Annotated in this window: 44 protein-coding genes and 1 pseudogene (1 of these 45 cut by a window edge); 26 read left to right on the top strand and 19 right to left on the bottom strand. The window is 45.5% G+C overall.

Annotated features, from left to right (window positions below; all coding sequences use genetic code 11):
* Positions 1–910: the 5' portion of an FMN-dependent L-lactate dehydrogenase LldD gene (lldD, locus tag MSG33_RS06325; protein WP_005383962.1), read on the bottom strand. Its footprint begins 230 nt before the window's first position; the window shows 910 of its 1,140 coding nt (coding positions 1–910); the start codon lies at positions 908–910; the stop codon falls past the left edge of the window.
* Between the two features lie 315 nt (positions 911–1,225).
* Entirely contained in the window at positions 1,226–2,917 is a 1,692-nt protein-coding gene (locus tag MSG33_RS06320; protein WP_006741952.1) for an L-lactate permease, read from the bottom strand.
* A 162-nt stretch (positions 2,918–3,079) separates the two neighbouring features.
* Here MSG33_RS06320 and MSG33_RS06315 point away from each other — a divergent pair, with 162 nt between their 5' ends.
* Together MSG33_RS06315 and MSG33_RS06310 are read left to right on the top strand one after the other, a co-directional pair.
* Complete coding sequence (locus MSG33_RS06315) at positions 3,080–3,979, top strand: LysR family transcriptional regulator (RefSeq protein WP_005375112.1); 900 nt, start codon at positions 3,080–3,082, stop codon at positions 3,977–3,979.
* A 121-nt stretch (positions 3,980–4,100) separates the two neighbouring features.
* The gene (locus MSG33_RS06310; RefSeq protein WP_248380298.1) at positions 4,101–6,134 is read left to right on the top strand and encodes a prolyl oligopeptidase family serine peptidase; all 2,034 of its coding nucleotides are present in this window, start codon (positions 4,101–4,103) and stop codon (positions 6,132–6,134) included.
* A gap of 241 nt (positions 6,135–6,375) precedes the next feature.
* Here MSG33_RS06310 and MSG33_RS06305 read toward each other — a convergent pair whose 3' ends face one another.
* Together MSG33_RS06305 and MSG33_RS06300 are read right to left on the bottom strand one after the other, a co-directional pair.
* A complete protein-coding gene (locus MSG33_RS06305; protein ID WP_248380297.1) occupies positions 6,376–8,007 on the bottom strand; it encodes an ABC transporter ATP-binding protein in 1,632 nt (543 codons plus the stop codon).
* A gap of 85 nt (positions 8,008–8,092) precedes the next feature.
* Entirely contained in the window at positions 8,093–8,590 is a 498-nt protein-coding gene (locus MSG33_RS06300; RefSeq protein WP_248380296.1) for a hypothetical protein, read from the bottom strand.
* 187 nt (positions 8,591–8,777) lie between these two features.
* Between MSG33_RS06300 and MSG33_RS06295 the strand changes: the two genes are divergently transcribed.
* The 3 genes from MSG33_RS06295 to MSG33_RS06285 all read left to right on the top strand — a co-directional run bounded on the left by MSG33_RS06295 (position 8,778) and on the right by MSG33_RS06285 (position 14,419).
* Positions 8,778–11,138, top strand: coding sequence for an ATP-binding protein (locus tag MSG33_RS06295; protein ID WP_005394880.1), 2,361 nt, complete (start codon positions 8,778–8,780; stop codon positions 11,136–11,138).
* Between the two features lie 294 nt (positions 11,139–11,432).
* Entirely contained in the window at positions 11,433–13,061 is a 1,629-nt protein-coding gene (locus tag MSG33_RS06290; protein ID WP_005394881.1) for a methyl-accepting chemotaxis protein, read from the top strand.
* Positions 13,062–13,459: 398 nt separating this feature from the next.
* The gene (locus MSG33_RS06285; RefSeq protein ID WP_104972902.1) at positions 13,460–14,419 is read left to right on the top strand and encodes a porin; all 960 of its coding nucleotides are present in this window, start codon (positions 13,460–13,462) and stop codon (positions 14,417–14,419) included.
* 122 nt (positions 14,420–14,541) lie between these two features.
* On the opposite strand, the gene MSG33_RS06280 is transcribed toward MSG33_RS06285, so the two are convergent.
* Positions 14,542–15,279, bottom strand: a complete 738-nt coding sequence (locus MSG33_RS06280) for a flagellar brake protein (RefSeq protein ID WP_041853113.1) — start codon at positions 15,277–15,279, stop codon at positions 14,542–14,544.
* A gap of 136 nt (positions 15,280–15,415) precedes the next feature.
* Here MSG33_RS06280 and MSG33_RS06275 point away from each other — a divergent pair, with 136 nt between their 5' ends.
* Positions 15,416–15,691: a GNAT family N-acetyltransferase gene (locus MSG33_RS06275; RefSeq protein WP_006741945.1), complete on the top strand. Its 276-nt coding sequence runs from the start codon at positions 15,416–15,418 to the stop codon at positions 15,689–15,691.
* On the top strand, positions 15,691–16,668 hold the full coding sequence (locus MSG33_RS06270) for an ecdysteroid 22-kinase family protein (RefSeq protein WP_248380553.1): 978 nt from the start codon (positions 15,691–15,693) through the stop codon (positions 16,666–16,668). The genes MSG33_RS06275 and MSG33_RS06270 overlap by 1 nt, the downstream gene beginning before the upstream one ends.
* A gap of 46 nt (positions 16,669–16,714) precedes the next feature.
* Here MSG33_RS06270 and MSG33_RS06265 read toward each other — a convergent pair whose 3' ends face one another.
* A complete protein-coding gene (locus tag MSG33_RS06265; protein ID WP_248380295.1) occupies positions 16,715–17,215 on the bottom strand; it encodes a GNAT family N-acetyltransferase in 501 nt (166 codons plus the stop codon).
* 395 nt (positions 17,216–17,610) lie between these two features.
* Between MSG33_RS06265 and napG the strand changes: the two genes are divergently transcribed.
* The 4 genes from napG (at position 17,611) to MSG33_RS06245 (ending at position 21,103) form a co-directional block, all read left to right on the top strand.
* Positions 17,611–18,381: a ferredoxin-type protein NapG gene (gene napG, locus MSG33_RS06260; RefSeq protein WP_248380294.1), complete on the top strand. Its 771-nt coding sequence runs from the start codon at positions 17,611–17,613 to the stop codon at positions 18,379–18,381.
* Positions 18,381–19,235 (top strand): quinol dehydrogenase ferredoxin subunit NapH, encoded by an 855-nt coding sequence (gene napH, locus MSG33_RS06255; protein ID WP_248380293.1) that lies wholly within the window; start codon positions 18,381–18,383, stop codon positions 19,233–19,235. The genes napG and napH overlap by 1 nt, the downstream gene beginning before the upstream one ends.
* Positions 19,236–19,438: 203 nt before the next feature.
* Positions 19,439–20,620 (top strand): MFS transporter, encoded by a 1,182-nt coding sequence (locus MSG33_RS06250; protein ID WP_005394895.1) that lies wholly within the window; start codon positions 19,439–19,441, stop codon positions 20,618–20,620.
* A gap of 171 nt (positions 20,621–20,791) precedes the next feature.
* The gene (locus tag MSG33_RS06245; RefSeq protein WP_043884592.1) at positions 20,792–21,103 is read left to right on the top strand and encodes a YrhK family protein; all 312 of its coding nucleotides are present in this window, start codon (positions 20,792–20,794) and stop codon (positions 21,101–21,103) included.
* 124 nt (positions 21,104–21,227) lie between these two features.
* On the opposite strand, the gene MSG33_RS06240 is transcribed toward MSG33_RS06245, so the two are convergent.
* The 9 genes from MSG33_RS06240 to deoD all read right to left on the bottom strand — a co-directional run bounded on the left by MSG33_RS06240 (position 21,228) and on the right by deoD (position 31,963).
* Positions 21,228–22,067 (bottom strand): energy-coupling factor transporter transmembrane component T, encoded by an 840-nt coding sequence (locus MSG33_RS06240; protein WP_248380291.1) that lies wholly within the window; start codon positions 22,065–22,067, stop codon positions 21,228–21,230.
* The gene (locus MSG33_RS06235) at positions 22,064–23,803 is read right to left on the bottom strand and encodes a DUF3744 domain-containing protein (RefSeq protein ID WP_248380289.1); all 1,740 of its coding nucleotides are present in this window, start codon (positions 23,801–23,803) and stop codon (positions 22,064–22,066) included. The genes MSG33_RS06240 and MSG33_RS06235 overlap by 4 nt, the downstream gene beginning before the upstream one ends.
* 6 nt (positions 23,804–23,809) lie before the next feature.
* Positions 23,810–24,358 (bottom strand): ECF-type riboflavin transporter substrate-binding protein, encoded by a 549-nt coding sequence (locus tag MSG33_RS06230; protein ID WP_005375133.1) that lies wholly within the window; start codon positions 24,356–24,358, stop codon positions 23,810–23,812.
* A 337-nt stretch (positions 24,359–24,695) separates the two neighbouring features.
* Positions 24,696–25,826 carry an HlyD family secretion protein gene (locus MSG33_RS06225; protein WP_005394904.1) on the bottom strand — a complete coding sequence of 377 codons (1,131 nt, stop codon included), beginning with the start codon at positions 25,824–25,826 and terminating at the stop codon, positions 24,696–24,698.
* Complete coding sequence (locus MSG33_RS06220) at positions 25,826–26,206, bottom strand: DUF3302 domain-containing protein (RefSeq protein WP_006741936.1); 381 nt, start codon at positions 26,204–26,206, stop codon at positions 25,826–25,828. Before MSG33_RS06220 ends, MSG33_RS06225 begins: the two co-directional genes overlap by 1 nt.
* Before the next feature lie 293 nt (positions 26,207–26,499).
* Entirely contained in the window at positions 26,500–28,083 is a 1,584-nt protein-coding gene (locus MSG33_RS06215) for a diguanylate cyclase (protein ID WP_248380287.1), read from the bottom strand.
* A complete protein-coding gene (locus tag MSG33_RS06210; protein WP_164665883.1) occupies positions 28,067–29,551 on the bottom strand; it encodes a hypothetical protein in 1,485 nt (494 codons plus the stop codon). Before MSG33_RS06210 ends, MSG33_RS06215 begins: the two co-directional genes overlap by 17 nt.
* Before the next feature lie 160 nt (positions 29,552–29,711).
* Complete coding sequence (locus MSG33_RS06205) at positions 29,712–31,181, bottom strand: lactate dehydrogenase (RefSeq protein WP_248380277.1); 1,470 nt, start codon at positions 31,179–31,181, stop codon at positions 29,712–29,714.
* 71 nt (positions 31,182–31,252) lie between these two features.
* Complete coding sequence (gene deoD / locus MSG33_RS06200; RefSeq protein ID WP_005394915.1) at positions 31,253–31,963, bottom strand: purine-nucleoside phosphorylase; 711 nt, start codon at positions 31,961–31,963, stop codon at positions 31,253–31,255.
* Between the two features lie 397 nt (positions 31,964–32,360).
* On the opposite strand from deoD, the gene MSG33_RS06195 reads away from it, so the two are divergent.
* From MSG33_RS06195 to MSG33_RS06180, 4 genes are read left to right on the top strand one after another with little or no spacing between them, the layout of a single operon-like run.
* A complete protein-coding gene (locus tag MSG33_RS06195; protein WP_046875782.1) occupies positions 32,361–33,311 on the top strand; it encodes a DUF523 and DUF1722 domain-containing protein in 951 nt (316 codons plus the stop codon).
* Positions 33,301–34,104 carry a MerR family transcriptional regulator gene (locus MSG33_RS06190; protein WP_047009571.1) on the top strand — a complete coding sequence of 268 codons (804 nt, stop codon included), beginning with the start codon at positions 33,301–33,303 and terminating at the stop codon, positions 34,102–34,104. The genes MSG33_RS06195 and MSG33_RS06190 overlap by 11 nt, the downstream gene beginning before the upstream one ends.
* Positions 34,105–34,123: 19 nt before the next feature.
* Positions 34,124–35,539: a deoxyribodipyrimidine photo-lyase gene (phrB, locus tag MSG33_RS06185; RefSeq protein ID WP_248380275.1), complete on the top strand. Its 1,416-nt coding sequence runs from the start codon at positions 34,124–34,126 to the stop codon at positions 35,537–35,539.
* A 6-nt stretch (positions 35,540–35,545) separates the two neighbouring features.
* A complete protein-coding gene (locus MSG33_RS06180; RefSeq protein WP_005394922.1) occupies positions 35,546–36,472 on the top strand; it encodes a L,D-transpeptidase family protein in 927 nt (308 codons plus the stop codon).
* A gap of 26 nt (positions 36,473–36,498) precedes the next feature.
* Here the strand turns inward: MSG33_RS06180 and MSG33_RS06175 are convergent, their stop codons facing one another.
* Positions 36,499–36,753 carry an Lpp/OprI family alanine-zipper lipoprotein gene (locus MSG33_RS06175; RefSeq protein ID WP_005375145.1) on the bottom strand — a complete coding sequence of 85 codons (255 nt, stop codon included), beginning with the start codon at positions 36,751–36,753 and terminating at the stop codon, positions 36,499–36,501.
* Between the two features lie 552 nt (positions 36,754–37,305).
* On the opposite strand from MSG33_RS06175, the gene MSG33_RS06170 reads away from it, so the two are divergent.
* The 6 genes from MSG33_RS06170 to MSG33_RS06145 all read left to right on the top strand — a co-directional run bounded on the left by MSG33_RS06170 (position 37,306) and on the right by MSG33_RS06145 (position 47,428).
* Positions 37,306–38,649, top strand: coding sequence for a DEAD/DEAH box helicase (locus tag MSG33_RS06170; protein ID WP_047009779.1), 1,344 nt, complete (start codon positions 37,306–37,308; stop codon positions 38,647–38,649).
* Between the two features lie 326 nt (positions 38,650–38,975).
* The gene (locus MSG33_RS06165; protein ID WP_248380273.1) at positions 38,976–40,973 is read left to right on the top strand and encodes a prolyl oligopeptidase family serine peptidase; all 1,998 of its coding nucleotides are present in this window, start codon (positions 38,976–38,978) and stop codon (positions 40,971–40,973) included.
* Positions 40,974–43,112: a TonB-dependent hemoglobin/transferrin/lactoferrin family receptor gene (locus MSG33_RS06160; RefSeq protein ID WP_248380271.1), complete on the top strand. Its 2,139-nt coding sequence runs from the start codon at positions 40,974–40,976 to the stop codon at positions 43,110–43,112.
* A 12-nt stretch (positions 43,113–43,124) separates the two neighbouring features.
* Positions 43,125–45,374, top strand: a complete 2,250-nt coding sequence (locus tag MSG33_RS06155) for a proprotein convertase P-domain-containing protein (RefSeq protein WP_248380269.1) — start codon at positions 43,125–43,127, stop codon at positions 45,372–45,374.
* A 25-nt stretch (positions 45,375–45,399) separates the two neighbouring features.
* Positions 45,400–46,851, top strand: coding sequence for a DUF1566 domain-containing protein (locus tag MSG33_RS06150; protein ID WP_248380267.1), 1,452 nt, complete (start codon positions 45,400–45,402; stop codon positions 46,849–46,851).
* A gap of 1 nt (position 46,852) precedes the next feature.
* The gene (locus tag MSG33_RS06145; RefSeq protein ID WP_053808314.1) at positions 46,853–47,428 is read left to right on the top strand and encodes a DUF1566 domain-containing protein; all 576 of its coding nucleotides are present in this window, start codon (positions 46,853–46,855) and stop codon (positions 47,426–47,428) included.
* A 109-nt stretch (positions 47,429–47,537) separates the two neighbouring features.
* Here the strand turns inward: MSG33_RS06145 and MSG33_RS06140 are convergent, their stop codons facing one another.
* Positions 47,538–49,181: a methyl-accepting chemotaxis protein gene (locus MSG33_RS06140; protein WP_182020132.1), complete on the bottom strand. Its 1,644-nt coding sequence runs from the start codon at positions 49,179–49,181 to the stop codon at positions 47,538–47,540.
* Between the two features lie 328 nt (positions 49,182–49,509).
* Between MSG33_RS06140 and MSG33_RS06135 the strand changes: the two genes are divergently transcribed.
* The 5 genes from MSG33_RS06135 to MSG33_RS06115 all read left to right on the top strand — a co-directional run bounded on the left by MSG33_RS06135 (position 49,510) and on the right by MSG33_RS06115 (position 55,514).
* On the top strand, positions 49,510–50,331 hold the full coding sequence (locus MSG33_RS06135) for a phosphate ABC transporter substrate-binding protein (RefSeq protein WP_006741922.1): 822 nt from the start codon (positions 49,510–49,512) through the stop codon (positions 50,329–50,331).
* Positions 50,332–50,434: 103 nt separating this feature from the next.
* A complete protein-coding gene (gene pstC / locus MSG33_RS06130; RefSeq protein WP_005397881.1) occupies positions 50,435–51,367 on the top strand; it encodes a phosphate ABC transporter permease subunit PstC in 933 nt (310 codons plus the stop codon).
* A gap of 22 nt (positions 51,368–51,389) precedes the next feature.
* Complete coding sequence (gene pstA / locus MSG33_RS06125) at positions 51,390–52,253, top strand: phosphate ABC transporter permease PstA (RefSeq protein ID WP_005397882.1); 864 nt, start codon at positions 51,390–51,392, stop codon at positions 52,251–52,253.
* Between the two features lie 60 nt (positions 52,254–52,313).
* A complete protein-coding gene (gene pstB, locus MSG33_RS06120; protein ID WP_005397884.1) occupies positions 52,314–53,063 on the top strand; it encodes a phosphate ABC transporter ATP-binding protein PstB in 750 nt (249 codons plus the stop codon).
* A gap of 327 nt (positions 53,064–53,390) precedes the next feature.
* Entirely contained in the window at positions 53,391–55,514 is a 2,124-nt protein-coding gene (locus MSG33_RS06115; RefSeq protein WP_006741920.1) for a GGDEF domain-containing protein, read from the top strand.
* A gap of 116 nt (positions 55,515–55,630) precedes the next feature.
* On the opposite strand, the gene MSG33_RS06110 is transcribed toward MSG33_RS06115, so the two are convergent.
* Together MSG33_RS06110 and MSG33_RS06105 are read right to left on the bottom strand one after the other, a co-directional pair.
* Positions 55,631–57,277, bottom strand: coding sequence for a BatD family protein (locus tag MSG33_RS06110; protein ID WP_248380265.1), 1,647 nt, complete (start codon positions 57,275–57,277; stop codon positions 55,631–55,633).
* A gap of 4 nt (positions 57,278–57,281) precedes the next feature.
* Positions 57,282–57,671: pseudogene (locus MSG33_RS06105) on the bottom strand (hypothetical protein); the annotation flags it as partial.

Below are 57,671 nucleotides of genomic sequence, written 5' to 3'. Positions count from 1 at the left end.
AGATCTTAAGATCGCCTTTTACCGCATCTGCAATGCTTGGTAGTGCTTTAGCACTTGAAAGCACGCCATCTAACTGACGACCACCATGGTTAGATACTACAATGCCATCCGCGCCGAAACGTACCGCATCTTTTGCATCTTCTTCGTCGAGGATGCCTTTGATGACCATAGGGCCATCCCAAAAGTCACGAATCCACTCAAGATCTTTCCAGGAGATAGACGGGTCGAAGTTTGCGCCTAACCAGCCGATGTAATCTTCTAGTTTTGTTGGTTCGCCGCGATACGTTGAGATGTTACCTAAGTCGTGCGGCTTACCAAGTAGACCCACATCCAGTGCCCAGCTTGGGTGGCGCATCGCCTGGAAGACACGACGCATGGCTGCGTTAGGACCACTCATACCTGAGTGCATGTCACGGTAACGCGCGCCAGGAACTGGCATATCAACGGTAAACACCAGCGTTGTGACGCCCGCAGCTTTTGCACGCTCAAGCACGTTCTTCATAAAGCCACGGTCTTTAAGCACGTAAAGCTGGAACCACATTGGACGTTCAATTGCAGGTGCGACTTCTTCTATCGGACAAACCGAAACAGTCGACATAGTAAAAGGGATGCCTTTTTTCTCGGCTGCTTTTGCTGCTTGCACTTCGCCTCGGCGCGCGTACATACCAGTTAGACCAACAGGAGCTAGCGCGATTGGCATTGCCAGTTTCTCACCGAAGATCTCGGTTTCTAGGCTCAAATCTGTCATATCGCGTAGGACGCGTTGGCGAAGAGCGACATCACCCAAATCGTCAGTATTACGCTTCAGCGTGCGTTCGTCGTAAGAACCGCCATCAATATAATGGAATAGAAACGGGGGAAGCTTGGCTTTTGCGGCAGCGCGGTAGTCAGTAGAAGCTGAGATAATCATAATGGTGTCCTAGCGGTTATTCTAAGCAAAGTTGTGGAGCAATTTGCTCTTTCGTTGAGCCTTCATCGCAAAGCAGTGAAGGCATCAAAGTGAGTATAGTTACCTATGGTTCACTTACTTTTGAACTGCTGATGTTGGTAACTCATTTACATAATTGATTGAAAAATTTTGTTAAATCACTCAATCAGTTATACAAATTGGAAAGGATGACACAGCTGCCGGGGGGATTGATGTAGCAAGCTAAATCAACATGTCGGGGTAGTAGTGCTGACAGCTGTGTCAAATTAGGCAGGGCTACAAACCCTGCGTTTCGCGTTACTTCATCAAGACATCCGTCATTTGGAGGCCGTAAATCAACACCAAACCAATAATGCCCGTCATTACAATGTAGTAGAACGTAGGGATAATCGTCTTACGTAATGTCGCGCCTTCACGGCCAAGTAAGCCTACGGTGGCTGATGCGGCAACAACGTTGTGAATCGCAATCATGTTACCTGCGGCTGCGCCAACGGCTTGAAGCGACACAACAATCACACTCGAAATAGACAGTGTTTGTGCCACTTCGAATTGGAACTGGCTGAACATCATGTTTGAAACCGTATTTGAGCCAGCGATGAACGCACCCAGCGCACCAACGGTGGCACTTAGTGCTGGGAACGCAGAACCGACAAGGTCAGAGGCAAAGTTCGCTGTTGTGACCGGCATGCTTGCTAGGTCAGCGCCGTTAATACCAGAGTTGATGAAGATACGAACCATCGGGATGGTAAATACCAAGACAAACCCCGCGCCAATCAGTGTTTTGCTTGACTCGCCAAACGCTTCACGCAATGGCTTTGCGCTGCCGCTTTGTAACATTGCGGCAAGCAGTGCGACAAACACGAGGATGCCACCTGGCAGGTACAACGGCTGAATAGCGGCACTCACACCAGTCTCACCAAGAATATTGCTGAACGACAAACTTACGCTTTGTACAAAGCCTTTCAGTTCCGGACTTACGCGGCTTGCGACGAGAATCACCGCCAGCATTACATATGGTACCCAAGCTTTTACAATGCTCATTGGCTTGCCTGGATTGTCGTTTAGATCGACTTTTAGCGAGCCCAGCCATTCAGCAGGCCATTTGTCTTCGCTTTCGAAATCCCACTTAGTCTTTGGTACTAAGAAGCCTTTTTTCGCTGCGGTAACAACAATAGAAAGACCAACCAAACCACCGATTAGTGAAGGGAATTCTGCGCCCAAGAACACACCAGTTAACGCGTATGGCACAGTGAAAGAGACGCCTGCGAATAAAGCAAATGGTAGAATATCCAGACCTTCACTCCAGCTTCTGTTCTTGCCGAAGAAACGTGTTAACATCATCGCCATTAATACAGGGATCATCGTACCTACAACAGCGTGAATCACAGCAACGTGCGCGGTGATATCTTGCAGGTACATTTCCCATGTTGCGCCTTGTGCAGCCAAAGACTCACTGATGTTATGCGTGTCTAAACCTTTGTTTACACCCACGATGATTGGCGTACCCACCGCACCGAATGAAACAGGCGTTGACTGGATCATCATACCCATTAGGACAGCGGCTAGCGCAGGGAAGCCGATTGCAACCAGTAGTGGTGCAGCAATTGCTGCCGGGGTACCGAACCCTGATGCGCCTTCAATGAATGAGCCAAAACACCAAGCAATGATGATGGCTTGCACACGGCGGTCAGCTGAAATATCGGTAAATCCATTACGGATAGTGGTGATCGCTCCAGTGTGTTTTAAAGTGTTGAGCAAGAAGATGGCACCAAACACGATCCATAGAACAGAGACAGTAATGCCTAGCCCTTGGAATACAGAAGCCAGTACGCGATTGGCTGACATATCCCAAAACATTAGAGCAATAGCGACGGTTAAACCGAACGCAACAGGCATGGCTTTTTTAGCAGGCCAGTTGAGACCAACCAATAAGATGGCGGCAACAACAATTGGCGAAAATGCCACTAGGGCAAGTAGGGTTTCACTCATTTGTACATCCTTCGTACGCTGACTTCTCGAACGGTGTCAATCCGCTGTAGAGGTGACTTTTTGTTGTAATGGTTTTGTTAATTTGGCGTGAATTTACTCCTTTATTTTTTGTTGATATAGGGAAATAATGAAAATAATTAATTCCAAAAGTGACATAATCGTATGAGAGCAGACGACTTAATCCTATTTTCTCAAGTAATCGAACTGGGCAGTTTTAGTAAGGTTGCAGAAGCAAATAACCTTACAAATTCGGTAGTTAGCAAAAGAATGGCAAGGTTGGAGGAAGAGATAGGGGCGCAGCTATTATATCGAACAACGCGTAAATTGACCTTAACCGAAGCAGGTAAGGTGTTACTCCACAGTGCTAAAAATGTGAAGCAGGCCACTCAGGAGGCTATGGACGCTGTTGCAGGCTTTGGAGAGAATGTGAGCGGTCACATAAAAATGTCCGTGCCTTGTATCTCTGGAGATTTGATACTTGCTGATGCCGTTGCGGAATTTTGTAACCTTCATCCGGGTCTGACCGTGGACATGTCATTGGATAACCGCTTTGTCGATTTGGTGGCTGATGGTTACGATTTAGTCATTCGAACTGGCTACCTAGCCGATTCCAGTTTGATCGCACGACATATTCTCGATTCCCAATGGGTGGTATGCGCGTCCCCTTCATATATCGCTAAAAATGGAAAGCCGATCGAGCCGATTGATCTCACCACGCACAATTGTCTGCAATACGCTTACCAAACCACAGGTGCAACAGACTGGGAGTTTAAAGGCGAAGATGGTAATTACATCGTCAAAGTATCGGGCTGCTTTTCTACTGATAATGCGACCGCATTACGTAAAGCCGCTCTGGGCGGCCATGGTATAGCTTACGTCCCGCGATGCTTGGTGTATCACGATATTCGCAATGGCCAACTGGTGGATATTTTTCCTGAACTAGTGGGTAAAAAGTTGGGTATCTATGCGGTGTACCCGTTTACTCGTCAACCACCGAATAAAGTGAAACTGCTTATTGAGCACATTCGTGATCGTTACTTAACGATATCTCATTATTTCTAGTTCCTTCATAGATTTAAAACAATGTCGTTGAAATCAATATTGGGTGCTCTAAGGTAATCACCGCAATAAAACGATATGAAAATAAACAACTTAATAAAAACAACGGAGTAACACGGACGTTATGCATTACCCAAAAACACGTAAAGACTCTGTCGTGGAGACTTACTTTGGTCACGACATTGCCGACCCTTATCGCTGGTTAGAAAATGATCGCAGCGAAGAAACCGCACAATGGGTTTCGGGTCAAAACTCGGTAACATTCGATTTTCTTGGTCAGATCCCGTATCGCCAACAGATTCGTGACTTGGTCGCAAACAGTCAAAATTACGAGAAATACTCTCAGCCATTTTTGCGCGGTGATTATACTTACTTTTACAAAAACGACGGTTTGCAAAACCAAAGCGTGCTTTATCGCCGTAAAGGGGAGGGAGAAGCCGAAGTCTTCCTTGACCCAAATACGTTCTCTGAAGAGGGCACGACCTCTCTTGGCGAAGTCAGCTTCTCGAAAGATTATCGTTTGGTCGCGTATTCCATCTCGGAAGGGGGCAGTGATTGGCGCAAGATCTTTGTTATTGATGCGGAAACCAAAGAACAGTTAGAGCCTGAGATTGTGGATGCGAAGTTTACGTCGATTTCTTGGCGGGGCAGCAAAGGCTTCTATTACTCAAGCTATGATAAGCCGCAAGGCAGTGAGTTATCTGCGCGAACTGAACATCACAAGCTTTATTATCATGAACTTGGTACACCTCAGTCTGAAGATAAAGTGATTTTCGGAGAGTTGGATACGCAGGTTCATCGTTATGTGTCTGGTACCACGACGGCAGACGACCGCTTCCTCATTATTTCTGGCGCAGAATCCACATCGGGTAATCGTCTGTTTTATATCGATTTACAGTCTGAGTCCCAAGCGATTGTGACGCTTCGTGATACAACGCAAGGCGACACCTACTTGATTGATAGTCAAGACGAAACCTTGCTGCTTTACACCAACCTAGATGCGCCGAATGGCAAAGTTGTCAGCTACAACACCCGAACAGCGCAATGGATGGATGTGATTGCCGAACAAGAACAGCCGTTAGAAATCAGCAAAGGTGGCGGTTATCTGTTTGCGACTTATATGGTGGATGTACTTTCTAAAGTGCAGCAGTTTAACTACCAAGGTGAATGGATTCGAGATGTTGAACTGCCGGGAGAGGGTACGGCTTATGGTCTAGCGGGTAAAAAAGAAGAAACCACGCTGTATTACACCTTTACTAACTACGTGACGCCACCGACGATCTTCTCATTTGATGTTGAGTCTGGTGAATCGACGCTGTTTCAAGAATCAAAAGCGCCATTCGATCGCAGTGAGTATGAATCAAAACAGGTGTTCTACACCTCAAAAGATGGCACGCAAGTTCCGATGATCATCTCATACAAGAAGGGCATCGCGCTTGATGGCAGTGCGCCAACCATGCTGTATGGTTACGGCGGTTTTAACATCAGCCTCACTCCGATGTTTTCTGGCAATGTGGCCAACTGGCTGGAATTGGGTGGTATTTACGCTGTAGCCAACATGCGAGGCGGCGGTGAATACGGTAAAGCTTGGCACAACGCAGGCACTCAGCAGCAAAAGCAAAACGTATTTGATGACTTTATTGCGGCGGCGGAATACCTGATTGAAAACGACTACACTAGCTCCGAGCGTCTAGCGATTCGTGGTGGTTCAAATGGCGGCTTGTTGGTTGGTGCGTGTATGACGCAACGTCCTGAGTTATTTAAAGTGGCGCTGCCAGCCGTAGGTGTGCTTGATATGCTCCGTTACCACACGTTTACGTCTGGAGAAGGCTGGAAGTATGACTATGGCACGTCTGAGCAAAGCGAAGCGATGTTCCAATACTTGCTAGGCTACTCTCCTGTTCACAATGTAAAAGAAGGCGTGCAGTATCCTGCGACATTGGTGACAACCGCCGATCACGACGATCGTGTGGTTCCAGCACATTCGTACAAGTTTATTGCGGAACTGCAAGACAAGCAGCAAGGTGCTAATCCAGTATTGATACGCATTGATGTCAATGCTGGTCATGGTGCAGGGATGCCGCTGAGTAAGCAAATTGACCTCACCACAGACGTGTATGCATTTACGTTACATAATATGGGTATTGAGTCGATTTAATGCCTTAGTTGCTCGAAGCTTCTGAGAATAAAAAATGCCGCGACACTGTCGCGGCATTTTTCATGGTTGGGGGAACTCAATTCATACTGTTTGCTTGTATGTGAGCCAGGTTGACTAAGTCTGACTCTTGAACCAACCAGTCTCGGCGGCCAAACCGAAAGGCAGCTACGCCATTCTTAAGACAAGATGAACTTATCACCTTTTCTTAATCCTAGTTTATGAATATGAAACTGTGATGAACCTAAGCCGCATTGTGCTGATTTTCACTGTTTTCAAGATCAAATGAGGCATCTATCAGTTTTTTCGTGTAGTCATTTTTAGGGTTTTGGAAAATATTTTCGGCCGTACCTTGTTCCATGACCTCGCCCTTTTGCATGACTAGAACACGATCAGAAAGGGCTTTGACGACTGATAGATCGTGGCTAATAAACAAGTAGCCAATATTATGCTTTTTCTGCAAATCTTTCAGAAGGTCAATCACAGTCAGTTGAACTGAGCGGTCCAATGCAGAGGTCGGCTCATCAAGCAAAATAAACGAAGGTTCAAGGATCAGTGCTCGCGCGATAGCAATACGCTGACGCTGGCCTCCTGAAAACTCGTGCGGATAACGGTTGATGGACGCGGGATCTAAGCGAACCTCTCGAAGCACGTCGCGTGCTTTCTGCATACGTTCTTTTTTACTCAACGTTGGCTGGTGGACAGTTAATCCTTCAGTGATGATCTCGCCGATAGTCATACGAGGAGAAAGCGAACCATAAGGGTCTTGGAACACCATCTGAACGTCTTTTTTCAGCTCAAAACGTTCTTTGTTTGTTAGCAAAGCCATATCTTGGCCTTTGTATTCGATTTTACCTGTGGATGGCAAGAGACCTATCAATGCGCGGCCGAGGGTAGACTTGCCTGAACCGGATTCCCCAACAATCCCGAGTGTTTCCCCTTGTTTAAGCTCAAGAGAAATGCCTTTTACCGCTTCGAAGTACTCATTTTTACTGGCAATAAAATGCGACTTTATCAAGAATTTGACTCGTGTATCGTCAGCTTTTAATAGTTGTGTAGCACTCTCGCTAATAGGGTCCTTACTGCCTTTTGGAATAGAATTGATCAGCATACGTGTGTATTCGTGTTTTGGATCTTCGAAGAGTGTTTGCGTTTCGCCTTCTTCGACGATTTCCCCTTTACACATCACAATGACACGGTCGGCAAAGTGTTTTACAACGCCTAAATCATGAGTAATAAAAAGTATCGCCATGCCCATCTGAGCCTGAATTTCTTTAATCAGGTGCAGCACTTCTGCTTGAACCGTGACATCCAACGCCGTTGTTGGTTCGTCGGCGATCAAAATATCGGGCTCGTTAATCAGTGCCATCGCAATCATGATGCGTTGCAACTGACCGCCAGAAAACTCGTGCGGATATTTGCTGTACGCTTTCTCTGGCTCTGGCATGTGAACCAGTTCAAACAGCTCTAACACTCTCGCTTTGGCTTTCCGTCTATCCACTGGACGGTGGCACATGATGGCCTCAGCAACTTGGATCCCCACCCGCATGTATGGGTTCAGTGAGGTCATCGGCTCCTGAAAAATCATACCGATACGATCACCGCGAACGCTTTGCATTTCACGCTCCGTTTTATCCAAGATGGAGCTACCCTCAAACATGATGGATGAGTTCGTATGCAAAATAGCGTTGTCTGGCAATAGTTTCATCAGTGCATTGGTTGATACTGACTTGCCAGACCCAGACTCGCCAACGATGGAAAGCGTCTCGCCTGCTTTTAAATCGAAGCTAACATTCTTTACTGCATCGACGATCCCATCGTTTGTCGTAAAGCTGACCGATAGGTTATTCACCGAAAGAATGGTTTTAGAAGACATCACAGATCCTTGTGGTTGATAAAGCAAATGATACTCAAGCAATGGACAGCACAAACCTAGCTGGCCTCAATGCTTGGGCTTTAGATTAATTATAAAGGTGAGAAGGCGAAGACTTTGCCGAACTCATCGCTTGTAAATGCAAAAACTGCTCATGTGCGCGCGTCACATGGTCTAGCTCAATCATCCATTGAGCATTGCGTTGAGCAGAGCAAAATGCCGCCATATGAGCTAACAAGTCTTCACTTTGTTGACCAAGTAAATGACCCACACGTTCAATAAGTTCATGATTCTCTAGTTGCAAGAATTGGAATAGTGCGTACGTTTGATTGAGTGTTGAAAAAGCATCGTGCTGTAATCCGAGTTTGTTGAGAATCTCCGATTGTGCGACGCATGCATCTCTAAGCCCGGTGATAAGACAGACAAACTGACAAGGTTTGGTTTGAGCATTTTCGAGCGTCGAATGAATGTGGTTCGGTAGATTGCTGAGTACATCGTCGTATAAACGATGTGCCTCGGGCCAGTGGCCTTGTTCCATCAATTGCTCTGCTTTCAAGTAGCGCATCCAGCATTGCTCAATATTCATGTCCATCTCCACAAGAGTTGATTTGTTTTGATATTAAATGAAATTGATTATCAATTGCAAGTGAGTATTGATATCACTTTTATGCTCATAAAATGTCCAATCAAACTAGGGTGGAAGGTAAATCACTTAAAATTAAGCAAATAATCTCTACACTCAAATGACGAAAATAAGAAAAAAGGAAGTGGATATGGCAATACTAAGATTGGAAGCTAAGCAGCTATATTCTGTAGCAGATCTAGAGAATATGCCATGTAAGTCGACCAAGGAGTTACCTCCAATTGATGAGATTGTGGGCCAAGAGCGCGCGCAAAAAGCGGTCGAGTTTGCGATGTCCATCAAAGAGAAAGGGTATAACATCTACGCCATTGGTCAGAATGGGCTAGGTAAACGCACCATGATCCTGCGCTATCTGAATCGTCACCAGCACGATGCAGCAGCCTTGTTTGATTGGTGTTACGTTGCGAACTTTGAAGATACCCGCACACCCAAGGTATTGAAGCTGCCTTGTGGTATCGGGAATAAGTTACGTGTTGATATTGAAGCCTTAATGGGCAAACTACTGAATGCTTTACCCCTAGCGTTCGACAATGAAATGTACTTTAGCCGCGCTGAGCGATTAAAAAACCAATTAGCGGCGAAGCAACAAAACGAACTGGACCGCATTAGCCGAGAGGCAAAAGAGAAAGGCATTAGCTTGACGCTTACCACACAAGGCGATTATCAGTTTGTTGCCATGAATGGTGATGAGCTTCATACGGAAGAGTCTTTTGATGCACTAAGTAAGAAAGAGCAAGAGCAGTTCAGCGATGCCATTGATGAACTCGAAGTACGATTACGTTCGATGGTCCGTGAACTCACAGAGTGGGAAGAAACTTACAGCGACAAAATCAAAAAGCTTAATGATGAAGTGACGCTCGATGTGATTACTCACTTCATTAAAAAGCTCAAAGTGGATTACGCGGAATATTCTGAAATCAAAACGTACTTAACTGAGCTGCAAAAAGATATTGTTGAAAACGCAGATATCTTCCTTGATCAAAGTGGTGAGCAAGGCGAAATTGCGACGGCGTCGTTGGATAAAAAATTACCACGTCGTTATAAAGTGAACGTCTTGGTAAGCCGCAACAGCAGTGACTTTCCTATCGTTGTTGAAGAAAACCCCAATTACCATTCGCTCTTCGGTTCGATTGAGACAGCCACTTTCAAGGGAACCGTGTTTACCGACTTTTCGCTGATTCGTGCGGGGAGTTTGCATAAGGCGAATGGCGGCGTTCTGTTAATGGATGCACAGAAAGTGCTTGAACAGCCTTACGTTTGGGATGGTTTGAAGCGCGCACTGCGTGCTCGTCAATTGAGCTTTACCTCCCTAGAAAAAGAAGTGACATTGACAGGGGCGGTATCACTCGATCCCGAGCCTATCCCGCTCGATATTAAAATCATTCTGTTTGGTGACTACCGAACTTATCAATTGCTGCAGCATTACGATCCAGAGTTCAGTGAGTTGTTCCGAGTGACAGCGGATTTTGAAGATGAGATGAAGCGAACGCCAGAGTCGGAACTGCACTATGCGCGCTTTATTTCTAGCGTCGTGAACGATAACAATATGCTGCACTGTGATAGAAAGTCCATGGGACGGATTATCGAATACAGTTCACGCTTGTCTGGTGATCAAACCAAGCTATCACTCCACTCTGCCAATATTGCGAATTTATTACGTGAGTCAAACTACGTTGCTCGTCAAGCCAACTCCAACATGATCCGTATCGGTCATGTGGAAGAGGCGCTCAAGAACCAAGAAATGCGAGTGAGCCGATTACGCGACAACGTGATGGAAACGTTTGTTAACGGTACAACCTTGATTCGCACTGAAGGGAAGGCTATCGGTCAAGTGAATGCCCTCTCGGTATTAAGTACCAGCGACTACATGTTTGGTGCGCCGAATCGCATCACCGCGACGACGTGTTACGGCGATGGGGATGTTATTGATATCGAACGCAGTGTGGATTTGGGCGGCAGTATTCACTCTAAAGGCGTGATGATTCTATCGGCCTACTTGTCTTCCGTGTTTGGTAAAACGGCGCGAGTACCATTAACCACAACGATTACGTTTGAGCAATCTTATGGTGGTGTCGACGGTGATAGTGCCAGCATGGCAGAGCTATGTGCTGTAGTGTCTGCTTTTTCAAAGCAACCAAACCGACAAGACATTGCGATTACAGGCTCGATGAATCAGTTTGGTGAAGCTCAGCCGATTGGTGGTGTGAACGAAAAAATTGAAGGCTTTTACGATGTGTGTGTGATTAAAGGTCGTCATGAAGGGCAGGGGGTCATTATCCCGCAATCTAATGTTCATAACTTGATGCTCCGTTCCGACATCGTGAAAGCAGTAGAAAAAGGTGAGTTTAATATTTGGGCGATTGATCATGTCACTGAAGCCATCGAGCTGTTCACGGGGAAAGTCGCCGGTGAGCCAACCGATGAAGGTTCTTATCCAATAGATACGATTTTTGGCCTTGCTCAAGCTAAGCTCAATTCGTTGAGAAAATAGCCTAAAACCGTCCTAAATGTGAATGTATCTCATCATAAGTGATCACAATTTATCATAACGACAATATCCCGACACCACTGTCGGGATATTGTCAATAACAGATTGAAAATGGGGACTTTTTGTACTAGACAAAAGTGTGATCGACCTCTAATATTCGCCACTTGTTTATTCGTCTGGGAACTTTCCCGTCGCAAGGAAGCATAGATATTCAAATAACCGAAATGCAGCTTCAGTATTGAGAGTTGCTTGAGTTCGTTTGGATATAGGCATCACGCATACAACTGAGGTCCAGTCATGCAGTTATCACTGAAAAATTTGTCAGTACGAACGCAAATTTTGGTTCCGGTATTATTTACCGCGATTGTTTTGTTTATTGCTTTGTGGATTACTAAAAACAATCTTCAAGCTGAGCAAGATGTTATTGCTTCCAACCAAGAGTCTTTGGTTTTCCATAAAGACACTTTGGCGCGTATTGACGATGAAATTTATCCACTTCGTATTACAGCGGTTTACGCTATCTACGACGCTTCCCGTCGTGAAAATTTTCTTAATGAATTGAAAGAAGGCTTAAAGCAGGTTGAAGCTGATTTAAGTGCGATTGAAGCTCGTAATCTGTTTCGTGAAGATGCGATTAAAGTTCGCCAAGCGATCGAAGCCTATGTTCGATATTCAGAGCGCTCAGTGGCTTTCTTTAACCAGTACGATCAAGGCTTGAAATCGGACAGTGAGTACCGTGCATTCATTAAAGAGTACCGTAATGTTGGCCGAGAAATGGTTCAACAAATCAATACTCTGTCGAAGCATGTGAATGATCAAGCAGAGCAGTCAACCATAAGAAGCCATCAACAGAATGAGCGTGTACAAAACAACGCTATGCTGACAGTTCTTGCGGTATTTGCGTTCTCATTGGTGGGGGCGTGGATCTTATCAGGCATGATTGTTACGCCTATTCAAAAACTTCAAGAAGTGATGCGTCAGTTAGCAATGGGCAACTTGTCAGTTCGCGCAGATGTAGACGGTGATAACGAAATTGCGAAGCTGAGCAAAGATGTTAACCAAACAGCAGAACAGCTTTACAACACGGTCGACCAGCTAACTCGTATCAGTGAAGAGGTTGCATCGGCATCGACTGAGCTTGCCGCAGTAATGACGCAAGCAGAAGCGAATGCTCAGCTAGAGCTCGCTGAGATCGAACAAGTTGCATCGGCTGTTAATGAACTTGCTAGCACGGCAAACAACGTGAGCGATAACGCAACGTCTGCGGATTCGACAGCTCGCGAAGCTGATGGTCTTGCGCAATCAGGTCTGGCTATCTTCCAAGAGAGCGCAGAAGCAAGCGCACAGATGTCTCAGGCATTGAACGATGCAGCGCAAGTGGTACTGCGTTTAAAAGAGCAGTCGGTTCAGATCAACGACGTTATTGAAGTGATTCGCGGTGTCTCTGAGCAGACCAACTTACTCGCATTGAACGCTGCGATTGAAGCAGCGCGTGCTGGTGAGTCTGGTCGTGGTTTTGCGGTTGTTGCGGATGAAGTACGTATGCTCGCGGCACGCACGCAAGACTCGACTCAAGAGATCCAAACGATTATTGAAGAACTTCAAGCGCAGTCTGGGCTTGCGAATGACAGCATGCAAGTCAGCCTTGATATGCTCAGTCGTAACAACGAACTGACGCAACAAGCGAATGAGGCATTGGTTGGTATTACCGAGTCGGTAGCCAACATTAACGATTCAAACACGCAAGTGGCAACCGCAGCCGAAGAGCAGTCTCAAGTCACTCAAGACATCAACCGCAACGTGGTTAACATGTCTGAACTCGTTAACCAGAATGTGGCGGGTATTAGTCAAAGCGCAAGCGCGAGTACTGAGCTTTCATTACTTGCAGAGAAGCAGAAAGAGCAATTGAGCTTCTTTAAGCTTTAATTCGCTATTCGCCTAACAAAATGTATAAATCCCTGAGCTATTGCTTGGGGATTTTTTTGTTTGTGAGAAACTGATTTAAAATCAGGAAGTCTATCTAAAACAGTCATTTAGTGAAAATATTTTGCGAGCAAAATCACATATAATGAGATTGTTTTTACATTTTTTGCGTCAATTTTTTTTTGACGCGAACGATTTTTTTACCTCAACCGATAACTTGATGGTTGAGAGGTATTCATATCGTCATTTTACTTGGTGTTTTCTTCTATAAGTGCTGTTTATTCAACGCGTTGCGTGAAAAATAACAGCTGCTACTATGCCGCCAGTTTTCTCGTTGGTACAGAAAAGTCCTGTTTTTCTGGTGAGAAAATACATATAAAACAATGATATGGAAAATAACAATGAAATTAAAAACTTTAGCTGTAGCAGTGGCGCTAATGGCATCAGGATCTCAAGTTGTCGCTTCAGAACTATACAACCAAGATGGCACTTCTCTTGAGATGGGCGGCCGCGCTGAAGCGCGTCTTTCTATGATGGATGGTAAGGCAAAAGACCGTACTCGCATCCGTCTTAACTTCCTAGGCAAACAGGAAATCAATGAAAACCTATACGGTGTTGGTTTTTGGGAAGGTGAGTTCGAAACAAAAGAAGAAGGTGCCGTAGATAACAACAGTGACCTTGAAACTCGTTATGCTTACGCAGGCCTAGGCGGTAAATACGGTGAAGTAACTTACGGTAAAAATGACGGTGCATTATTCGTTCTTACTGACTTTACCGATATTATGGCTTACCACGGTAACACTGCAGCACTTAAGCTGCCTGTATCTGACCGTACAGACAACATGCTTTCTTACAAAGGCCAATTCGAGCAACTAGCTGTACGTGCTAGCTACCGCTTTGCTGACCGTACAACAGACGTGAATGGTTTTGCAGATAACAACGAAGATGGCTTCTCTCTATCTGGTATCTACGCATTTGCTAATACTGGCCTTGAACTAGGTGCTGGTTATGCAGACCAAAACGACAGCGATGAGTTCATGCTTGCTGCTGCATACTCTGTAGGTGATTTCTACTTCGCTGGTAACTACACAGGCGCAGACGTGGATGTTGCAGGTGAGTCTGCGGATTACAAAGGCTACGAACTAGCTGCATCATACACTATGGGTCAAACTGTATTTACTTCTACGTTCAACAAAGGTGAGCTAGAAGATGCTGATACTGTAGAAAACCTAGCTGTTGATGTTACTTACTACTTCAAGCCTAACTTCCGTGGCTACGCATCATACAACTTCGATCTAATGGATAACGAAGGCGCTGATGAAAAAGATGAGCTAGCGCTAGGTCTACGTTACGACTTCTAAGTCGAAACTGTTATCTAAGATTCTGCCTTATTCTTAGTAAACAAAACCCCTTACTTTACAGTAAGGGGTTTCTTGTTTTCCGGGTATCAAAACTGGCCGATGCTTGGTGCTCGTTATCAAAGCTACCTTTTTAGTGTGAGTTTAGTCCCATCAAATTTTAGGTGACTCAGGAGACTTTTAGCGTTGGTTTTACCAACCTCATCAAACTCCATTCCATAGCGAGCATGGTGTGTCGATTTTTGTAAGTTACAAATACGACCTCGCAATGGCGCGAGCATGTGGCTTTCACCGGGCATGGTTAGGTCCAATGAAACGCGATCACCAACCTGAAGTGGTCGGCTCATTGGTGATGTCACAAAGCGGCACCCACTACGAGATAAATCTCTTATCTCGCATTCAGTTCGATAGGCTTCTAAACAAACGCGCGCTCTCAAATTCACTTCGTAACGTACTTCTTTACGAAGCTGAAAGACCTGCATGGTGTTAGGTAGACTTAGCACTAAAATGGGATACGGGTCGCCGAGTCGGTGCTGCAATTGCGCCCGAAATGGAATGACAGCACCTTCCCCTCGATGAGAGTACGCTTTTACATTGATCCAAAAACCTTCTTGAAAATAGAATTTCAAGTCCTCATCGGAGATGTTCGGAACCTCTATCAATGCGGTATTATTTGAGTGACAGCCGACAAATGTGCTGGTTGTAATAAACTTGGTACCAACAGGTGTCGTGACGTTTAAACTTACTTCACTGCCATGTTCGACCATTGCCATTGCATCGGTGCTATTTAGTGTACTTGCCTGACGTTCGGGTGCCTTCTTGCTTTGCAGAGGTAGTTTGCCGTCTCTGGCAATAGGGCTCATATTTCTCATTATTATTGTCGTACCTGATTTGAGAAGGTAAGGGCGTGAAGTGACAGAGCACTTCCGCATGGTGTTGATTCTATTCAGTGATATAGTTTGATTCAATCAATCCGTAACAAAAATTAGAGAGCAAGATATGCATAAAGTAACTCATGAAGTTGAAAACAACACATTTTGGGTTGATTTAGAACAAGGTTATAAAGCCAAGGTGGTTTATCAGCTTGAGAATAATGTCATGCACATCACATCAACCGTAGTTCCTGAAGCATTACGAGGTAAAGGGTACGGAAAAGTGATGATGGAAGCGGTATTGCCAGAAATTGAGGCACTCGGTTATCAAATCAAACCAGTCTGTCCATATGTCATTCATTATATGGAGAAAAACCAAGCGTGGTCACATCTGCTTGCATGATGATGAACGACAACCACCAACGTTACCAAAGCATTGGCCAGGAGCTAAAGCTCGGGAATTATCAATCGGTAGAAGTCATACAATCGCTATGGGGAGGCTATGGTGAGTTAGTCCGAGTTACTTATTCAACTTGTTCGGTGATCATTAAGCATGTAAAACTCCCTAAGCCTTCAGAGCATCCAAGAGGTTGGAATACTGACCGATCTCACCAAAGAAAGCTGCACTCTTATCAGGTGGAAGTGAATTGGTATACGCATTTTTCCAGAGAGGTGAGCACTCGCTGCCGAGTACCACAAGGTCTAAAAACATTCCAATCGGAGAATGAATGGCTAATTGTGATGGAAGACCTCGCCGAGGCGGGCTTTCCAAAAGTCATCACCGATGCAAAGCTAGAGCATCTACGAGCCTGCCTTGCTTGGTTGGCGAACTTTCATGCGCGTTACATCGGTGTTCGCTCGGATAAGCTGTGGCATATCGGCACGTATTGGCACTTGGCAACCAGACCTGATGAGCTTGAGGTGCTGCAAGACACCGAGCTAAAAAATGCCGCTCAATTAATTGATCAAACGCTTTCGCAAGCCAAGTTCAAGACGCTTGTACACGGTGATGCCAAATTGGCGAACTTCTGTTTTGCGCAAGATGAATTGAGCGTTGCTGCGGTCGACTTTCAATACGTCGGACATGGCTGTGCGATGAAAGATGTGGCACTGTTTATGGGTAGCGCCGTCAAGCCAGAACGTTGTGCAGAGATGGAAGTTTGGGTCTTGGATACGTATTTCGCTCAGTTGCAACAGGCGTTAATGGTTTATCAGCCGAATCTCGACCCCGATGAAGTCGAGCGTGAATGGCGTTCTTTGTTTGCGGTTGCGTGGGCTGACTTTCAGCGCTTTGTGAAAGGTTGGAGTCCTGACCACTGGAAGATTAATCCCTACACAGAAGCATTGACTCGCAGAGCGTTGGCTTACTTACGAAAGTGAGTCGAAGTTTAAAAAGAAAAGCCTCCAACTAGTAGGAGGCTTTTCTTTATTTTTTACTTGGCCTGATACGTGCCATGTAATAGGTATTGATGAACTCGCCATCTCGGAAGGAGCCATCAATCGCCTCTCCTTCAATTTCAAAACCATGCTTTTTGTACAGGCCAATCGCGGCCTCGTTGTCGGCATTCACTTCTAACTGAATGCGTCTTACATTCAACCAGTTATCCGCCAACTCGGTGATGGTTTCAATCAACTTACTTCCCACGCCTAGGCCGTGAAACTGGTCGTGAACGCCAATACCAAACGCGGCCGTGTGCGCCGTTCTTGGGCGCAGCGAGTGATGAAAGCCAATGTTACCCACTACTTTACCATCGATTTCAGCGACGTAGCTGTAAACACCAGCGGGCATATTTGACAATCGTTCTACCCACATTGCGAGCGAAGGTTTTGGGAGTTGCAGGGTTTCACGTTGTGCTTTTGGTTGTGAATAGATTTCTACGAGTGCCGCTGCGTCTTCAACGGTCGTTGGACGTACGATAATTTCCATGCTTCTCTCCTTCGCTTTTTAGTATTAATTTTCAATCTAACCACAGTTCCTTATTTTGGATAGTGTTTTTTGATGTTTTAGAGATAAACACCTTTTAAATTAGTTTGTTATAGCGATGTTTTTCTAAATTTTAGTAGTCATTTATCTTCGAATTTAGCGAATAGATTGCAAAGGTGTTGAATTATTGTACTGAAAATGGCGTGCAAAGCAGAGTATCGTGGTGAATTTCATGTTGGAGGAAATAAATGGAATTATTCAAACTGTGACGACGGCACTGTACATCAGTTGACTTGAATCAATTGAGGGTGGAGTTACCTCTTATGAGGTATGGGGAAGAGGTACGTTTAGCGCTATTTATGCTTAACTTGATAAAGGAGTTTCGTTGAGGAAATAGCATGAAATCCTCTCAGTCTAAAACATCGCAAAGTCGGCGTCGATTTTTGCGTGATACTGTCCGAACTGCGGCAGGCGTTGGCGCAGCGGCGTGTGTGTTGGGCTTACAATCGCTGCAAAGCCAAGCTCGAGAAACGAAAGGTGTGCCTATTCGCCCACCCGGTGCTTTGCCAGAAGGCGATTTCGAATCAGCCTGTATTCGATGTGGCTTGTGTGTTCAAGCATGCCCTTACGACACATTGAAACTCGCGACATTACTTTCTCCTGTAGCCACTGGTTCTCCTTACTTTACTGCGCGCGATATTCCCTGCGAAATGTGCGAAGACATTCCTTGTGTTGTCGCTTGCCCGAGTGGGGCGCTGGATCCGAAACTAACCGATATTGATGATGCTCGCATGGGGACAGCGGCTCTTATTGACCATGAAACTTGCCTTAACTGGCAAGGATTACGATGCGACGTTTGTTATCGCGTTTGTCCGCTGATTGATGAAGCCATCACGTTAGAGATGGTTCACAACGACCGAACCGGTTATCACGCCAAACTTATCCCAACAGTGAATTCCGAAGTGTGTACCGGATGCGGTAAGTGCGAACAAGCGTGCGTGTTGGATGTCGCTGCTATTAAGGTCGTCCCGACGGATTTGGCGAAAGGCAAAGTGGGCAGTCACTACAATTTTGGTTGGAAAGAGATCGACAAACCACTCGAAAATATCCTCCCTAGTGAGACGCCTGTACCGGAAGGTGCGCTTGAATCGCTAAAAGGAGGTAAGTAATGGCAAAGAACTTAGCTCAAAATGCTGGCAAAGAAGCGGTTGAAAAGCTTGGCTGGTGGCGCGCGCATCGGTTTCTGGTTATACGTCGGCTATGTCAGCTCACCATCATTGCGCTGTTTATGGCTGGGCCGACATTAGGGGTTCTAACCGGTAACCTCTCATCGAGTATGTTGCTCGATACGGTCCCTTTAAGTGACCCGTTAATTGTGCTTCAAGCTTTGGCGACAGGGCATATACCGGAGTTTAATGCGTTGTTAGGCGTAGTGATTGTCGTGGTGTTCTATGCGATTTTAGCACCGCGCGCATTTTGTGCTTGGGTATGCCCGTTGAACATCGTGACGGACTTAGCGGCGTGGCTGCGCCGAAAGTTCAACATTAAAGCGAGCTATCGTTGGTCTCCTGCTATTCGCTATTGGCTGATCCCTGTTTTGATGTTGGGCAGCGCGCTGTCTGGCGCGATTCTTTGGACATGGTTAGATCCAGTGGCGGCACTGCATCGCGGATTGGTGTTTGGTATGGGCGCAGGTTGGGTGCTGATCGCACTGGTGTTCGTACTGGACTTACTCTTGGTTGAGCATGGGTGGTGTGGGCACTTATGTCCACTGGGAGCTACCTATGGCGTGATAGGCCGAAAAAGCCTGTTGCGCGTTACCGCTGTTCGCCGCGAGGATTGTACGAAATGCATGGACTGCTTTTATGTTTGCCCAGAACCAGAAGTGCTTCGGCAGCCTTTGAAAGAGGGAGATCGTCGAGTTATGGATCAAAACTGCATAAGTTGTGGCCGCTGTTTGGATGTGTGTCCAGAACATGTGTTTGAATTTAAGAATCGTCTAACAGTAAAGAATATCGATTAAGTTACTGAGCCTCATCACTGGCGTTTTACCTATTTCTCTCGATATTTCAACATCGCGCTTAGCCAAGGAATTGAGTGCGATGTTTATCTTCATAACAATATCCCTATGCAATATCTGCTTGGTTTGGGTTGAAAATAATAATGATATTGCGAATTTGTTACATTTGAAGCTATGATGATGCCTTCATATTTAAAGGAAACATCATGACTACCTCATCGCAAGGCTGGAGAACGCCGCAAAATTTCCTCCTGTTAATTTCCATTATCGTGCCCATTGCTTTTTCTACTTGGATGGCGTTGTTGAACAACTTTGTTATCGAGAAAGCGAACTTTGATGGCGCTGATATCGGTTTACTTCAAAGTGTTAGGGAAGTACCTGGCTTTCTAGCTTTCACTGCGGTATTCGTTTTACTTTTTATCCGTGAACAACGCTTTATGCTCGTCTCTTTGGCGATGCTTACGCTTGGTACGGCATTAACAGGTTATTTTCCCACTTTGTACGGTCTACTTTTTACCACCTTGTTAATGTCCACCGGTTTCCACTACTTTGAAACACTAAAGCAGTCTTTGTCTTTACAATGGCTATCGAAAGAAGAAGCCCCGGAAATGCTGGGTAAATTTATTTCTGTTGGGGCTTTGGCTTCTCTGTTTACCTACGGCGCCATTTGGGTTTCGCTCGAACAGCTCAAACTTGATTTTAAAACGGTCTATCTAATGGCAGGTGGTTTAGGTTTTGTGCTTATTTTGGTGATGGCATTTGCTTTCCCTCAATTTAAAACAAAAGTGCCTCAAAACAAGAAACTCATTCTGCGTAAACGTTACTGGTTGTACTATGCGCTCACGTTTATGAGTGGTGCTCGCCGTCAGATTTTCACGGTTTTCGCTGGCTTCTTGATGGTAGAGAAGTTTGGCTACTCTGCCGCAGACATTACCTTGCTGTTTTTGATCAACTATGTCTTTAACTTCTTGTTTGCGAAGCGAATCGGCCGCTTCATCGGCGTTGTTGGTGAGCGTAAAGCGCTGATGTTTGAGTACGTCGGTTTGATCTTCGTATTCGTCGGTTATGGTTTGGTGCAAACCGCGGAGTGGGCTGCTGCATTGTATGTTGTCGACCATTTGTTCTTCGCGCTAGCGCTTGCTATCAAAACCTACTTCCAAAAAATTGCCGATCCTGCCGATATGGCGTCGACCGCTGGGGTTGCGTTTACTATTAACCATATTGCGGCAGTTGTGATACCCGTTACGTTTGGTGTGATTTGGCTGGTTTCTCCTGCTAGCGTATTTTACATCGGTGCAGGTATGGCGGCTGTGAGCTTACTGCTGTCACTCAATATTCCAGCGAAGCCAGAAGAGGGCAATGAGACCCGCTTATTAAAGTGGAGCTAAGTTGGTACTTACTATCTAGTAATAGAAGTTAATTACTGTTAATAGCTTTATTGACTTGGGTGCTTAGGCACCCCTTTCTTTATCTTCATGTTGTTTCCTCTATGGTTGTACATATCTATTGGGTCCGTTAGGGTTTTATACCTAAGTATGTTGAAATTACTCGGATACAACATGAGTCGAAACACTAAGGAGGGTTTTACAGTGCAGGTACATGGCAGGGAGTTGGATTTAGATCTAGGAAACCGTCACGTCGTTATTCAACGTCGCTATGAGGCGTTAGGTGCTGCCAACGATCTGCTCATAGCTATTTGGTTTTTAATTGGTAGTTTTTTCTTTTTGAATGATTCGTTGATTGAAAGCGGGACTTGGCTGTTCATCGTAGGCAGCGCACAGTTGATCATTAAGCCCCTGATAAAACTGATGAGTTTAGTTCATGTTGGTCGCTTAAATAAGCAACTTTCTGGCACATCAACGAGCCGCTGAGATTACACGCCTATTTTGAGCACCTGCAAGCAAGAGGCTAATGAGCGGGTTATCGAGGAGAAATAGGAAAAGATAACGTGGTCACAACACTAACCACGTTATGTTCAGCTTGAAGCTTTAGAATTTAAAACGGATACCAGAACAGTTGTGTGTCCATAACACGCTTGCTGATCGCAGCAATCACTATCACTGCAATCCCCGCCATGCAGATCATATCGGCTTTGGTCAGGGGTTTTAGGCTGTACCAGGTGCGAGATGAGTGACGGCCAAAACCACGTAGCGTCATCGCTTTTGAGATTTGGTCTGCTCTGTCCAAACTAGAGAAAATCAGAGGGCCAAGAATCTTCGCCACGTTCTTCATACGAGTGAACAACGGAGCCTTCTTACTCAGTTCTACTCCGCGTGCTTGTTGCGCGTGCATGATGTTAACAAAGTCCTTTTTCACTTCCGGCAAGTAGCGCAGCGTTAAGCTCACGGCATAGGCAATTTTGTAAGGCACACCCAAGCGGTTCAAGCTGGCTGAAAACTCCGTCGGGTGAGTGGTAAATACAAACACTAACGCGATTGGGAACATGCTGAAGTATTTCAACGTCACTGTTACTAGGTAAAACAACGTCTCTTGAGTGAGCGAGTAATTACCGGGTAACGGGAGTAAAACCGTTGATGAGCCCATGAACTCAGTGCCTTGTTGCGGCGCTAACGCGAACATAAACAGGGCATTGATCAGCAATACCGTGCCTGTACCGAGTAAAAGTGGTTTGTAGACATGAAATGGCACTTTGGTCATTTTCAATAAGCCCAAACCAAGCACGATCAACAGTGCAATGATTCGCAAGTCAAACGTGGTCAACACCACCGTTACCCAAGCAATGAAAAGCAAGAACTTAGTAATGCCATTCAACTTATGAAGTGGCGATTGGGTATCGATGTAGTTGATACCAAACTTCATCTTATTGTCTTTCATGCCACCGCTTTCTCTGGTTGGTTTACTTCGCTGCTTTTTTGTTGGCGGTGCGCTTTTTCTACATTGATAAAATGCTGCATAAAGCCATTGGTGTCTTCGATGCCAACTTTCGTAGCCAACTCAAACAGACTTGTTGTGGTGAGGTTTGCTTGGTCTAGTAGCTCTGGACTGCTGAATACCTGCGTCATTGGTGCATCCGCGACTAATTTACTGTCTGCAATCACGATAGAGCGCGTGGTGTATTCCAGCACTAAATGCATGTCATGAGATATGATCATAACGGTTACGCCCAACTCGCGATTGAGCTTTTCGATGAAACTCAGCATAGACGTGTAGTTCCGGTAGTCCTGACCTGCCGTCGGTTCATCAAGGATCAGAAGCTCTGGTTCCAAGACCAAAATTGACGCAATGGTCACGCGCTTTTTCTGGCCGTAGCTCAATGCTTCGATTGGCCAGTGACGGTATTTGCTCAAACCGCACAGCTCAAGGACTTCAAGTACTTTAGCTTCGATTTGTTTCTCCTCAATGCCACGATTACGGAGGCCGAAGGCCACTTCGTCGAAAATCATGTGATGGGAAATCATGTGATTCGGGTTTTGCATCACCACGCCCACTTTCTGGCTGCGCTCGAAGATGGTCAGTTCGTTAAGATCTTGACCATTCATGCTCATTGAGCCGCTATCCGCTTCAATAACGCCCATAATCAGTTTGGTGATGGTCGATTTACCCGAGCCATTTTTGCCAAGTACAGAGACAAACTCGCCACGCTTGATGTCAAAACCCACGTCTTCTAACGCGTTTTTCTCACCGTCGTAAGAATAGGTAAGGCCACGGACTTCAAGCAAAGTCTCGGCTGGCGTTTTAGGTGGTTGTGCTGTTGAACCATCAAACCATGCTTGTACTGCTGGTTTATATTGCTCCAACGGTAAGGTAGTTAAGCTAGAAGGTTTTGCATCGCCCTCAATCGCGCAGCCTGCTTCTTTCAGAGCCGAAATATAAAGCGGTTCGCGGATGCCGTAATCTTCTAGCAGAGGCGACGCTAAAATTTCATCTGGCGTTGTATCGGCAATGATTTCGCCGCTTTCCATCAAGATAATACGGTCAACTGAGCGATGCAGAACGTCCTCAAGACGATGCTCAATGATTACGATGGTTTTGCCTGTTTCGCGGTGTAGCTCATCGATGATCTCGATGGTTTTTTTACCCGTTTTAGGGTCAAGCGCAGCTAGTGGTTCATCAAACAAAAGGATATCGACGTCATCGACGAGAATGCCCGCCAAAGAAACACGCTGTTTCTGCCCGCCAGATAAATCGTGGGGAGAGCGATCTAACATCTGTTCCAAGTCGACCATTTTGGCCGTGGCTTTGACCAATGGGTACATGTCGATGTTAGAAGTTAGCTGGTTTTCCAGCGCAAATGCGATGTCTTCGCCAATGCTCAAGCCGACAAATTGGCTGTCCGTATCTTGCAGTACGGTGCCAACTTGCTCAGTGTATTGGTGCATGTCGAAAGGTGCGGTGTCTTGACCATTGATGGTCAGTGTTCCACTGGTTTCCCCTTTGATTGCGTGTGGGAGCAGTCCGTTAAGACATTGCCCAAGGGTAGATTTACCACTACCACTTGGACCGATAATGACGATTTTCTCTCCTTTCTCTATCCTTAGATTGATATTTTTTAGCGTCGGTTTGTCCAGCGACTCATATCTAAAAGAGAAGTTAGAAAATTCGATTGTCATTCGACATTAAGCCTCTGTTAAGTTACGGCTTTGCTTGTTACGTTTAGCGACAGACTTAAGAATGAAGAAGCCAACAATAGCAATAAGAATGGTGTTACCGATCGCGATAATTGAAAGCTGGGTAAACACTTTAGTGAACGGTTCTGCGTATAAAATCGTGTCGAGGAACGCAGAGCAACCGTAACCAAATACGTTGCCTAATAGCGCAAGTACTACGAATAACGCGAAGTCTTTCATATTGAAATCGCCTTTCTCTAAACGGTAGCGCGTTAGAGAAGGGAATAGACCGATAATCAAACCAACAATACCTGAACCAAGTACCCAAGTGAGCCATACGCCCCAACCTGCGAATAGGTCAGTGACCCAGTGGCCAATAAAACCAACCAAAAAGCCAACAAGTGGGCCAAATAGTACTGAGAACAATGCTAATACTGCCATGGCTGGTTTTAGCGTTGTGTTTGCAAACACAGGGATGCCAAACATAGGTAAGCCACCGATGCCGTAAAGAGCAGCACCGATTGCAATAACCACAACGGTTTTAGCAGAAAGATTCATAGATAACCTCAGTTCAATGGTCGATTTTAAAGAACGTTCATTTATATTGTTGGAAAGCATTGGTTATTTGATTGTGTAACATATATATAAAACAACCAAGTTGCTTATTGTTTGCTCTATTTTTCTTCAGGAAATGTGTGATTTGATTCACGTATCCCTTTGACTGGCTTTGTTTTTTAGCAAGCATTAAAAATAAGGCGCGCATTATACAGAATATTGATAAAAGTGGGAATGCTATCTGTCTGGATGGCTAGAATGAAATCGGAGGCTGATTGTCAGCCCCCGATTACACTTTCTGATACTATTTTCATCGATAAATGAATGAGCTAGCTGTTCATTAATGGTCTAGGTACAAATAGTTCTGCCAGCTCTTCATGCGAATCAGCACTTTGCGCATCACTGACACGTGAGTAAAGCTGTCTGAGTAAACGGCGACTTCAACTGCGGTACCCATTGGTAGGTGGTATTCGCTCAAATCGTCCGTGATTTTCAGCTTCGCAAATACACGTCCGCTTGTGCGCAGGGCATCGGTACCAAGCAGAGCACCTCTGGCTTGAATTTGGCTTTCACCAATAGCTGGAATCACGTCGATGACTTCGCCACGGAATACCTTGCCCGGTATCGCACGGAACATAAACTCCGCTTCAAAGCCTGCCTTCAAACGTTGTAGCGAGTTTTGTCTGAACGCCGCGGTGTACGTAATGTCTTCGGTATGAACGAAGGTCATTGCAGGGGCAAGCGGCAACGGCACAGCCATCACACCAGGGCGCAAAGCCAATTGCGTAACGTAACCATCGGTTGGCGCACGAACGACGGTTTGCTCAAGGTTGAACTCTGCTTTACGTAGCTCAGCGAGTAGTTGCGCGACTTGGGTATTCTCACCGCCGATTTCCGACTCTAATGCGATTTGTGCTTGCTCTTGCTGCAAAATGGCAACGTCTAGCATGGCTTCTGCCGCTTTGTACGCTTGGCGTCGAGTATCTAGATCTTGTTCTGTAAACGCGCCGCGATCAAAGCCCCTTTGATATCGGCTAAATTCTCTTTGCGCTTTATCTCTATCGGCTTGCGCTTTCAAAACTGCCGCTTCTGCTTCTCTCAAGTCAGACTCTAAACCCAACGCACCTTGGCTTGCTTCTTTCACTTTCGCTTCAAGGCGTGCGACTTCCGCTTCAAAAGGCACAGGGTCGATTTTGAAAAGAATATCGCCGGTTTTGAGCGGTTGGTTCGCTTGAACGGGCACTTCCACAACGCGGCCACGTACACCAGAGACGATAGGCGTAGTTGGGAACACTTGGTTACCTAACTGAGTAAATGGGTGGTTGTAGTTCATAAGAAGGACGAGTGTGCCCACTAACACTACGCCGCCAAGTACGGCTGTGGGTACAGTCCATTTGTTCAAAGGAATATTAAAGACTTTAAAAATGGCGATACAAAGGGCTGTATAAGTCAGAATCAGCAATAAATCCATTATTCGTCCTCTTTACTTTGTTCAGTCAAAGGCCTTTGCTGAATCTTTTGTTGTTTCAACATCGATACTTCGTTTTTGAGTTCGTTGACTTCGTCGATGAGCTCTTCAAGACGGTGATGAATGTCGTGCGTTTCTTGCTCAAGTTGTTTGAAGCCCCAGCCTCGCTCCTTGCGCCACAATGTTGCCCATATCCATAAAAATGGCCACAGTGCATGTAAAGTGAAAAGGCTAACCCAGCCCGCGTAATGAATTGCGTCTTGATGAGGGTGTTCGCGTTCTTTAGCAATTTCATACGGAATATCGTGAATAACGATAATCCCATAGAAGATCACCAAAGCAACGAAGATGAGTAACCCAAGTGCAAAATAGTCTAGAAACATCTTACCTGCCTGTGCTTGTTACCTAATGGAAAATCTTACGTAAATGAACAGTTTAAGTATTTGTCTTAACTATCGTTCAATCAAGTTATTTTGTACTTGAATTATGTTTATGCGATATCCGTATCGATTGCTATTCGGGGACAATAAGAAGTGAAGGCGACTATATTCAAACTAAGTAGTAATAAAGGAAGGAATAAGAAGTGAAGGCGACTATATTCAAACTAAGTAGTAATAAAGGAAGGAATAGAGAATAAAAGCCACGGTTATGCCCCAAGTGAAGGTTGGGGCACGGTTTAAAGTTCGGTACAGACTTGGTTTCGGCCATTGGCTTTGGCGCGGTACAAGGCTTTGTCGGCGCGGTAGAAGGTACGTTGGGTATTCTCTCCTTCTCGATGTAAGGTAATCCCGATCGATACGGTCAACCCCCGCTCGCCAAGAATATCGTCCCAACCATATTGATAAATGCGCTCGCGGTAATTCTCGGCATGCATTTCTGCCCGTTCTAGATTGCTATTCTCTAGAATGACAAGAAACTCTTCACCGCCAAAGCGAACGCAAGAAGCGCCTTTAAATTTGAAGTATCCTGCTAATTCTTGAGACACACGTTTAATCGCTTTGTCTCCAACAAGGTGACTGAGCTCGTCATTGATGGACTTAAAGTGGTCAATATCGATGACCATCAACGCAAATTCAGTATCGTGCAAAAGCAGGTCTTTGAGTTTGACTTCTAACCAACGTCGGTTGTGCAAAGAGGTTAGCGGGTCAGTAAAGACATCTTGCTGTAGTTGAGCGACCGTATTCTTATGTTGTTTGGTGGTTTCCTTGAGTTCTTTGTTTTCAAGTTCTGACAAAATGAGTTTGAGCTGTAGCTCAAAACGAGAAAGTCGACGTAATTGAGTAGAACCCAATTCACCAATTGGAATGTGTTTGACAAGGTCAGATTCAATGCGAAACGCTTTTTTTTCACAGTTTAATGCTTTCTGAAATAACCCTTGAGAAGCGTAAACTTGACTCATTGCGTTGTAAAAATGCTGAGCGACAAGAGGAGAAGAGTGCTTCTGAATTCGTTTACCGATAGAGTCCAACACTAAGTTGGCTAAAGAGATGTGTCCGACACCGTTTAGACAATATGCGGTCTCGATTTTGACCATTGTGGACAACCAGTACGTGGTAGCACTGCCCGTCGTATACTGAACATTCGTGATAGCAAGCAATGCGTTAGGGTAATCCTCTTGCAAACGATGCAGTTTGGCTCGGTAGAGATGAATTTGCGCAGCAAGGTTTTTATCACTGACGAGGATACTTAGCTCTTCACACTCACTCAATAATTCTTGTGCATCTGCGGTACGGTTCAAACTGATGTAACAAGCAAGCATGTAAAGTTTGTAGCGCAGACGTAGGGAGCGACTGCTAATGGCGTGATCGATCGCATCGATTTTTTGGTAATAACGCAAAGCGCGATGGTGATCCCCATAGGCATCGCACAAATTGCCCATTCCAATAATAGCCAGTACGTACTCATCAATATAGCCATATTCGACGGCGATATTCGTTGCAGCAACATACTCGGTTAATGCCGCGTTGTAGTCACCTACTTCTACTAAACGATCACTCAAGCTTGCTTTTACAGACAGAATATCTTCTACATCGTCGGGTAAAACGAGCAACTCAAGGGCTTGTCGTAGTTCTTCGATGCTGTCGTTGAGCTGTTTAATTTCTCGTCGATACTCGGCACTAATGATATAGCAATGTGCTTTTTCTCGGTTCGTGGATGCAATATGTAACCCGATGTGCTCCCACAGCGTAATCGCTTCTTCACCAGAGACGGAAGAAGGATCGATGCCTGCGTCAGTGACCTTGCTAAGCAGTTGTTCCATGCTTCATTACCTCAATATAGCTTTCTTCGAGTTGCTCTAAAGTGAATGGGAAGGTCAGGATATCTTGCAAATACAGTATCGGTTTGGGACCTTTTAGCCCGCGACGTTTCCATGGATAGATGTCTAACATTGCCTGAACCGTGCGATAGACATCTTCTGCTGCTTGACCTTTCTCTGCAATTAACATAGCTAGTCTGTCACTGGAAATTCGTGAGATGAGATCATTTGAGGTCGTCAATGCATGAACTAGCTCAGTACAAACATCGAGAAATTCGGGGTTTGCATGCTGAATCATAATGATCGCGTGGTTGGAGCGTTTGAGCTCTGTTTTAAACAGAACTAACTGTTCCCACCAGTAGGTCTCGGACACAACATTAGAAAACTGTTTTTCAGGGTCATATTCATGTTGGGAACGGATACGATTAATCAGCTTACGCGCTCGTTGCTCTAGCTGGCGTTTGGAGCCGCGTGCTTTATCCATACTGACTCGATGAGTCTGTTCTTTGAGCATTTTGAGTGCATGTTTACGGTATTTTTTAAACGCGTTAAACGCTGATTCAAAATCACCTTGCTCTTCAGCGACTCGAGATTGCTGAAAGCAAATCTGACTTAGTAGCTCGCCGTTGTCAAAACTAAGCGCGGACTCTTCTGCTGCGAGTAGTAACTTTGCTGCACTATCCGTATTTTTGCGCAAGAGTTCGAGCCTTGCGCGGCTGATAAACGAGTGTGCCTTCATCCAAATTAGATCATGTTCAATAGCGAGTTTATGGGCCTTTTGTGTGGCTTCTTCTGCGGCATCAAGGCGTTCTAGCCCAAGTAGCGCTAAGCCTTTAAAGTCCCAGATCTCGGCTTGCCATGTGCTGTCATCATGATCTTTTAGTACTTCGGTTGCACCATCCAGCACAGTGAGCATTTCGACAAATTTATTCAGTAAGTAATAGTCCCAAGCCAACAGGATACGAGCTTTGCCTTCCAACCAAGCAATACGGACGTTGTTTGCCACTTTAACGGCCAACTCATGAGTGGAAGCGGCAAGTTGATGCTCATTTGTGATGCGCCATACGTTGCCAAGCCCAATTAGAGATTCGATTTGAATTTCAATATCATCAACGAGGGCGGATTGTTCGAGTGCATTAATCCAATATTGTTGGGCTGAGTAATACTTTGCTTGTCCCCAATATTGAAGAGCAAACAAATGAAGAATTTCGGGCAGGTGGTCGTCGGTTTCAAGTTGGGTTTGCTTGCTGTAGGCGTCTTTGACTAGCTTTAAGCCTTGTCGGTAATCCATTAGGCACCAACAGCACTGCGCCATTATCAGCAATGCTCTGATTTCACCATCCACAAATAAAATTTGCTCCGCGCGGATACGGTATTGCTGCGCAATACTGAAGGTGTGTTCAGGGGCCGTTTTTATTTGGCCTTTAAGCTTTTTGAGCTCATCTTCTAGCTGAATTTGGTTTTTATCCAACGTTCACATCCATGACTATCGAACTGGAATTCACACCTAATATTAAGTGGTTAGATGCATGTTTTATTACCAAAACGATGCGGATAACGCTTTGGTAAACGATTAGGTGCCGTAATGTATACTGTCACAGCCCCTAATTACTACATCTAAATGCCAATAGTTACGATAGGAGCTGTTTGATGGTCAAAGGAGCATCAGTGACTTCTAGCCTTTGTGCGGCGGTAAGACCCTGCTTATCCTGATAGCACAAATTATGCCAAGCTCTGAATATATCTAAAAGAGGTAAAATTCCAGCAGGTCGTAATTTGCGACGTGGCTCGTTAATGAAGCTTTCGAAAAGGATCTGGAAGCGATTTTGATAGAACTGCACATGGCGAGTTGTTGCAACGTTAAACCATTTCTCGGGCTCATTTCTATCACCTGCAAGGTAGCAAATGCCTTTATGGCTTTCGTCTTGAGTGGAGATCGCCCAGCGATCTCGCCACCAGCTCATATAGGCGATATCGACCTTGCCAAAAGGTGTGCTCATGTCCCAATTTGCGTCTTCTTCTACGTACATCAAGTCGACATTTTTCTCTTTAATTCGAGACAAACAAACGCTCAGTGCTGCCGAACGTAGTAGGGGATCTTGAGGCATATATAGAGATACACGTTTGTTGGGGCAACACATATCAAGTACATGCAGGTAATGAGCGTATGATGTGTAAGGCGGACGAACTAATGCCCCTTTAGATGGGTAATGGAATACGGAAAGATTACCAAGAGGATCTTCCACGTTACCGCGAGCCAAAATGGTTTGGTATTTTTGGTCAATACGCTCCCGCAGGAGGTTCGAAGGTTCCGCTGGCGGTTCACTTGCTTCCGCTGTGTACTCTTGGGAAACAAAACGAGAGACCTGGTCGTACGGGTTATGGTCTAGCGTGGCGATTGGCTCTTCATCAGCAGAATAGTTCACATGTTGACAAAGAATATAGCCTGAGTGGGCTTCACCAGAAACAATCCAGTAGACACCATTATTGCTGTTTGGCTGCAATGCAACATAGTTTGAGGCCAATTCATAGTGCGTTGCGTGGTTTACCCAACGAGCATCAATAGTGGCTAATTTACGGCGACAGCGACTCGCAATATGATCAACATGGTCGTAAAAGGTTTTCGGGTTGATACTGAGTTTTCGGCAGATCTCGCGCACAGAGTAACCAGTAAACAATAAGCCCATTAAATTCTCTTGGAATTGTAGCTTTTTGTTCGCGCCTGACCATTTATCAACAAAGGTACTTTGACACGCTTTACAACGGTAACGTTGACGATCACCACTGTAACCGAAAGCGTGGTAGAGGTGTTTATGTGTGTGGACGGATAGTCCAAAGTTCTCGCAATCATCATTGCGGCACGCAGGCAACCCGTCACTGTGGACGTGTCGCAGGCGATGAAGTTCGTTAACTACATCGCGATTGTTAAGTAAGGGGGGGAAAGCTCCACATTCACGGCATACCATCGCCGGACGTTTAGGGTTAGCATGTTGCAGAACGTAACGCTTTGCATCACTCAATCCAAAGTTGTCACACGCCAATGTTTTACAAAAGTTGAGTTGTAACCCATCTGCGTCTTTTGGCAGTTCGCCGTTAGACACAATCGCCCCCTCGGGATAATTCGGGCAGCCAGCAATAACTCTGGCTGCAAATTATTACTTACTACTTGTTCTTAGATGTTGATTGCGGTTTCTAGCGCAACTTTCATCATGTCGTTGAACGATTTTTGACGCTCTTCTGAGCTTAGTTTTTCGCCACGGATGATGTGGTCAGAAACCGTTAGGATAGTTAACGCCTTCGCACCTAGGTCTGCAGCAACACCGTAGATACCAGCCGCTTCCATGTCTACACCTAGGATGCCTAGTTTTTCCATCTTCTCGAAGATGTCAGCTTCTGGTGTGTAGAACAGGTCTGCAGAGAATACGTTACCAACTTTCACTGGTACTTGTTGAGCACGCGCTTGGTTTACCGCTTCTTCTAGAAGGCCGTAGTCAGCGATTGCAGCGAAGTCGTGGTTGTTGAAACGGATACGGTTTACTTTAGAGTCTGTAGAAGCACCCATACCGATAACAACGTCCATTAGGTTAACGTCGTCACGTACCGCACCACAGCTACCTACACGGATTACGTTTTTCACACCGTATTCTGCGATTAGCTCGTGTACGTAGATACAGCAAGAAGGGATACCCATGCCGTGACCCATAACAGACACTTTTTTGCCTTTGTAAGTGCCAGTAAAGCCGAACATGTTACGAACGTCACAAACTTGCTTCACATCTTCAAGAAACGTTTCTGCGATGTATTTAGCACGTAAAGGGTCGCCTGGCATTAGAACCGTTTCAGCGAAATCACCTGGTTGTGCATTGATGTGTGGGGTTGCCATAAGTGCTCTCCAAAGTTTTGTTTTGATAAAACGCCTCTAGTATAGAACGCTATTACCAATTCTGTTGAACTTGTTCGTTTTCGTTGAAGCAATAATATCGGGACGTACAGTGGCCCCTTGAGAGCTTAGTCACAAAAACCACGCTTTTAGAAACCATGAACATCATTGATAACTAAATCTGTTGAAAGCAAAAGAGCAATCGATTCGCTTTTGAGCGATTTGTCGATTGCGCGCACAAAATGGACATTGAGAACATAAAAAACTTTTGAGAAAGCGCTGATCGAAATGCTCTTGAGAAAAGTAAAACGATTAAATTGTACAGTTTATTTTCTTGTACAATTTAAAAAGCCTTGCTATAAGTTATACAACAAAACATTTTGTATAGGGATGCGTCATCATGGAATCTTCAATCAAAGTAGGTATCAGTTCTTGTGTTTTGGGTGAACGGGTTCGTTTTGACTCTGGTCATAAAGTAAGTAACTTTGTGACTAAAGAGCTCAGCCCATATTTTGACTTTGTTTCGGTATGTCCCGAAGTGGGCGTCGGAATGCCAGTGCCGCGACCAACAATTCGTTTGATTTCCGAAGAAGAGCGTGTGGCGCTGGTAGAAACTAAAAATCCAGAAAATGACCATACCGATAATATGCTTGCTTACTCTGCTAACAAAGTGGAGGAGCTACAAAGCGAGCAACTTTGCGGTTACATCGTCTGTGCCAAGTCTCCAACTTGCGGTATGGAGCGCGTCAAGGTTTATAGCAAAAATAACGCAGCGAAAGAAGGCGTCGGCTTGTACACACAAACGCTGATGAAAAAAATGCCTTGGTTGCCCGTCGAGGAGGATGGCCGACTCAACGATCCTGTATTAAAAGAAAACTTTATTACCCGAGTATTTTGCCTAAACGACTTTTATGACTCGATGGACGGAGAGCCAACTCGAGGCAAAATTATCGATTTTCATTCGCGCTATAAGTTGACCTTGATGGCGCATCATCCTGAGTCATACCGCTCTCTTGGTCGTTTAGTTGCCGATGTCGCTAGCTATGAAATCGAAGAATTCTATCAAGAGTATCGCTTAGGTCTTATGAAGGCACTTGCGAATCGTGCTAGCCGAAAAAACAACACTAACGTACTAATGCATTTACAAGGGTATTTTAAACGCGCTTTAACTAAAGACGAAAAAGAAGAATTAGCAACAGTAATTCATGACTACCGCACTGGTACATTGCCATTATTAGCACCGTTGACATTGATTAAACACTACTTAAACACTTACCCAGATGAGTATTTAGCAAAACAGAAGTTTTTAGAACCGTATCCGCAGGAGATGAGATTACGCTATGGTTTGTAGTTCAGAAGAAAAACTATACGCGATCCGAGACGTCGCAGAAATCACGGGTGTAAAGCCAGTTACGCTGAGAGCTTGGCAGAGAAGATACAATTTGATCCAGCCTCAGCGAACAGAAAAAGGGCACAGACTTTATCGACAGCAAGATCTCGATACGATTCGTGAAGTCCAGAGTTGGCTCGCGAAGGGGATTGCAATCGGTAAAGTAAAGGGACTTTTGGGAAAAAGTGCAGACGTAGAAGTCAACAATGAAGTTCGTACTCTCGAAGAAGTAGAAACCATGTTATCAGCACTTTCGAAACTGAATCGAGGCAAAGCGGAGAGCTTACTTGCTTCTGTTCTCAAAGAATATCCATTGAACTTGGTTATTGAACAGTTTATTGACCCTGTATTTGACGCGCTGGAGATGGTCAAAGGATCGCTGAGATCGTTGCAGATGGGGTTATTTCAAACTTGTTTGATCACTCGTCTTGCCCTTGTTATCGACTCTGAAAACAAAGCCGCTTCCAAAGGGAAGTGCTTGCTTATCAGCTTTGAACAACATAGGGAAGCAGAGAGCTGGATTCAAGCGGCGAAGTTGTGTGAGCAAGGGTATCACACGACGTTGATCGACAAAGTTGATGATGTCTCTGGTTTACTGGAGCACGAAGTTGTTGATAGCTACTCGCTCATTTACCTGTTTTCCAATAAAGCGCTGGCAGCTAAGCAAGTGGAGTCCATCAAAATGCTTCAAACACGTTTTGGAGAACGTATTGGATGTTCTGAAGTGATTGAGAAACTGCACCTAACAGAATAGACGAAACGAAGGAGACACCATGATCTTAGTATGGTTTCGACGTGATTTACGAACGTTAGACCACACCGCACTTAAAGCGGCGTTAGATTCAGGTCAGCCTATTGTCGCTTGTTTTATCGCGACGCCAGAGCAGTGGCGAGAACACCACATGGCGCCGATGCAGGCGGATCTCATTGCTCGTCGTTTAGAGTATCTCAACGACGAGTTGGAAAGCCTGAATGTTCCTTTTTTATATAAAGAGGTGCCGTCGTTTTCTGATTGTACCGAAGTGATTAGTGAATGGGCGAAAACACTTGAAGCAACGTCTGTTATGGCGAATATTCACTATGAAGTAAATGAACGAGAGCTCGATGCACAAGTGAGTGAGGCGCTAGCTTCCCATGATATCGATTTTGAACTGTTTCACGACAAATGTGTGCACCCACCAACGACGGTTCTCAATAAGCAAGGTGAGTATTTTAAGGTATTTACACCATTCAAACGTGCTTGGTTGACGCAGTTTCAAATGCCAACGGTAACAAAGCCTCAAGAACAAGCGCCGCTAAGCAGCAAAATATTGGAACAATTAGAGCCGATTCGATTTAGTTCAGACTTCACGTTTAGCTATCCTCGAGAGTCCAGCGAGAATTGGTTTACTTCGACCAATGATGTTTTAAAGCAGCTTAGGGAATTTGCTCGTGAGCGCAGTGATGCTTACAAGGAAGATCGAGATTTTCCGGCTATTGATGGCACCAGTCAACTGTCTCCCTATCTTGCGATTGGTGCGTTGTCACCAAGGCAATGTATTGCTCGCTTGTATGCTGAAAACCAACAAAATGACCTAACAGAAGGAAAAGCAACTTGGTTGAGTGAGATCATTTGGCGTGAGTTTTATCAGCATCTGTTGGTTTTCGAACCAAAGCTCGTTAAAGGCAAAGGCTTTATCGACTGGGAGGATAAAATTCAGTGGTCTTATGATGAGCAGGCTTTTGAGCGATGGAAGGCTGGAGCGACAGGGTACCCGATCGTCGATGCAGCAATGCGTCAGCTCAACCAAACAGGCTGGATGCATAACAGGCTTCGTATGGTTGTCGCGAGCTTTCTCACCAAGGATTTACACATTGACTGGCGTTGGGGCGAAGCGTACTTCATGAGTAAGCTGGTGGACGGCGATTTCGCAGCAAACAATGGTGGTTGGCAGTGGTCTGCATCGACGGGTTGTGATGGGCAGCCGTACTTCCGTATTTTCAACCCGATAAGCCAAGGTGAGAAGTTTGATTCTGATGGCCAATTCGTGCGCCACTGGGTGCCTGAAATCAAAAGTGTGCCAAACAACTACATCCATAAACCTTGGACTTGGGAGGGATTTTCTTTACTGGAATATCACAAGCCGATGGTTGATCACAAGACAGAAAGAGAGATAACCTTACGGCTCTTTAAAAGTGCCAAGGAATAAAGTGAAATGCTTAGCAAAAAGCGATCAATGAGTTTCGCAAAACGTACGCTGTTATCTGTATCGTTATCTTTAGCGAGTGGTTTGTCATTCGCTAAAATGTACGAGCTACCAGAGGATGGCAGTCGTTTAATTGGTCGCCTTGAAAACCACGTCGTGCAAGAAGGCGAAACCATGGCAAATATTGCCAAGCACTACGATGTCGGGATGCTAGGTTTAATGGCGGCAAATAAAGGCGTGGATCCCTTCTTGCCAGAAGAGGGACATGTTCTTACTATTCCAACACAACTGATCCTCCCAGATGTACCCCACAAAGGCATTGTCATCAATTTAGCGGAATTGCGCTTATACTACTTCCCGAAAGGGGAAGATATTGTGCATGTATTCCCCGTGGGAATCGGGCGAATTGGGCGAGACACCCCGGTGATGACAACGCGTATTAGTCAAAAGCGTCCAAACCCTACGTGGACGCCGCCAGCCTCGATTCGTGCCGAGTACAAAGCGAAGGGCATTGACTTGCCAACCGTTGTACCTGCCGGTCCAGACAACCCGCTGGGCATGTTTGCATTGCGTTTAGCCTACGGAAATGGCGAGTATCTTATTCACGGTACCAACAAAGATTTCGGCATCGGCATGCGCGTGAGTGCAGGTTGCATTCGTATGGATCCAAGCGACATTGAATGGTTGTTTGAAAAAGTTCGTAACGGTGAAGAAGTGAATATCATTAACCAACCAGTGAAAGTATCACTAGAGCCGGACAGAAGTGTATTTTTAGAGGCTCATGAGCCATTGACTCGCAGCAATGGTGAGAAAGATCACCTACAGGTACCAAAAGAGTTAAAGTGGTGGCTGGATGAGTTCGGACTGAAAAATGTGAAGGCTAAAGCAGCGATTGCCGCACAGAATGGGGTTCCTGTCGAAATAACCGCGCCTTAACAGGCGTTAAGACGCGGTATCAAATCTTACTTAGTGTAAGACTGAGCGATGTTATCGATACGCTCGTTAGCACGCTCAGCTTCTTCTTGAGCAGCCATTGCTGCTGCACCTGATTTTTGAACGTCAGATTGAAGAGCTTGTACGTCTTGGCTTAGTTGGCTAACTTGGTTGCTTAGTTCGTCTAGTTTTGCTGCATTTGCTGTTGCTGCGTCATCAGAAGAAGCACAACCTGCTAGTAGAAGTACTGAAGTTGCTGCAGCTGCGATCAACGTTTTGTTCATATAAGAACTCCTTGCTTATAGTGAAAGTCTCGCTACCAACTATTATTTTATACAGTAGCGAGGTTAAATGTGGATACATTTTATCAGTACATGATGTAGCAAAAGTCAAAAAAACCCAAGAATTTCATGGAGTACCTGACGTCAACTTTTACCTGAGCTTAACAAAGGTGAGTGAATTATCATCTCCCTTATTCCCACAACAGTTCTCATAGCAGGTGTTTTTGCCACGTTCCTGATATCAATAATTTAGACGATATTGACACAAATGAAAGTTTCTCGGCGCAAATAACTGCCATTTGCGCAATTTTATTGGAGAACGAGAGGCACACCTTGAGCTCGATTTTCTCTAAATCTTAAGCCAAGCAGCTGACCAATAAAGCGAGGGTTTGTTCTTAATTGAGCCGCAAATGATGTTTTGTTTTCATCTGTGGGAATTAGTTTGTGTGATCTCTATCTATACTCCTATGATTTGCGGTATTATACCGAGCTTTATTTTTTTGCTGCGTTAGAGCGGAAACGACATTACAGAGCGCTCAGACGCTGACTGATTTATTGGAGAATACTTTGCAATTTAAAGATCTAGGCCTAGACAACCGATTGTTGAAGAACCTAAAACACTACGATTTTAAAAAACCAACTGACATTCAAAAGCAGGCTATTCCTGTTGCGATTGCAGGCAAGGATTTATTGGCATCTTCGAAAACGGGTTCGGGCAAGACTTTGGCGTTTGTATTACCAATGCTTCACAAGTCTTTAAAGACAAAATCGTTTTCTGCCAAAGACCCTCGCGCAGTTATTCTTGCTCCCACTCGTGAGCTAGCGAAACAAGTGTATGGTGAGCTTCGCTCTATGCTTGCTGGCCTATCTTATGAAGCTGCATTGATTTTGGGTGGTGAGAACTTTAATGATCAAGTGAAAGCACTGCGCCGTTACCCGAAATTCATCGTGGCGACACCAGGACGTCTGGCTGACCACTTAGAGCACCGCTCGCTTTACCTTGAAGGTTTGGAAACGCTGATCCTTGATGAAGCAGACCGTATGCTGGATTTGGGCTTTGCACCAGAGCTTCGTCGTATCCATAAAGCAGCTAAGCATCGTCGCCGTCAAACATTAATGTTCTCTGCAACGTTGGATCACGCCGACGTAAATGACATTGCGGCTGAAATGCTCAATGCTCCGAAACGTATTGCTATCGGTGTTTCTAACGAAGAGCACAAAGATATCACGCAAAAATTCTACTTGTGTGATCATCTTGATCATAAAGAGGCGATTCTAGATCGCGTACTTTCAGAAGCAGAATATCGTCAAGTTATCATCTTCACGGCGACGCGCGATGATACTGAGCGCCTAACAGCGAAGCTAAACGAGAAGAAACTGAAGGCCGTTGCATTGAGTGGTAACTTGAACCAGACTCAACGCAATACGATCATGAGCCAGTTTGAGCGAGCGGTATTCAAGATCCTAGTGACAACAGATGTTGCTTCTCGTGGCTTGGATATTGCGACAGTGACACACGTCATTAACTTCGATATGCCAAAGCATACTGAAGAATATGTACACCGTGTTGGCCGTACGGGCCGTGCTGGTAACAAGGGGGATGCGATTTCTCTTGTTGGTCCAAAAGACTGGGATAGCTTTAAACGTGTAGAAGCTTACCTACAACAAGATCTTGAGTTTTCAGTATTCGAAGATCTGAAAGGTAAGTTCAAAGGCCTGAAGCCACCTAAGCCAGATTTCCGTAACAAGAAAGCGACAGCGAAGAAATCACGCCCTCAAGCGAAGAAGTCGGCTAAGAAACCTGTTAAACGTGACAAGAGTTTCTACAAAAACGTATCAGTGGGTGATGATGTGTTCATCCCGAAGAAAAAGCCAGCGGCACCAAACTCTGAAGAGTAAAAGTCGCTCCAGTTTTCAACTGATTTTAGTTTTTCAAAACCCGAGTGTTCGCACTCGGGTTTTTTTATGCTTATCTCCAGGCGAAATGATGTCTTTCTGTACTAACGTGTTTGCTAGGCTTTTATATTTATCTGGTTTTATATAAACAGCATAGATCGCTAATTTAGAGAGGTATTAAGTTTTATCACCTCGGTCCAAGCAAACGTTTTTCCTCACATACTAGATAAAAATTTTACATGATTATGAAAATGATAATTGATCTCATTTTTATTTAAGGGCAGAATACGCGCCATTGTATTAATCCTATAAATGAATTTGCTCTCTATATGAAATTTACTCATGTTTTTTTAGGGCTCATAATTACCTCTAGTTCTTGCTTTGCCGTTAATGACTTTAATTGGTTGCGAGATGACGCTCGTAAAGATGAGCGAGTTCTTACCTACCTAACAGAGCAGAACCGTAAGACTGAACAGCATCAAAAAAAATATCAGACGTTGACGCAAGATCTTCTCGCGCAGTGGGAAGCCATGGTGGCAGATAAAGGTGATAAACCATGGTCGATCGTAAATGGACGCGAATGGACGTTAACGCGTCGTGACGGTGGTTATGTGTTGCTATCACGTTCGAACCAGTATGCACAAGAGAACACAGTATTTGATTTCTCTGAACGTCAATCTGCATATCCGTATTATCAAGTAGGGCAGTGGCAAGTAAGCGGAGACACGTTGCTTTTTACTGAAGATATTGATGGCAGCGAGCAATATCGCGCCGTGGTTGTTGATTTACTCTCTGGCCAATCTACGGAGCTGGCAACGCACGTCGATAGCGGTGTATTGCTTTCACCTGATGGTAAGATGGCTTACCTCGTTTCGAAGGAAATGCGTACACAGCGACCTCATCAGATCCTACGCATCTCCACTGAATCTTTGGCTAAAACAGTTGTATGGCACGAATACAAATCAGATTGGTTACTTTCTTTCTACCGTGCGGCAGATAGCCGTTACGTGGTGCTGCAAAGCAACAACGAGTCAACCACAGAGCAGAAGCTTGTTGATCTAGAAACGGGCACCGTAAGCGATTCACTGAGAGTGCCGGAAGCGGGCGTGGAATATTACGCGGATGTGGCGAAAGGGCGCGTTTACATCAACAGCAACCTTGAAGGTACATTTGCACTTTATCAAACCGATCTAGCACCTCTTAGCGCAACATGGCAACGCTTTACTACCCCTCGTGAACCGCTTGACCAGTTCTACCTTTATGATGCAGGAGTTGTGGCACTCAGTAAGCCGAACAACGTAGCGACATTGACGGTGTATTCATACCAAGGTCAGGAAAAAGTGATACTGCCATTGGAACAGGATGGCAATGTCGCTTGGTTGAGCACGTTGGGCGATTTTGAATCAAACAAGATTCGTATACGAAGCATGTCGATGACTACGCCTCCTCAGTGGGAAGAGTTCGATGTAAAAACGCTGACTAAAACCTTGTATTCTCAAGATGCTTACCAAGATTTTGATAGTCAACGTTATGTCTCCCAACGCATTTTTATCAAGCACGATGGTGTTTCTGTCCCGGTCTCTTTGGCGTATCGCAAAGACAAATTACACGCGCAATCACCAGTGATGATTTACGGCTATGGCGCATATGGTTTTACGATGAAACCGTACTTTATGCCTCAAGTCATAAGCTTGCTCGACCAAGGCGTGATTTACGCTATCGCCCATGTTCGCGGCGGTGGGTACTTTGGCGATGAGTGGCACGAGCAGGGCCGTGGTGTGCGCAAAGCCAATTCTATTGGTGATTTTGTCGCGGCCGCTAAGGCGATGCAAACGTTTGAACGCGGCAATAGAGAGATTTTTGCCATCGGCTCAAGTGCTGGTGGCACGTTGGTCGCAGGAGCGGTTAATCAAGACCCTAAATTGTTTTCAGGTGTCGTGCTTAAAGTACCTTTTGTTGATGTGGTAGCAAGCATGTCGGATACCTCACTTCCGCTGACCACACAGCAGTATGGCGAATGGGGTAACCCAACCAAATCTGAGCAACTGGCGCTAATGAAAGCGTACGATCCAATTCTCAACATTCATAAAGACGCTTACCCACCCATGCTGGTTCAAGTCGGTTTGATCGATCAGCGCGTGCCTTACTGGGAAGGTGCCAAGTATCTCGCCAAGGTTTCCGCGCTAAGTGAGCGCGACGGGCCGTACTTGTTGCAGACCGATTTTAATTCGGGCCACCAAATGGACCCACGACAAGCGCAAGAACAACAAGCAAAAGAATACGCCTTTCTTTTATCACTAATTAAAACATCTAAAGCGGAGCAGTAAATGAAGCTTACCCCAGTGTCAGCGGCAGTACTTTCGGTACTAGCTGCCAGCCAAGTGCACGCCAAATCTGACGTTTTCTCTATGGAAGAGGTCGTGGTGACGGCGAATCGGATTGAACAACCAATGTCTGAACTAGCAGGCAGCGTCGCAGTTGTCACTAGCGAAGAGATTGAACAAAAGGGCGAAACAGAGCTTTATGATGCGCTGCGTCATGAACCTGGGGTAAGTGTGTCGGGCGGCGCTGGGCGTCCACAAAACATCACGATTCGAGGCATGACGGGTAACCGCATTATGATCATTCGTGACGGTATTCGCTCAGCAGACGGTTTTGGTGCGAATGATAGCAATGACAAAGTGGGCCGCGATACGTTTGATCTTTCTAATCTTGAATCATTAGAAGTAGTGAAAGGGGCGAGCTCATCAGTCTTAGGTTCTGGTGCTATCGGTGGCGCTGTGATTCTAAAATCCAAACAGCCTGGCGAGTTTTTAAAAGATCGTGACTTTTATGTTGATGCCACGGGCACGTACACGGGGATCAGCAATAAATACAAAGGCGCGAGCAATCTGGCATTTCGTTCTGGCGACACGGAAAGCTTAGTCAACGCGGCGTATTGGCAAGGTGAAGAGACGCGTAACTTCAGCCAAGATTTGTACAACCGCGATTTGGATGGTTACAGCGCGTCATACGCCATCAATCATTTCTTCAATGATGAAGTGATGGTCAAAGCGCGTGCCGAACTTTATCGGCAAGACCAACAACGCCTGGAAGGTTCGCCATCTATACAGAAGGATGGCAAATGGCATATCGAAGACTTCGCAGAAGATGAATCGACAAAAGAGTACAGCGCTTATATTGGTGCAGAGGTTACACCGATTAATCCAACTTGGTTCGAAGAGTTAGATACAAAGGTCTACTGGCGCCACACCGAAGTGGTGGAAGACACGAATCGTTTAATGAGACAAGTTGACCACAATGGTTTGACTGTTAGACGTCGCGAGCTAGAACATAAAACCTTCATTGACGAAACAATTGGCTTCCGTGGTGATTTCACCAATACGATTTATGCTGCAAATGCTGAGCACCAATTGGCTTACGGTATCGAGCTTTCTACTGACTATTATGAACGCACAGATAGCGATTCCAAGATTGATTGGAACGGGGTAACGCCTTCGACCAAACAACCTTTCGCTCCTGCTCGTGCTTATAACATTGGTCTGTACGTTCGAGACATGGTGGAGCTGGATAAATGGACCATTACAGGCGGCCTGCGCTTTGATGCGCATCGTCTAACACCGGACGGTGAGGGTGAAGTGGGCGGTTTCCCATTAAAAGACATGGATAGCTCAGAGGTATCTCCAAGCCTATCGATTTCTCGTGAAGTGTTTGCCAATAACATCGCTTATGTATCTTATAACCACGGTTATCGTGCTCCGGAATACGACAAAGCGTATGGCTTCGTAAACCATGACTTTGTGCCGCTAACGCCGTTTGTCATTGCACCGAACATGGACCTAGAGGCTGAAACTTCGGACTCCTTTGAAATCGGTAACAAATTCGATAATGGCCGCGCGCAACTTTACGTTTCTGCGTTTTACAACAAGTTCCAAAACTTCATTGATGTTGTTACCACAGGGCAAGATAACTTCGGTAACTACATCAAGCAATACCAAAACTTACACGGCGTTGAAACCTACGGCGCCGAGCTTTCTGGTGCGTATGCTTTCACATCGTCTTGGAAGCTAAGTACCAAGCTTGGTTATGTGGACGGAAAGGACGCCGAAGGCGAGTACGTTCGTAGCATCACACCTTTCGAGGGCAATGTTGGGCTGAACTATCAGCAGCAAGACTTTAATGCGTTCGCGACGTGGAACTGGGCTGGTTCGATGGATCGTGTGCCGAGTTGCCAAACGTCACTTGGACAAAAGACCGAGTGCGCACAAACAGATTCATGGAACACGCTCGATTTGGGGGCAAGTTACCAAATCACCAAAGATTTTCGTTTGAGTGCGACCATCATCAACCTGTTCGACAAAGAATACATTCGCTACCAAGACGTTGCTGGCATAGCGGATGAGAGCAAACGCTACTCAACGGAACCAGGTCGTTACTTTACGGTTAACGCGAAGTACATCTTTTAGTAGGAGCCCTGCATGAAACTCAAACTTTTGGCGCTTTCTCTTGCGTTGGCAGGCGTTCAAGTGACGAACGCTGCCGAGTGGGATTACCCTAGCGCGGCTATTACGGTCACGAACCAAGCCGAAGCGCTGCGCTACTTACAAGCCAATTACGCTAGCGCTGGCGAACTTAAGTTTCGCTATCAAACTCGTTCTCAGCTCGGAGATCATTACAACTTTGATGTGTGGGTCGATGGGCAGTATCAACCGCAACGCACCATTGTGCTGTCGACTAACCAAGACAGCCAAGTCGAGCGTATTTTCAAAAGCCTTGAAGATACGGTGATTCGTAATGGCGAGGCGATGCCAGCCGGAGAACTGGAACTGCCTGTTCGCTTGGAAGTGACCGAGCCGCCAGCATTGAGTTCTGGTGAGTTAGTGACTGTCCCCGTCTCACTCTTTGATCCTGATTTACGTACAATGCAACAACAAGCTGCGCCTGATTCTGCTTGGAATTCGTTAGAGGATTATCCGCAGCCACTTCAATATGTTGAGAAGCAGATTCAAGTTTTGCAGTCCGGGGGCAAGTTCTATCTAGCCAACGAGCGCGTTAAACAGGTGGATGCACTTGCATTACTGTCTTCACCTGCGGTAGGTGCGGAGCCTGTGCGTGATACAAGCAGTATTTTGCCGCCTGAGGGGGTCCAATCTTTTGCGGATGTAAAAGCGATGCAAAGCGCTCAACTTGGCGACAATGCCTTTTTGCAGTTGATGGCGTTTTACCATCTTGATAGCTCACTGCAGTACTTATCGAGCTTGAGCTATGACTTATTTGAAGAGCCGCTTCGTTTTGATGGGCGTGGTTTAGCGCTCGACAACTCTTCTTACTACATAGGTTCGCGTGCGCTGATGTTAGGCGTTGGCGGAGTATCTCCAGATGCTGCAGATGCAGATGTGATTTTGCACGAGCTAGGACACGGTATTCACTATCAAATCGTTCCTGATTGGGCGTATGGACATACTGGCGCGATTGGAGAAGGTGTTGGTGATTACTGGGCGGGCAGCGCGAGCTACCGAACACAGTATTTAGATGCAGCTCGCCGTGGCCAAGAATTCGAGTTAGATACGGTGTTCAACTGGGACGGTATGTTCGGAACACGCAAAACAACTCGTAGCTTATGGAACCAAAGAGCGCGTTACTTCGAGGGCTCAGAGTATCCAGCGCACGTTAGTGTGGGCGGTGAACTAGGCGACGAGTTATGGTCAACGCCACTGTTTCAAGCGCTTAAAGCATCGGTTGAACGATACGGTGATGATACCGATAACGTGTTCCGCGAGTTTGACGCCATTGTTCTTGAAGGCATGTACGGTATTGGTCGTGGTGTAAAAATGCATGATTTGGCGGAGTCCACCGTGTTTGCCGCACGCACTTTGTTCCCAAATAAAGACTATGCCCAATTTCTGACGGACAGCTTCAACAAACACAACTTGCTTAAAGCGCCTTTTCGCGTTCGCTATGACGCTCGATACATCGCACAAGGTCAAGACGTGGGAGTGAGCCTGAGCCAAACTGGCCGCGAAGCGAGCATCAAAGGGCAATGGCAGCTAAATAACGCATCCGTTTTTGACTTTGATGAAACGCTTTCTGACTCGACCTCAATGAAGGTGGCGTTACCAAGCGGTCTGACATGTGGCACGCAATTCGATTCCTCTATCTCATTGGATTACCAATTTGCTGAGGGCTTAAAGACTCACCAGTGGAGCAAAAAGGTGATGCTGGTTAACGGTACGCCAGAGCTCGATATCCAGCCTCAACCAGTGAACTCCGCTTTGCCGGAGCAGGGCGACAGACTGTTCTCTCAGACGCTATCGGACAAGTCACGCATGATTGATGATTCGTTTGCGGTTTACCTGAACATCGAACATGACTCACTGCAGGATCTGCAAGTGACGCTTGTGTCTCCACAAGGCAAATCGGTCGTGCTACTTAGCCATCAATCAAGCAATACCAATGGATTTAAAGGTTACTTCACCGCTCAGTATGACGAGGAGTTACAAGCACTTGTCGGTCAACCGAGTTGGGGTACTTGGCGTCTCGAAGTATCTGACCGCGTGTCAGGGAACTCTGGGGTGTTGAAAGAGTGGAGTGTTAGTCACTTTGCTCAGTATCAGTGTAGTGCTGATACCACTAAAGAAAGCAGTGGTGGTTCAGGTGGCAGTGGTTCGCCTTGGACCTTGTTAGGACTTTTCCTGCTTTCAATGGTGAGAGTGATTCGTTCTCGTTAATTAAAATCTAAAGAAGACAAAATTTATGAAGTTTCAATATTCTTTCGTTGCTATGTCACTAGCCCTAGCTGGTTGTGGCGGTGGTTCTGGTGGTGACACGTCAACACCGACCTATAATGTAGCTGGCACCATCGTTTCTGCAGGTACACTTCTTGATACGCCAGTATGTATCGATTTAAACCAGAACTACGTTTGTGATACTACTGAACCGAGTGCTAAAACGGATAATGCTGGTAAGTTCTCCCTGACGTCAAGCGACAAGAACATTTTGACTAGCACGATTCTTGCCCAAGTTGATCAAGGCTCAAACCAAACGTTGCGTCTTGCAGCTCCAGGCCAAAACTTAGCCACGGGTAACACAGTAAATGGTGTAACAACATTGCTCGCAGGTCTTGTGGTTGACGGTAAAACCGTTGCTCAAGCTGAAGAGATTGTTAAAGCGCAACTGGCTAGTGTAGGCGTTTCGCTGAATGGTTCGGTGATGTCTAACGCAGAAGCCAGCGAGCTAGACAAGCTAGAGCAAAACACGGTTGCGCTATTAGCTGCGATGCAACCACAACAAATGACCAAAGGCGTAGCGCTGCTTGCTCAAAGTCTTAGCTTCCAAGGTAAATCGCTAGCCTCTGATCTTTTGTCTGAAGCGGAAGTGAGTGCATTTGCTGAAGAAATTGCAGCGGTTGCTGAACAAACGGTTGGTAGTAACGATACGGGGGCCATTCTTCACTTTGCTGATGGCGCTGCAGACGTTGCAGAGGTTCAAGCTTCTTACCCTGGTCAAGATGCGGAATACGGCTTCGACAAACAGGACAAGCAAACGTCGACAGGCGCGGGCTTTAAGTTCGTTAAGCTAGATTCACAAGGCGCTGCTTTAGCTGCAGATGCCACTGAGTGGGCTTGCACTTTGGATGAGCGTACTGGTCTTGTTTGGGAAAACAAGAGTGCGGATGCGAGCTCTATTCAATTTAAAGACCGCCTATTTGCGTTTGAGTCTGAAACATTTAAGCCATTTAGCAAAGATGTAGATCTTGCGGGCTGTACAGAGGTGGGCGATGAAATTTGTACTACGAGCCAATACGTTGAGTACATAAACAAACAATCGTTATGTGGAATCACTGGTTGGCGCCTGCCTACTTACCGTGAAACTTATGACTTACTAGATTTCGGTGAAAAGACACTATTTGCGCCGAGCACAGAATATGAACCGAACAATGTGTATGGTTTTAATGTCAAATACTTCCCACAGCAAACTTTAGGCAGCCCTTATTTAGAAAAAGGTGCGTTTTGGCATGATGGTTTTAGGTTTACGGAAACATCATCACAGCTCATGGATGGTGAGATTTATTTCCCCGCAATTGTCTCTCGGGGCGCAGATAGAGGGGCCACTTCATTCGTTGAGATTCGCTCAAGCAGTACAAGTGAAGATGCCTATGATTCCTACCAATTCCCAATCCGTCTAGTAGCAGTTAAGGGACAATAAGATGAAGAAACTAATGACCGCGCTATCTCTTGTGTTGGCTTCTCAAGTAGCAATGGCAGCACAAGAGTGTTCGACTGAGTTTGCTAAAACAGCACCTAATACACGTTACACTTATTCAGATAAGGGAACTGTAACTGACTTAAAAACAGGTCTTACATGGATGCGCTGTCCAGTCGGTATGACATGGAATGCAGCAAACGAAGAATGCACCGGAACGCGAGCTACGATGTCATGGCAATTCGCGCTGTCTACGGCCCAACAAATTCGTAATCCGTCCGGTAACCACCCTCTACACAACTTTGCTGGCAAAAAGAATTGGCGACTAGCAAACATTAAAGAGTTGGTATCGTTAACGGAGCAAGCTTGCTATAGCCCAGCGATGAATGGTACAGGCTTTGCGAGCGGTTATACACTGACAGACAAGGACGATATTTTAGGACGTAATATCTGGAGTAACACACCTAATGGTGACGGTAAGCATGTTGCTACTCTTGATACGACTAATGGTGAGGTTTTCAATAGAGATCCATTAGACTCAAGTTTCAAAAGCTCTCTCTTGTTAGTGACAGATGAATAATACTTATTACGTTAATAAAGATTGATAGCTTTGCCTTTATAAAAAGCTCCGCACTGGCGGAGCTTTTTTCTTTTCTAACCTTTGGCACTTATCGTGTTGAGCAGAATGTTTAAACTTGGAACTGCTTAAGTTGGTGCTTTTGGTTTTCCGCTAAGTCTGAAAGCTCTTGAGCGGCAGAGGCGGACTGCGTAATGCCAGTCACGTTCTGGCTCACTAGTTCATAGATGTTCGTTAAGTTGTTGTTGATATCGGCCGTGACCTGTTTCTGCTCTTCTGATGCGGTCGCCACTTGCGTGTTGATTGAGTTCAGAGCGGCGATAGCATTACTGATATTAGCAAGTGATTGGCTAACTTCTTGTGCCAGAGCTTGGTTGTCTGACAACATGGCTAAGCTAGAGTGCATGCTTTCATTCGCGTGACCAGATTGCTGCTGAAGCTCTTCGATGATGGTTTGGATCTCTTTCGTCGATTCCTGAGTTCGCGCCGCTAACATACGTACTTCATCGGCGACTACCGCAAAGCCTCGGCCACTTTCGCCCGCTCGTGCAGCCTCGATCGCTGCATTCAGTGCAAGCAAATTGGTTTGCTCAGAAATGCCTTCAATCACTTCGATCACGCGACCAATGTGTTCTGATTGATCTTTCAGCGATGTCACGACGGCTGCGGCTTCGTTGAGTTGTTCTGCCATTTTTTCGCTTGCGCGAGTGCTTTCCTCAAACATGCTCAGACTTTGTGAGGTAAGCATGCGTGCTTGATTTGATGCGCTATCGGCTTCTTGTGCATTGGTCGACACTTCAGCTGCAGTCGATTCTAGTTGGTTGATTGCCGAAGCCACTTGCTCAACTTCTTGCTTTTCTTGATCTGAGTTAACGCTGCTTTGAGTCATAACAGTCGCTAACTCGGTCGATGCTGATGCCACATCTTCACTAATTCGAACTAATGCACTCACGGTTTCACGCAGTTTGTCGATGGTTTGGTTTACATCCTGAGCCAGTTGCGACACTTCGTTTTTTCCGATGGCTTCGGCTTTAACCAATAGATTTCCCTTCGCGACTTCTTGCATGGTTCCTTGAAGGTTACGAATCGGTGCAACGATATAGCTGGCTAGTATCCAACTAATAAGCGAAGCAGCACTCAAGATCACCGCAAGTGAAACCGCACTGTAAGTGAGCGTGGTTGAATGCTGTTCGCCATTCGCTTCCACTTCATCGGTGACGATTTGATTTAATTGTTTAGACAGGTTGTCGATGGCGTTGATCATTGCTTCGCCAGCCAATCGATATTCTGCCATCGCAGATTCGTACTTTTGATTGAAATCGGATGTGGTGTAGCCAGAAGAGTGTTTGGTGGTGAGCAGAGGTGTCATGGTGACGCGCGTGAAATCAACATAGTGATCCATGGCTTTGCGCATAGTATTTACTTCGGTTTGAACGCCTGGGAGGCTATCGATGGAATTCAGAAAATCGCGGTTTTTGTTTTGTCGTTCAGACAGTTCTTGGTTGAGAGATTGGACATCTTCGGCTCTAAATAGACTGTAAATGGCTTTGATGCGCATGGCGTAGGTGTTGTCTACGATGGCGCTGAGTTCCTCTTTATGAATGATCAGCTTGTTGGTGGAAGTGGAAACCTTATTGAATGCTTGGTCGAGCTTGCCGATTCCGACGCTCAATCCAATGACGAGTAATACAACGGTGAATAGAACAGGCAAAAAGACCTGAAGTTTAATAGAAAGCGTACTAAGAAATTGACGCATGATTGACCCTCTATCGGTTTGATTATTATCTTTTTTATAAATAAGCATCTCGATTTTAATTGCCACATTCGTCAAATCAATGACTTACTCATATCCAATTGTTATGAAATGTACCAAAATCGATGGAGTTATCATTTTGAACGCGCGGCAATTTATAAAAGCGCTAAGCTAAAAACGGTAGAGGGATCAGTCGCGGAATTAATATACAGAAATGACAACGTGTCATAGAGGGTTCAACTAAGTGAAACACAACTGTCATATTCAAATTCTAAAGTGAGCACCGTTCAAGTGAAACACAACGGCAATAAAGCCACTTAAGGAAATTGTGATGAAAAAGACAGTAATCGGTGCAATCGCACTTCTAGGCGCAATGGCAGTGACTCCTGTTTCTGCTAAAGAAACTATCTCTGCAGTGGGTTCTAGCAGCGTAACTCCACTGATGGAAGTTTTCTCTGAAACGTACATGAAGAAGAACCCTAACGTATTTATCGAAGTTCAAGGCCCTGGTTCTTCAGCTGGTGTTAAAGCAGCAAAAAATGGTTCAGCAGACCTTGGTATGTCTTCTCGTAATCTAAAAGACTCTGAAAAAGAATCAACACTAATCGAAGAAGTGGTTGCTCGTGATGGTATCGCAGTGGTTGTTAACCCACAAAACAAACTGCCTGGCCTAACAGCAGAGCAAGTGACTGCAATCTACAAAGGCGAAGTATCAAACTGGAAAGAAGTCGGTGGTGCAGACAAGCCAATCGTAGCAATTACTCGTGACACGGCTTCAGGTACTCGTGGCGCATTTGAAGACATCATGTCTCTTAAAATGAAGATTTCTGGTAAGAAGGTATCAGCTATCTCTCAACGTGCTCAAGTTGCAAATGGTAACGGCGCACTCAAAACAATGGTTGCATCTAACCCATACGCAATCGGCTACATTTCACTGGGTACGGTAGACAACACAGTTAACGCTCTAGCAATCGACGGTGTTGATGCAACAGTGGCTAACGTGAAAAACGGTTCTTACAAAGTAGCTCGTCCATTCCTTGTGCTTTACAAAGAAGGCAAGCCATCGGCAGAAACGCAAAAATTCCTAGACTGGATGCTAACTGAAGATGCGCAAAAGCTAGTTGACCAAAACGGTTACATCTCAGTTAACTAATTCTATCGGGACTCTTAAGTTTGCTCAGCCCACCATTTAGGGCTGAGCCTTTTCTATCCATAGTGTTCACCGGCAAAACGCCCAGAACCGTGAGATTTTTTAAATGACCATCGCAACAAATAGTGAAAAGCTTATGAATACTGACGCTAAAGCTATCAGCAAGCCCGGCCTGCGCGAGAAACGTCGCGTAGACTGGAAAGAGCGTATCTTCCACGGCTTGTTCCTAACCAGTGCCGTTATCGGCATCGTCTCATTAGCCGTTATTGCATACTTCATTGTTCGAGAGAGTATCCCGGCATTCCAAGAAGCTGGTATATCGGGCATCGTTCTTGGACAAAACTGGCTGCCGCCTGCACTTTACGGTGTTGCGACAATGATTGTTGCATCTATTGTATCGACGGCAGGTGCGGTAATCGTTGGTGTACCAATTGGTGTGCTGACGGCTATCTTTATTGCCGAAATCGCACCAAAGCGTCTTGCGGATATTATTCGTCCTGCAGTTGAGCTTTTGGCAGGTATCCCGTCTGTGGTTTATGGTTTCTTTGGTTTGGTCATCATCGTACCGCTGATTCAAAACATCTTTAATGTCCCTGCGGGTAACACGATTTTGGCAGGTATCATCGTGCTTGGGGTGATGATTCTACCGACCGTAATCACGGTATCTGAAACGTCTATTCGAGCTGTGCCTCGCGCATACAAAGAAGGCTCTTTGGCACTTGGCGCTTCGAAAATCTACACAATCTTCAAATTGCTCGTTCCAGCGGCTCGTTCAGGGATCATGACGGGTGTGATTTTGGGTATTGGCCGTGCTCTAGGTGAGACAATGGCGATCATCATGGTGATGGGTAATGCACCTGCTATGCCAGAAGGCATCCTAGATTCGGCACGTACGCTAACCGCAAACATCGCGATTGAAATGTCTTACGCAAGCGGTATTCACGCCAACGCTCTTTACGCCACCGGTGTTGTACTTCTGGTCTTCATCATGTCGTTGAACGCTGTACTTCTTTACCTAAACCGAGAAAAAGCGAAGTAATCGCTCGTTAAAGGTGACTATTATGGATCGCGCAAAACTAAAACAAGCTCGCCAGTTCAAAGATAACGTCTTTAACGCTTTGGTTTGGATTTCGGCAGCACTAACGGTAGGTTTTTTGTTCTGGATTATCTGGTACATCCTATCAAATGGTCTACAACACGTAGATTGGAACTTCATTACTGATAACTACACACGTACTGGTGAAGAGCACGGTATCTTCCCGATGATCGTATCGACCATCTACATGGTTATCGCATCCATCGCGGTAGCGGCGCCACTGGGTATCATGACGGCAATCTACTTAACCGAATACGCGAAAGTCGGTAGCCGATTGGTAAAAATTATCCGATTCTGTACTGAGTCGTTGGCGGGTATCCCGTCGATCATCTTCGGTCTATTCGGTATGACGTTCTTCGTGGCAATTCTTGGTCTGGGCTTCTCGATTCTGTCGGGTGCACTGACTCTAAGTATTCTTATTCTGCCAGTGATCATCCGTACTACGGAAGAAGCACTAATGGCAGTGCCTCAAACGTATCGTGAAGGCTCTTACGGCCTTGGCGCTTCAAAAATTTACACTATCTGGCGTTTGATTCTTCCGAGCGCAATGCCAGGTATCTTAACCTCGGTCATTCTTAGTATTGGTCGTGTCATTGGTGAGTCTGCTCCAGTATTCCTGACAGCAGGTATGGTTGCACGTATTCCGGATTCTTTATTGGATTCAGGTCGTACATTAACCGTTCACCTATACAAACTGACTACCGAACTGTTTACCGTTGAAGAATGGAATCAGGCTTACGGTACCGCAACAGTGCTTATCGTGGTTGTTCTTCTGATCAACATGGTAACGAAACTGATTGCTAGACGTTTTAACACCGCAACTTACTAACAACACTAATTAAGAACGCACGTTAAAAGACACGAATTCAAGATTTAAGAGATTAAGAAAATGAACAAATTTGATATTGAAAACCTAGACTTATTCTACGGTGAAAACCAAGCACTGAAATCGATCAACCTACCAATTCCAGTTCGCCAAGTAACGGCGCTTATCGGTCCGTCAGGTTGTGGTAAATCAACGCTTCTACGTTGTTTGAACCGCATGAACGATCTAATCGAAGGCGTGAAAATCACGGGTAAATTGGCGATGGACGGCGAAGACATTTACGGCAACATTGATGTCGCGGATCTTCGCATCAAGGTTGGCATGGTGTTCCAGAAGCCAAACCCATTCCCGATGAGCATCTACGAAAACGTGGCTTACGGCCTACGTGCTCAAGGTATCAAAGACAAGAAACACATTGACGAAGTGGTAGAGCGTTCACTACGCGGCGCAGCACTTTGGGACGAAGTGAAAGATCGTCTGAAGTCACACGCATTTGGTCTATCGGGTGGTCAGCAACAGCGTCTTTGTATCGCACGTACGATCGCGATGGAACCGGATGTGATTCTGATGGATGAACCAACTTCGGCACTTGACCCAATTGCGACACATAAAATCGAAGAATTGATGGAAGAGCTGAAGAAGAACTACACCATCGTTATCGTGACTCACTCAATGCAACAGGCGCGTCGTATCTCTGACCGTACTGCGTTCTTCCTAATGGGTGAACTGGTTGAGCATAACGATACTCAAGTGATCTTCAGTAACCCTCAAGATGACCGTACTCAAGGCTACGTAAATGGTGATTTCGGTTAATTCGCCATATTTACAAGCATAACTAAATAACTATAAGCGATGGTAACTTTGCCCCTCTTTTTGAGGGGCCTTTTTCTTTTCAAGCTGCAGATTTATAACACCAACCTATACCAATAATTCTTGCAAGGAAGCACAAATCCCCCCCTTTTTATAGAACATGTAACTTATGTGAAATACGGTTATAAAAGTGCTGAAGAGCTCTCGAATGTGAAACTAAGTCTGATAATTTTGCGAATGACTTAACAGCTCAAATTTGATTGTATTGATTGCATATGATGGCCTAAGTAGTTTTTTATCGAGAATAAAAAAGTAGATTAGGTTGGTAGGGTGAGTTTAAGAAGTTTTACAAGAAAAGTGTCTTCAACGAGGGATCATCGCTTATTAGCGGAGGCGATATTTGATCATTTAGAGAGTTTGTTCTCCCCTCAAGCCTTAGCCATTTTTGAAGATCCTTCAATCAATCCCCGTTATTCTGTGAGTTTCTCTCGCGGGGAGCTTTACCCAATCCAAAGCTATCCTGACAGCTTCTGGGAGTGGGCAAGTCAGTTTGACACTTCTGAAAGCATCATTCCTCTGGCGATCAATACTTGTAACTGGAATCACACCCAAGATTTAGGTGGAGATAGTTACATAATGATGCTCGATAACACGCCTATCAAACGCACCTACCTACTGATTCAATCTGTTCATGCTCGCACGGCACACAATATCTATGAAGAAAGCTATGATGCAATGCAGCTTGCAGCGGCGCGTTGGCAGTGCATTCGCGCCGAGAAAAATGCGTCGCAAGAGATGAGACACAGAGACATTCGTGAAGCGCAATATGTCGATGAAATTAACCAACGCGAGCGCTTTATCGAGAACATGAAGTTAGTTCAGCAAGTTGCTCTCGAGATCTCCAACCCTGATTCCTTAAAAGATTTGTATTACAAAGCCGTCGAAGCGCTACGTCAACGGTTGGGGTTTGATCGCTCCACACTGATGCTTCTAGATATGAAAAAGCGTAGTTTCAGTGGAACGTACGGTACGGATGAATCAGGCATCACCATTGATGAATTCCACACGCAATACGATTTACACCAACTGAGCGAAGAATACATCGCTGCGCTGTCAAGCCTTGAGAGCAACCTAGTGATCGTGGAAGATGCGCCGATATACACAGCAGGTAAAGTGGTTGGGCAGGGGTGGAACGCGATGTTGATTCTACGTGATGGCAATGAGCCATTTGGTTGGTTCGCGCTTGATAACTTTATTCATCGCAAGCCGATAACTGCGTATCAAAAACAGATGTTGGACTCGTTTGGCTCCCTTTTCTCACAAATTTACATTCGAAAGCGCCAAGAGCAGAACGTGCGTATGTTGCATTCAAGCATGGTTGAGTTATCACGCTGTACAACCGTCAGTGATGTATGTAAATCGGCCGTCACTTTTGCCATCAAAAATCTTGGTATTGATCGGATGGCGGTGTTTTTGACCGATGAAAACTGCTCATACATGCAAGGTACTTGGGGGACTGACATTCAAGGCAATGTGGTGGATGAGTCTTATTTCTTTGGTGAGACACAAGACTTTTCGTTGATCAATTTAGCTCGCGCCGTACCTAGTGAAGTCGCATTTGAGGAATCCGTTCCTATTTATCATGACTGTAATATTGTCGGCTTTGGCTGGGCTGCGATGACGGTTTTGACTTCGAATAGCAGCGGGCCCATCGCTTTTATTGCCGTTGATAACTTATTGACGCGCGCGCCGCTGACTTCTCAGCTACGTGAAGTGATTCGTATGTTCGCTTCCAGTCTAGCGGAGGTTTTGCAGCGCACTCAAGCGCAAGAGGCGATTCGCGGATTAAACGAAAACCTGGAGTTAGAAGTACAGAACCGAACCAAAGAGTTGGAAGAAGCCAACCGACAGCTTGAGGTACTTTCTAAACTTGACCCTCTGACACGTCTTGGCAATCGCCGTATGTTAGAACATGTGATGCAGAAATATTGCGCGCTAGAGTGTGAGGAAGCGATGTCCTTTGGTCTTATCCTGATTGATATTGATCACTTTGGGTTATTTAACAATCACTATGGCCATCTCGAAGGGGATATCGCACTAATGCGCGTGGGTCATATCTTGGATCATCATACCAAAGGTGAAGACGAGGTTTTCTGTCGCATTGGTGGAGAAGAGTTTGTGTTACTAATGATCGGCTCTGATCAAGAGGCGGTAAAGCAGAGAGCGGAACGTATTCGTCAATGCATTGAAGATGAAGGCATCAAACACCAACACAACCCAGAAGGTGAGCTACTCACTGTGTCAGTCGGTTATTCTTGTTACAAAACGAAAGGCAAAGACTTTAATTTCGACCATCTTTACCAGCTGTCGGATAAGGCTCTCTATCAAGCGAAGAGTCATGGTCGAAATTGCGTAAGGCGATATGAGTACGAGCATCAAGCTTTTGTTGAATAAGTGATGCTCATAACATCAAAGTTACTGAGACAGTTTGGTTGATTTTTAGATAAAACTGCTAAAGTGAGTTTGGTCGCACAAGAAAAATGGCAGCTCTCGTGAGCTGCCATTTTGCTTTATAGTTTTTCTAGCTGGTGGTCGGTTTTCGTTACGTTTGCTTTGCCAAGGTTTTGAATTTTTGCCAGTAGCGAGTCTGGATGCCAAGGTTGTTGATTGGCACTAAAACGCGCTTGGTTCATGGCATCAAGTTCTTGTTTTACTGCCTGCACATCACCAGAGCTTAACCTGTCTCGGTGAGTGTTTAGATACTCGTTTACTGAGCGTTCAATTTTAGCAGCGTCCCCTTCATTGATGACTTTTTTCAACGCATCAACGCAAAGAGGTTGCTCGGTATTCGAAACCGTTTTACTCGCCGTCATAGGACGCTTCTTCCATGCCCAAATCGCGACTCCTAACGTCGCCACCCAAAGTCCAGCGAAAACAAAGGTCAGGGTTTGCCAGAGACTGCTCACTCCACTGTTTGGTTCGGGACTGATGGCTGACTCAGGTGGTGTTGGCAGAGGCGATTCCGGCAATGTGATAAGCCCGGTGTCACTTTGCTCTATTTTTAATTGTAGCTCTGGTAACGTCGCTTTTTTTGCTTCATCATTTTGACTGTCCCACCAGTTCAAATGGTATCCCGGCAAGGTATATGACCCAGCCTCAGTGGGGATAATGACTTGCTTCACTGTCATGATAACGGTGCCATCTCTCGCGCTGTCGAATTGAGGCTGTTCTGGGTAGACCCGTAGTGAACTTGGATAATCAATACTTACTCGTGGAAGGTATTCGGCTTGTGTTCCGCGAGCTTTAATTTGAATGCTTCGAGTGAGTGAAGAGCCCTGTTTGACAGTGTTGAGCGCATTAACCGACAGTGGATTACCTTGATCGTCTTGCCAGCTCTGCGTCATTTCTAACGCTGAAGCTGGAAGCCATTCCCCTTCAAATTCACTTGGGATTGGTTTTACCTCGATAGGCATTTGCTCAGCTTTGGTGTTGATTGGCATGATCTTGGTAGAGCCCGTCAAGCTGTCGCCATAAATGTAAGAGCCTGTCAGTCTAGGACCTATCAAGGTGTAAGTACCCGGCTGATTCGCCGTTAAGCGAAACGACTGTTCAATGACCGCTACTTCTAATCCATTTAAGATCTTTTGTCCCTGCTGTAAGCCACCAATCGCTTCAAGCTTCATGCCTTCAATCTGTGGAGGCACAATTTGTGGGTTATCAAGACGGCGGGTATCTGCTTTGATCAAAAGCTGCATACGTAATGTCGCAGATTGCTGAGGGTACAGCGTGCTGTTGTCGACACTGATATTAAAGCTAAATAGGTCATCGAGATTGGGTTCAGCTTGGCTTGCGGTGACGCGAAGCTTTATTGGCTCCGTTCTCATACCATCTGCGGAAAAACTCGGAATAGTCAGAACACCTTCTTTCATCGGCGCAATCGAGATACTCCACTCAGTACGTACAGATTTTCTTCCGTTAATGTTATTGCTAGAGCGCCCATAACGAGGTTGACCCAAGAAAAAGTCGTTCTCAAGTACATTAAAGTCAATTGCATCTGAGCTGAGCTCAGTATCTGCCATGATTCTGAGGTTGATCACTTCATTCTTAGCAACTTGTGTTTTATTGACGCTTGCTTGAAGCGTCTGTGCCATCACCGAGAAGCTGGATAATAGGCTGGCCACAAGAATAAAGATCAGTTGTACGCCTTTGTTCATCACGGGCTTACCACTCCTTTTGAGATTGTTGTGGAGGTTGTTTTTGTTGAGCTTGAAGCTGCATTTGTGCACGAATCAAAAAGCTTGGATCGCGAGCGCTTTCGACTGCTTCTAGACGACGGAATTCAGGATCATCCCGATGCGTGTTTTTTGGCTGCACTTGAGCCTGCATTGGTTCACCTTGTTCCTGAGCCTGCTTTTCACCTCGTTTCGGTCGATGTTGCTCTGTTTTTTGCTTTTCTGTTTTATTTTCAGATTCTTGCTGATTTTGTGACTGTTGTCCTTGCTCTTCCTTCTCACCGTTTTGAGACTTTTGTTGCTGTTGCTGTTGCTGTTGCTGTTGCTGTTGCTGTTGCTGTTGCTGTTGCTGTTGCTGTTGCTGTTGCTGTTGCTGTTG

It is taken from the genome of Vibrio sp. 1CM7H (assembly GCF_023161645.1).
In the GTDB taxonomy this organism is placed as follows: domain Bacteria; phylum Pseudomonadota; class Gammaproteobacteria; order Enterobacterales; family Vibrionaceae; genus Vibrio; species Vibrio diabolicus.
Note: the sequence above shows the minus strand (reverse complement) of the source record. Positions and strands in the feature narration are given on the sequence as shown.

What these genes read in the sequence shown, in the direction of transcription:
- MSG33_RS06320 (WP_006741952.1), bottom strand. Translation starts at nt 2,917, where the DNA reads ATGAGTGAAACCCTACTTGCCCTAGTGGCATTTTCGCCAATTGTTGTT.
- MSG33_RS06315 (WP_005375112.1), top strand. Translation starts at nt 3,080, where the DNA reads ATGAGAGCAGACGACTTAATCCTATTTTCTCAAGTAATCGAACTGGGC.
- MSG33_RS06310 (WP_248380298.1), top strand. Translation starts at nt 4,101, where the DNA reads ATGCATTACCCAAAAACACGTAAAGACTCTGTCGTGGAGACTTACTTT.
- MSG33_RS06305 (WP_248380297.1), bottom strand. Translation starts at nt 8,007, where the DNA reads ATGTCTTCTAAAACCATTCTTTCGGTGAATAACCTATCGGTCAGCTTT.
- MSG33_RS06300 (WP_248380296.1), bottom strand. Translation starts at nt 8,590, where the DNA reads ATGAATATTGAGCAATGCTGGATGCGCTACTTGAAAGCAGAGCAATTG.
- MSG33_RS06295 (WP_005394880.1), top strand. Translation starts at nt 8,778, where the DNA reads ATGGCAATACTAAGATTGGAAGCTAAGCAGCTATATTCTGTAGCAGAT.
- MSG33_RS06290 (WP_005394881.1), top strand. Translation starts at nt 11,433, where the DNA reads ATGCAGTTATCACTGAAAAATTTGTCAGTACGAACGCAAATTTTGGTT.
- MSG33_RS06285 (WP_104972902.1), top strand. Translation starts at nt 13,460, where the DNA reads ATGAAATTAAAAACTTTAGCTGTAGCAGTGGCGCTAATGGCATCAGGA.
- MSG33_RS06280 (WP_041853113.1), bottom strand. Translation starts at nt 15,279, where the DNA reads ATGAGCCCTATTGCCAGAGACGGCAAACTACCTCTGCAAAGCAAGAAG.
- MSG33_RS06275 (WP_006741945.1), top strand. Translation starts at nt 15,416, where the DNA reads ATGCATAAAGTAACTCATGAAGTTGAAAACAACACATTTTGGGTTGAT.
- MSG33_RS06270 (WP_248380553.1), top strand. Translation starts at nt 15,691, where the DNA reads ATGATGAACGACAACCACCAACGTTACCAAAGCATTGGCCAGGAGCTA.
- MSG33_RS06265 (WP_248380295.1), bottom strand. Translation starts at nt 17,215, where the DNA reads ATGGAAATTATCGTACGTCCAACGACCGTTGAAGACGCAGCGGCACTC.
- napG (WP_248380294.1), top strand. Translation starts at nt 17,611, where the DNA reads ATGAAATCCTCTCAGTCTAAAACATCGCAAAGTCGGCGTCGATTTTTG.
- napH (WP_248380293.1), top strand. Translation starts at nt 18,381, where the DNA reads ATGGCAAAGAACTTAGCTCAAAATGCTGGCAAAGAAGCGGTTGAAAAG.
- MSG33_RS06250 (WP_005394895.1), top strand. Translation starts at nt 19,439, where the DNA reads ATGACTACCTCATCGCAAGGCTGGAGAACGCCGCAAAATTTCCTCCTG.
- MSG33_RS06245 (WP_043884592.1), top strand. Translation starts at nt 20,792, where the DNA reads ATGAGTCGAAACACTAAGGAGGGTTTTACAGTGCAGGTACATGGCAGG.
- MSG33_RS06240 (WP_248380291.1), bottom strand. Translation starts at nt 22,067, where the DNA reads ATGAAAGACAATAAGATGAAGTTTGGTATCAACTACATCGATACCCAA.
- MSG33_RS06235 (WP_248380289.1), bottom strand. Translation starts at nt 23,803, where the DNA reads ATGACAATCGAATTTTCTAACTTCTCTTTTAGATATGAGTCGCTGGAC.
- MSG33_RS06230 (WP_005375133.1), bottom strand. Translation starts at nt 24,358, where the DNA reads ATGAATCTTTCTGCTAAAACCGTTGTGGTTATTGCAATCGGTGCTGCT.
- MSG33_RS06225 (WP_005394904.1), bottom strand. Translation starts at nt 25,826, where the DNA reads ATGGATTTATTGCTGATTCTGACTTATACAGCCCTTTGTATCGCCATT.
- MSG33_RS06220 (WP_006741936.1), bottom strand. Translation starts at nt 26,206, where the DNA reads ATGTTTCTAGACTATTTTGCACTTGGGTTACTCATCTTCGTTGCTTTG.
- MSG33_RS06215 (WP_248380287.1), bottom strand. Translation starts at nt 28,083, where the DNA reads ATGGAACAACTGCTTAGCAAGGTCACTGACGCAGGCATCGATCCTTCT.
- deoD (WP_005394915.1), bottom strand. Translation starts at nt 31,963, where the DNA reads ATGGCAACCCCACACATCAATGCACAACCAGGTGATTTCGCTGAAACG.
- MSG33_RS06195 (WP_046875782.1), top strand. Translation starts at nt 32,361, where the DNA reads ATGGAATCTTCAATCAAAGTAGGTATCAGTTCTTGTGTTTTGGGTGAA.
- MSG33_RS06190 (WP_047009571.1), top strand. Translation starts at nt 33,301, where the DNA reads ATGGTTTGTAGTTCAGAAGAAAAACTATACGCGATCCGAGACGTCGCA.
- phrB (WP_248380275.1), top strand. Translation starts at nt 34,124, where the DNA reads ATGATCTTAGTATGGTTTCGACGTGATTTACGAACGTTAGACCACACC.
- MSG33_RS06180 (WP_005394922.1), top strand. Translation starts at nt 35,546, where the DNA reads ATGCTTAGCAAAAAGCGATCAATGAGTTTCGCAAAACGTACGCTGTTA.
- MSG33_RS06175 (WP_005375145.1), bottom strand. Translation starts at nt 36,753, where the DNA reads ATGAACAAAACGTTGATCGCAGCTGCAGCAACTTCAGTACTTCTACTA.
- MSG33_RS06165 (WP_248380273.1), top strand. Translation starts at nt 38,976, where the DNA reads ATGAAATTTACTCATGTTTTTTTAGGGCTCATAATTACCTCTAGTTCT.
- MSG33_RS06160 (WP_248380271.1), top strand. Translation starts at nt 40,974, where the DNA reads ATGAAGCTTACCCCAGTGTCAGCGGCAGTACTTTCGGTACTAGCTGCC.
- MSG33_RS06155 (WP_248380269.1), top strand. Translation starts at nt 43,125, where the DNA reads ATGAAACTCAAACTTTTGGCGCTTTCTCTTGCGTTGGCAGGCGTTCAA.
- MSG33_RS06150 (WP_248380267.1), top strand. Translation starts at nt 45,400, where the DNA reads ATGAAGTTTCAATATTCTTTCGTTGCTATGTCACTAGCCCTAGCTGGT.
- MSG33_RS06145 (WP_053808314.1), top strand. Translation starts at nt 46,853, where the DNA reads ATGAAGAAACTAATGACCGCGCTATCTCTTGTGTTGGCTTCTCAAGTA.
- MSG33_RS06140 (WP_182020132.1), bottom strand. Translation starts at nt 49,181, where the DNA reads ATGCGTCAATTTCTTAGTACGCTTTCTATTAAACTTCAGGTCTTTTTG.
- MSG33_RS06135 (WP_006741922.1), top strand. Translation starts at nt 49,510, where the DNA reads ATGAAAAAGACAGTAATCGGTGCAATCGCACTTCTAGGCGCAATGGCA.
- pstC (WP_005397881.1), top strand. Translation starts at nt 50,435, where the DNA reads ATGACCATCGCAACAAATAGTGAAAAGCTTATGAATACTGACGCTAAA.
- pstA (WP_005397882.1), top strand. Translation starts at nt 51,390, where the DNA reads ATGGATCGCGCAAAACTAAAACAAGCTCGCCAGTTCAAAGATAACGTC.
- pstB (WP_005397884.1), top strand. Translation starts at nt 52,314, where the DNA reads ATGAACAAATTTGATATTGAAAACCTAGACTTATTCTACGGTGAAAAC.